We start from the raw sequence: 56,071 nt of genomic DNA on the forward strand, positions 1-56,071 counted from the left end.
CCAGGCGGCGCTGATGGGCGGCCACGATGCGCAAGGCCGCATCCTCGCCCAGCAACGGCGTGATCTGCTCGCGGGCGAACTGGATGAGCCGCTGCGCTACCGAGCGCTTGGATTGCAGATTGGCGAAACGCTGGCCCAGTTCGCGCCCCAGCCAGCCCTGAAAGCCGAACACATAATGCATGCGCAACGCCAGCCGGAAGGCCTGCGAATAACGCACGTCGCTCACGATGGCGGCCTCGAATCCCTGCTCGCCACCGGTACGCACCGCGTCACCCAGGCGCTCGGCGCGCGCCAGCAGGCCTTCGGCCATGCGCCAGTCGACGATCTGGGCCTTGAGGATATCGAAGAACATTTCCTCTTCGCGCCGCGCCACGATGGCCAGCCCCACGGCCGTGCGCTGCTCCAGGCTCATGCGCGAGACCTGGCTGTCGTGCACCGCGGTCATGCTGGCATCGAACACCGCCCGGATGTGGGCGCGCGCCTCGGGCGCGATGTGATCCTCGCTGGCGATTTCATCGGTCTTGCCCTGCAGATCTTCCAGCACCACCGACAAGGCCTGATTGCGGATGGTGCGTTCGACCGGCGAAAGCTGATTCAGGCCCAGCATGCGGATGAGCGGCCGCAGGCTGATGCCATTGATGAACAAGGTGGCCAGCACGAAACCGGTGGTGGCCACCGCCACGAACTGGCGCGCCTCGGCCGGCACCGAGGTCTGCTCGGTCACGGCCAGCGCCAGGGCCAGCGACACCGCGCCGCGCAGTCCGCCCCAGAGCATCACCGTCTTGTAGGGGTTGCTGACCTCGGCGCCGATCTTGAAAACCCGCAGCAAGGGCAACAGCCCGAAAACCACGATGGCACGCGCCACCAGCGTGGCCACGAATACCACACCCACCAGCAGCAGCTCGACCCAATCGGCCTGCGCCATGAGTTTGGGGATCAGCATGGCGGCGAACAGGAAGATGAGCGAATTGGCCCAGAACCCGAACTGCCCCCAGAAATTGGACAGGTACTCAAAGGTGGTCGGCGACATCCGGGTACGCCCGGCGGATCCCACCACCAGCCCGGCCACCACGGTGGCCACCACGCCCGAGACCCCCAGATAGTGCTCGGAAATGAAGAAAGACAGATAGGCCAGCGTCAACGTCAGGGTGATCTCGGCCGCCGGAAACCCCCGCAGCCAGGCAAACAACGCGCAGGCCGCGCGCCCCATCAGCCACCCCGCGAGCCCGCCGCCCAGGAAGTGGAAGATGAAATCATTGAAGACCGCCAGCGTCGAGATTTCGCCCGAGCCGCCCAGAGCGGCCAGCAGCACCGAGTACAGCGCGATCGAAGCGGCGTCATTGAACAGGCTTTCGCCTTCGACCAGCGTGGTCAGGCGCTTGGGTGCGCCGACCTCGCGGAAAATGCCGACCACGGCGGCCGGGTCAGTGGTCGCCACGATCGCGCCCAGCAGCAAGCACACCAGCAGGCTGTATGACGACACCGCACTCACGGCCACCCCCACCACCAGGGTGCACACGACGACGGCCACGATGGCCATCATCAGGATGGGGCCGATGTCGTTCATCAGGCGTCGCACATTCATCGACAGCGCGGTCTCGAACAAGAGCACCGGTAAAAACACCATCAGAAAGGTCTCAGAAGAAATCTCGAAACGCTCGATGGTATCCAGCAGATCTCCCAACACCGGCGGCGCCCAGCCATGCAAGTGGAAGCCAATACCCAGCAAACAACCGACAATGGCCAGCAGCACGGAATAAGGCAGGCCCAGGCGGCCAGCCAGGGGCGGCATGAAACAGACCAGGGTCAGAAGCCCGGCCAGGCCGAAAACAATGAATCCGATATCCATGCGAAAGCGCGCCAGCGCAGGAAGAGAAGCACAAAGAATAGCGTTTTTTCTCTGATTTACTTCTATGTTTCCCACAGTTAGTTACGCCTGTGTCTGCAATCTCCTTCGATATCAAGACCGATATTGGCTATGGTGTGATCTTTCCATCCCCCGTGGAGCCGCCTTTGTTCCCGACCGCTTCCCACATGGCCCGACGTGATCAGCCTGCCCTGCTGCTTCAGCTGACCGACCCGCATCTCATGGCCGACCCACAGGCCCGGTTGCGCGACGTCTGCACCGACGCCAGCCTGCAGGCCGTGCTCGCGCTCATCCGCCAGCAGGAAGCCCGGCCCGACCTGATGCTGCTGACCGGCGACCTCTCGCAGGATGGCAGCGTGGCGTCCTATCAGCGGCTGCGCGCCCTGCTGGGCGAGGCGGACTACCCGGTGCGCTGCCTGCCCGGCAACCATGACGATGCGGCTGTGCTGCGCCAGACACTGGCCGGCTGGGTCAGCCCGGTATTCGACCTGCCCGGCTGGCGGGTCGTGATGCTGGACTCCACCGTGGCCGGCGAAGACCTCGGCCACGTCAGCGCCGGGCAGCTCGACATGCTGGACGAAGCCTTGCGCGGCGCCGGATCGCGCCACGTGCTGGTGGCGCTGCACCACAATCTGGCGCGGGTCGATGGCAACTGGCATGACCCGATGATGGTGACCAACGCCGCCGAGGTCTTTGCCCGCCTGCGCGCGCACCCGCTCGCCCGCGTGGCGCTGTGGGGCCACATTCACCAGGAATTCGATTGCCGGCACTACCATCTGCGGCTGCTTGGCACGCCTTCGACCTGCTTTCAATTCCGGCTGGAAAACGGCCGCCACGCGATCGATCCGGCCACCCCCGGCTATCGCTGGATCAAGCTCTATGCGGATGGCTCGATCGCCACCGGCGTGCGTCGCCTGGCCGACTGGGCCCGCCTGCAACCCGGCGCCGTGCCGGCGCTGGACGTCGCGTAACGGCCAGGCCGGCCGGCACGCAGGCAAAAAAAAAGGGCACCCATATGCGTGGGGGCCCTTTGAAGCGTCCGTCCCATAGGGGAGGGGAAAGAGGAGAAGCCGGAACGGACGTCAAGACTGCAGGCTCGGGAAGCCAAACGCTGCGGTCTATGTAAGTTAGTCAGTGCCGGCGCGCAGAAGTTTCGGGATATCCCACTTTCAGCGCAATTAGTTTGTATCTATTTGAATCTCTGGCCTGGGCGGGCGCCTGCTCACCGGGCAGGGCGCCTGCGTCCCGGGCTCGCGTCAGGCCGACAGGGCGCTGCGCATCTTTTTCAGCGCCGCCGCCTCGATCTGGCGGATGCGCTCGGCCGACACGCCGAACTCGGCGGCCAGTTCATGCAGGGTGCTGCCGCCGTCGTCTTGCAGCCAACGGGCTTCGACGATGCGGCGCGAACGGGGATCGAGGCCCTGGATGGCATCGGTCAGGCCCTCGCTTTGCAGGGTTTCACGTGCTTTGCGTTCAAGCACACGGGTGGGTTCTTCCCGGCACTCGTCGGACAGATAGGCGATCGGCGCATAGCCGTCATCGTCATCGTCCTGGTTCTCCAGCGACAGGTCGCGTCCGGACATCCGGACTTCCATTTCGCTGACGTCTTCGGTGCGCACATTGAGTTCGCGGGCGATGTGGTCCACCTGTTCGGTGTCCAGGGTCTGCCCGTCCGGACGCATGCTGCGCAGATTGAAAAACAGCTTGCGCTGGGCCTTGGTGGTCGCCACCTTGACCAGACGCCAGTTGCGGATGATGTACTCGTGGATCTCGGCCTTGATCCAATGCACGGCGAACGACACCAGGCGCACACCACGCTCCGGGTCAAATCGCTTGACGGCTTTCATGAGACCGACGTTGCCTTCCTGGATCAGGTCGGCATGCGGCAGGCCATAGCCCAGGTACTGGCGCGCCACGGAAACCACCAGCCGCAGGTGCGACAGCACCATTTCGCGAGCGGCTTCCAGATCGCCTTCATCGCGCAAACGGCGCGCCAACGTGGATTCCTGCTCGGGCGACAGCATCGGCAGGCGGTTGACCGTCGAGATGTAGGCGTCGATCGTGCCCAGCGCACCCGGATTGGCAACCGCCAGGGCCAGGGTGTTGCCCGAAGGGATCAACGAAGAGCTGGCAGGATTCATAGTTGCGGCCTCCATGGGACGAGGGGAAACAGGTATCAGGTTGATGTTAGCACTCCGGTTGGTTGAGTGCTAATTCGACTCTTGCCTTGCAGCAGAGTTCCCCGGAATCCCGGGCGACCGCAACTAATTTGTCCCCAATTATTTCAGGGCTGCGCCACCCGCTTGCCCACCAGCTCGATGGCCGGGGCCAGACGGTTGCTCAGGTCATGCGGCAGCGCCAGGTTGCCGACCGGGTGCATCAGCACCTCCACCCGCCCGTCGCGCTCGCGCACCAGGGCGCGCAGGGGCAGGTCCAGCGCCACATCGGGAGCCGCCAGCATCAGGGGCGTGCCGACCTTGGGGTTGCCGAAGATCAGCACCGTGGTGGGCGGCATCTTCAGGCCGACCTGGGCGGCCGCAGCCGCGTGATCGACCTCGCCGAAGATCGTCATGCCCTGCGCCGTCAGGCCCTGGCGCAGCGAGGCCACGGTATCGTCGAAATTGCGGGCGCTGTTGAACTTGACCAGGGCCTCGTGGGCCTGGGCCAGCCCGGCACCCAGGGCCAGAGTGAGGGCGGCCGCGGCCAGGCCCAGGCGGGTCACGGTTTTACGAACAGGCAGGGAGGGGGTCGAGACAGGCATGGAACAACTCCGGTAGAAGCAAACCACGGGAAAGGGATGCGAACCCAGAGGGTAGGAAAACAGCCGCGTCCTGCCTCGCTGCGGGTCGCCAAAGTAGACCAATCCCGCCGGCTACCAGCCCAGCCGTCTCAACGCCTGGGTCGTGGCCGGATCGGCAGGGCGGATGAAAAGCGCGCCACGCGGATCGAACATCACTTCGTAGCGGGCGCCGTCAATCAAGGGCATGTAGGCGGCGCTGCCGAAAGTGACATCCACGAAGGGCAGCCAATCGGGAAACCAGCGCTTGACCGCGCCGATATCCGGCGCCGGCCAGTCGTCCATGGCGTGCACGGAGCGCAGATCGCGCTGTTCACGCTGGACATCCTGATAGCGGCCGGACAAGCGCTCCAGGCGGTAGAGCGGCGGCGCGCCGGCAGCCAGGGCCGGCAGTCGCCAGCGCACCACCTTGGCATCGATCTGCCACTGGTCCCCGTACAGGGTATAGGTGCGTTCCGGCTGCCCCTCGCTGTCGGCCGTCAGCACGAATTGGTCCGGGCCTTGCTGACGCACCTGCACGGTGGCCACGGGAAGATCGCTGGTCAGCCGGTGGAACTGCACCAGCGACAGCGTCAGCAGTCCGCTGACGCAGGCCAGCGCCGCCAGCAGCAGGCCACAGAGGCGGCGCAACGGACGCAGGCGGAAGGTCTTGCGCCCGGCTTCATTGCGCGGCCCGCCGCGTCCCAGCAACATGGCCAGCCCAAGCAGCAGGGCCACCAGGGCCGCCAGGGCGATCCACACAAAAGGCGTCAGCAAGTCGGTCAAGGCGCGGGCTCCGTCGGGTCAGGGGGCAAGGCTGCGCCCAGTATAGGGCCGCCTTGCCCGTCTGCCTTAACGTAAACGCTCGGCGTGAAACCGGATGTGATCCGCCATGAAGGTGGAGATGAAGTAATAGCCGTGGTCGTAACCTTCGTGACGCCGCAGGGTCAGGGGCTGACCGGCTTCGCCGCAGGCCTGCTCGAAGGCTTCCGGGTGCAGTTGCTCGGCCAGGAATTGGTCTGACAATCCCTGGTCGATCAGGATGCCCGCCGGATACGGCTGCTTCGCCTGGCGCATCAGTTCGCTGGCGTCATGGGCGGCCCAGGCGCTGCGATCCTGGCCCAGATAGCCCGTGAAGGCTTTCTCGCCCCAGGGGCAGCGCAGCGGCGCGGCAATCGGCGCAAAGGCCGAGACGCTGGCCCAGCGGCCCGGGTGGCGCAATGCCAGGGTCAGCGCGCCATGCCCGCCCATCGAGTGCCCGAAAATGCCCGCACGCCGGGCATCGCCCGGCAGCGCCGTGGTCGCCAGTTCGAACAGTTCGCGGGCCACGTAACTTTCCATGCGGTAATGCTGGCGAAAGCCTTCGGTCTGCGCGTCCAGGTAGAAACCCGCCCCCACGCCGAAATCCCAATGTTCGCTTTCGCCCGGCGCACCGGCGCCGCGCGGGCTGGTGTCGCAGCTCACCAGCATCAGCCCATGCTCGGCGGCCAGGCGCTGGGCGCCGGCCTTGATCATGAAGGTTTCCTCGGTGCAGGTCAGGCCGGCCAGGTAGAACAGCACCGGCACCCGTTCCCGCCCGGCCTGCTCGGGCAAGAAAACAGAAAACCGCATCGGCAGGCCGATCTCGCGCGAGTCATGGCGGTAGAACCGCTGCGACCCGCCGAAAGCGCGATGTTGGGACAGGAGTTCCATCAGTACAGCACCACCGAACGGATCGACTCGCCCCGCTTCATCAGGTCAAAGCCTTCGTTGATGCGTTCCAGCGGCAGCGTGTGGGTGATCAGGTCATCGATGTTGATCTTGCCCTCCATGTACCAGTCAACGATCTTGGGCACGTCGGTGCGCCCGCGCGCGCCGCCGAAGGCCGAGCCCTTCCATTCGCGCCCGGTCACCAGCTGGAACGGGCGGGTGCTGATCTCGGCGCCGGCCTCGGCTACGCCAATGATGATCGACTGGCCCCAGCCCTTGTGGCAGCACTCCAGCGCCTGGCGCATCACCTTGGTGTTGCCGATGCACTCGAACGAATAGTCGGCGCCGCCGTCGGTCAGCTGGATGATGTGGTCGACCACATCCTCGACCTCATTCGGATTGACGAAATGCGTCATGCCGAACTTGCGCGCCATCGCCTCGCGTTCCGGGTTCAGGTCAACGCCGATGATCTTGTCGGCGCCCACCATGCGTGCGCCCTGGATCACGTTCAGGCCAATGCCGCCCAGGCCGAACACCACCACGTTGGCCCCGGCCTCGACCTTGGCGGTATAGACCACCGCGCCGATGCCAGTGGTCACGCCGCAGCCGATGTAGCAGATCTTGTCAAAGGGCGCGTCCTCGCGCACCTTCGCCACGGCGATCTCCGGCACCACGATGTGATTGGCGAAGGTCGAGGTCCCCATGTAGTGGAAAATGGGCTTGCCATCGATCGAGAAACGCGAGCTGCCATCGGGCATCAGGCCCTTGCCCTGGGTGCTGCGGATCGCCTGGCACAGGTTGGTTTTGCGCGACAGGCAGAACTTGCACTGGCGGCACTCGGGCGTATAGAGCGGAATGACGTGGTCGCCCTTGCGCAGCGACGTCACGCCCGGGCCGACATCGACCACCACACCCGCGCCCTCGTGGCCCAGGATGGCCGGGAAGATCCCTTCGGGATCGGCGCCCGACAACGTGTAGTAATCCGTATGGCAGATCCCGGTAGCCTTGACCTCGATCAACACTTCGCCGGCGCGCGGGCCTTCCAGGTCAACGTCTTCGATCGTCAGCGGGGCGCCGGCCTTCCAGGCGATAGCGGCTTTGGTCTTCATCTCTCGGGCTCCTAGGGAAATCTGCTGCTACAGGAAAACAGTCGCTGATGTTAACCTGCCCTATCAGAAGTGTCCGCCGGGGTGAAATCGCGGGCTTGACCGCAGGCGACGGTGGCACTATTTATATGGCATGTGACTCCCAACCCGTGCCAGCGCCACCGCGAGACTTGACACTATGGCCCGTCTGCCCCGCCTGTATGCCCCAGGGCTGCCCCAATTGGTGCAGGCCAATTTTGTCCAGACGCTGGCATCGCCATCACAGCCGGCCCCCTCGGACATCCTCAATCAGCTGGCCACCTGGCTGGGTGAATCCGCGCAACGCCACAAAGTATCCATCCACGGCTGGATGCTGGCCAACGATCGCATCCTGCTGCTGGCCACCCCCGCCGACGAAGAAGGCCTGCCCCGGCTGATGCAGACCCTGGGCCGCAACCTGGCCGCCAGGCTGCGTGGCGGGCGCGTCTTCGCCGGGCGCTACCGCTCGGCGCTGCTGGAGCCCGGCGCCTGGGTGCTGCCCTCGCTGATCTGGCTGGAAACCCACCCCGTGCGCAACGGCGCCTCCCTGGATGCCGACACCTGGCCGTGGTCATCCGCCGCCAGCCACACCGGCAACACCCAGCTCCCGGCCGCCCAGTGGCAGTCCGATCACGCCGACTACTGGGCTTGCGGCAACACCCCTTTCGACCGGCAGGCCAACTACCGCCGCAAGCTGCTGGAAGGGCTCTCGCGCGACCAGACCCAGCGCATCGAACAGGCCGTCTCGGGCCAGTGGGCCCTGGGCAGCGCGGAATTCATCGCCAGCCTGGCCCATACCGCCAGCCGTCGTGTCGCCCCCGGCCAACGCGGACGGCCGCGTAAAAAACCCCTGCCGCCCGCCGACGGCGGCACGCCGCCTGCGACGCCATCCAGCGGCTTCTGAGCCTCTCCTGCCATCCCGGGCCCGGTCTTCGCCGGGCCTTTTGTTTGCCCGGACACCGGAAATTTCGCACAGATGCACCACATTTTAATGGTGACACATCATGGCATTTTTCCCGCCTCCAGACCGGCTCCACGGAAGCATGAAAAACCGCGCGATTTCAAAACACTGATTTTCCTGGATTTTTTCAGTGTCACTATTTTTTATCCAAGAGAATCACTCAACATATATATAGGGACATATAGAAACATTTTTGTTGCACGCACTCGGTCTGAGCAGTAATGTCTATTTGCACTGCAACATTCTGGACGCAGGCCGGAGCGAGTTATGTCCCACACCCCCCCCAAAGCCCCCTGTCCCCCCGCGGTGGCCATCGATGCCCGGCGCATCGGCCTGCCTGCCGCACAGGGCCTGTACACCCCGCAGAACGAACATGACGCCTGTGGCGTGGGCTTCGTGGCCCACATCAAGGGCCGCAAAAGCCACGCCATCATCCTGCAGGGTTTGAAGATCCTCGAAAACCTGGATCACCGGGGTGCCGTAGGGGCTGACAAACTCATGGGCGACGGGGCCGGCATCCTGATCCAGATCCCGGATGCGCTGTACCGCGACGAAATGGCCCAGCAAGGGGTGACCCTGCCCGCGCCGGGCGAGTACGGCGTGGCCATGGTGTTCCTGCCCAAGGAAACCGCCTCGCGCCTGGCCTGTGAACAGGAGCTGGAGCGTTCGGTACGCGCCGAAGGCCAGATCGTGCTGGGCTGGCGCGACGTGCCGGTCGACCGCGACATCCCGATGTCGCCCGCCGTGCAGGATTGCGAGCCGGTCATCCGCCAGCTCTTCATCGGACGCGGACCCGACGTGATGGTGCCCGACGCCCTGGAACGCAAGCTCTACGTCATCCGCAAGACCGCCAGCCATGCCATCCAGAACATGCGCCTGGCACATGGCAAGGAGTATTTCGTCCCCTCGGCCTCGGTGCGCACCGTGGTCTACAAAGGGCTGCTGCTGGCCGATCAGGTCGGCCGCTACTACCGCGATCTGGCCGACCCGCGCACGGTCTCGGCGCTCGCGCTGGTGCACCAGCGTTTCTCGACCAACACCTTCCCGGCCTGGCCGCTGGCCCACCCCTATCGCATGATCGCGCACAACGGCGAGATCAACACCGTCAAGGGCAACTTCAACTGGCTGCGCGCGCGCGAAGGCATGATGCAGTCGGCCGTGCTGGGCGAGGACCTGAAGAAGCTCTATCCGATCGTCTATGAAGGCCAGTCGGACACGGCAACTTTCGACAACTGCCTCGAACTCCTGGTCAATTCCGGCTATTCCCTGGCTCACGCCATGATGATGATGATCCCCGAAGCCTGGGAACAGCATTCCCAGATGGATCAGAGCCGGCGCGCCTTCTACGAGTACCACGCCGCCATGATGGAGCCCTGGGATGGGCCGGCGGCAGTGGCGTTCACCGATGGACGCCAGATCGGCGCCACCCTGGACCGCAACGGCCTGCGTCCGGCGCGCTATCTCATCACCGACGACGATATGGTGCTGCTGGCCTCCGAGGCCGGCACCTTGGCCATCCCGGAGAGCCGCATCGTCAAGAAGTGGCGCCTGCAGCCGGGCAAGATGTTCCTGATCGACCTGGAGCAGGGCCGCATCATCGACGACAGCGAAATCAAGTCGCAGCTGGCCAACCACCGGCCCTACCGGCAATGGATCGAACGCCTGCAGATCAAGCTGGAGTCGCTGCCCGCGCCGCGCTCGACCTCGCCGGCCGTGCAGACCTCCGTGCCGCTGCTGGACCGCCAGCAGGCCTTCGGCTGGACCCAGGAAGACTTCAAGTTCATCCTCGAACCCATGGCTGCGACTGGCGAGGAAGTCATCGGCTCGATGGGCAATGACGCCCCGCTGGCCGTCCTGTCCAGCCGCGCCAAGCCCTTCTTCAACTACTTCCGCCAGCTGTTTGCACAGGTGACCAACCCGCCGATCGATCCGATCCGCGAACAGATGGTCATGTCACTGGTGTCCTTCATCGGGCCCAAACCCAACCTGCTGGACATCAACAACGTCAACCCGCCGCTGCGCCTGGAGGTCTCCCAGCCGGTGCTGGATTTCGCCGCCATGGCACAGATCCGCGACATCGACCAGGTCACCAGCAAGAAATTCCGCAGCTATGAACTGGACATCACCTATCCGGCCGCCTGGGGCCCGGAAGGCATCGAAGCCCGGGTGGCGGCGCTGTGCGCGCGCGCCGTGGATGCGGTGCAAAGCGGCTACAACATCCTGATCGTCTCGGACCGGCTGGTCGACGCCGAACGCGTGGCCATCCCGGCCCTGCTGGCAACCTCGGCGGTGCACCAGCACCTGATCCGCGCCGGGTTGCGCACCAACACCGGCCTGGTGGTCGAAACCGGTTCGGCGCGCGAAGTGCACCATTTCGCGCTGCTGGGCGGCTACGGCGCCGAAGCCATCCACCCTTATCTGGCGCTGGAGTCGCTGGGCCGCATGCGCGACCCCGAGAAGGCCGTCAAGAACTACATCAAGGCAATCGACAAGGGCTTGAACAAGGTCATGTCCAAGATGGGCATCTCCACTTTCATGTCCTACTGCGGGGCGCAGATCTTCGAAGCCGTGGGCCTGCAGCGCGAGCTGGTGGACAAGTACTTCACCGGCACGGCCTCCAACATCGAAGGCATCGGCATCTTCCAGGTCGCCGAGGAAGCGCTGCGCATGCACCGCGCGGCCTTCGGCGCCGACCCGGTGCTCGAGAACGCGCTGGATGCGGGCGGCGAATACGCCTTCCGTATCCGCGGCGAAGAGCACATGTGGACGCCCGACTCCATCGCCAAGCTGCAGCATGCGACCCGCGCCAACAACTACCGCACCTACAAGGAATACGCGCAGATCATCAATGACCAGAGCCGGCGCCACATGACGTTGCGCGGCCTGTTCGAGTTCCGCGTCGACCCGGGCCGCGCCATCGCCCTCGAAGAGGTCGAACCGGCCAAGGATATCGTGCGCCGTTTCGCCACCGGCGCCATGTCGCTGGGTTCGATCTCCACCGAGGCCCACTCGGTGCTGGCCGTGGCCATGAACCGTATCGGCGGCAAGTCCAACACCGGCGAAGGCGGCGAAGACGAACTGCGCTACCGCGCCGAAATGCGCAAAGGCAAGAGCGGCATCAAGGAAGGCGACACGCTGGCCTCGGTGCTGGGCGCCGAGCGTATCGAAGCCGACGTGCAACTGCAAAAGGGCGACTCGCTGCGCTCGCGCATCAAACAAGTGGCTTCGGGACGCTTTGGCGTATCGGCCGAATACCTGTCCAGCGCCGACCAGATCCAGATCAAGATGGCGCAGGGCGCCAAGCCAGGCGAGGGAGGGCAGTTGCCGGGCCACAAGGTCTCCGAGTACATCGCCAAGCTGCGTTACTCGGTGCCGGGGGTGGGCCTGATTTCTCCGCCCCCGCACCATGACATCTATTCGATCGAAGATCTGGCCCAGCTCATCCACGACCTGAAGAACGTCAACGCGCGCGCCTCCATCTCGGTCAAGCTGGTCTCGGAAGTCGGCATCGGCACGGTGGCCACCGGCGTGGCCAAGGCCAAGGCCGACCATGTGGTGGTGGCCGGCCATGACGGCGGCACCGGCGCCTCGCCGGTGTCCTCCATCAAGCATGCCGGCACCCCCTGGGAACTGGGCCTGGCCGAAACCCAGCAGACCCTGGTGCTCAACCAGCTGCGCAGCCGCATCCGCGTGCAGGCCGACGGCCAGATGAAGACCGGTCGCGACGTGATCATCGGTGCGCTGCTCGGCGCCGATGAGTTCGGTTTCGCCACCGCGCCGCTGGTGGTCGAAGGCTGCATCATGATGCGAAAGTGCCACCTGAACACCTGCCCGGTAGGCGTGGCCACGCAGGATCCCGAGCTACGCAAGAAATTCCAGGGCAAGCCCGAACACGTGGTGAACTACTTCTTCTTCGTAGCCGAGGAAGTGCGCGAGATCATGGCGCAACTGGGCATCCGCCGCTTCGACGAACTGATCGGGCGCACCGACCTGCTGGACATGCGTGCCGGCATCGACCACTGGAAGGCCCACGGCCTGGACTTCCAGCGCGTGTTCCACCGCATTCCCGGCGATCATCTGCTGCGCCACACCGAAACCCAGGATCACGGCCTGTCGGGCGCACTCGACCATCAATTGATCGAACGCGCCCGGCCGGCCATAGAGCGCGGCGAGAAGGTGTCCTTCATCGTGCCGGTGCGCAACCGCAACCGCACCATCGGCGCCATGCTCTCGGGCGCGGTGGCGCAGCGCTATGGCCATGAAGGCTTGCCGGACGACACCATCCACATCCAGTGCAACGGCACGGCCGGCCAGAGCTTTGCCGCCTTCCTGGCGCATGGCATCACCATGGATCTGGTGGGCGAGGCCAATGACTACGTCGGCAAGGGCCTGTCCGGCGGACGCATCATCGTGCGCTCGCCGAACGACTTCCGTGGCTTCGGTCCGGATCACATCATCGCCGGCAACACGGTGCTTTACGGTGCGCTGGCGGGCGAGGCCTTCTTCAACGGCGTGGCCGGCGAACGTTTCGCGGTGCGCAACTCGGGCGCGGCAACCGTGGTCGAAGGCACCGGCGACCACGGGTGCGAATACATGACAGGCGGCACCGTGGTGGTGCTGGGGTCGACCGGCCGCAATTTCGCGGCCGGCATGTCCGGCGGCGTGGCCTACGTCTGGGATCCCGAGCAGACCCTGGCGCAGCGCTGCAACACCGCCATGGTGGAATTCGAACCGGTGCTGCCGCATGCCGAGCAGCACGAAGCCGGCGACATCCAGGCCTGGCACAGCGCTCAGCGCGGCGGCCCGCGCGAAACCGACGAAACCATTCTGCGACGTCTGGTGGAAGAACACTTCCGTTATACCGGCAGCTTCCGCGCGCGGGAAATCCTGGGCGACTGGGACAACGCGCGCGGCAAGTTCGTCAAAGTCATGCCGACGGAATACCGCCGGGCTCTGGGTGAATTGTGGCGCGCCGCCAACCCGCAACAACTGGCCGCCTGAGGACTGACATGGGAAAGATCACCGGTTTCATGGAGTACCAACGCCTGCAAGAGGCGTGCGAAGCTCCCCAGAAGCGCCTGAAGACCTGGCGCGAGTTCGTGCTGCACCTGGACGACGACCAGGCCAGGCAACAGGCCGCGCGCTGCATGGACTGCGGCATCCCGTTCTGCAGCAGCGGCTGCCCGGTCAACAACATCATCCCCGACTGGAATGACCTGGTCTATCGCCAGCAATGGCGCGCGGCGCTGGACGTGCTGCACTCGACCAACAATTTCCCCGAGTTCACCGGCCGCATCTGCCCGGCGCCGTGCGAGGCTGCCTGTACGCTGAACATCAACAGCGATGCGGTCGGCATCAAGTCGATCGAGCACGCCATCATCGACAAGGGCTGGGAAGAAGGCTGGGTCACGCCCAGGCTGGCGTTGCGCAAGACCGGCAAGCGGGTCGCCGTGGTCGGCTCCGGGCCGGCCGGGCTGGCCTGCGCCCAGCAACTGGCGCGCGCCGGCCACGCCGTGACCGTGTTCGAGAAAAGCGACCGCATCGGCGGGCTGCTGCGCTACGGCATTCCCGACTTCAAACTGGAGAAGGCCCAGATCGACCGACGCATCGTGCAGATGGAAGCCGAAGGCGTGGAGTTCGCGCCCTCGACCTTCGTGGGCAACGCCGGCGACCCGGCCGCCGACGGCCTGAGCGTACGCAGCCCGGCTTCGCTCATCGAGGAGTTCGATGCCGTGGTCATGGCCGGCGGCGCGGAGACACCGCGTGACCTGCCGGTCCCCGGGCGCGAGCTGCAGGGCGTGCACTTCGCCATGGACTTCCTGCGTCAGCAGAACAAGGCCGTGGCCGGCGACCGCCTGGCCGGCCAGACGCTCGCCAAGGGCAAGCATGTGGTGGTCATCGGCGGCGGCGACACCGGCTCGGATTGCGTGGGCACCAGCAACCGCCACGGGGCGCTGTCGGTCACACAGTTCGAGGTCATGCCACGCCCGCCCGAGGAAGAAGACAAGCCCATGGTGTGGCCGTACTGGCCGTTGCGCCTGCGTACTTCGTCTTCGCACGAAGAAGGCTGCCAACGCGAATGGTCGGTGGCCACCAAGGCCTTTGCCGGCGAGGACGGCCAGGTGCGCAAGCTCATCGGCGTGCGCGTCGAGTGGGCCAAGGATCCGGCCACCGGACAGCCGAAGATGCGCGAAATCGAAGGCTCGGAATTCGAGATCCAGGCCGACCTGGTGCTGCTGGCGATGGGATTCACCTCGCCGGCCCAGAACGTGCTGGAAGCCTTCGGCGTGGACCTCGACGCCCGCGGCAACGCGCGCGCCAACACCGAGGACTACCGTACCAGCGTCGCCAAGGTGTTTGCCGCCGGCGACATGCGGCGCGGCCAATCGCTGGTGGTCTGGGCCATTCGCGAAGGTCGTCAATGCGCGCAATCGGTCGACGCTTTTCTGATGGGAAGCTCAGACTTGCCGCGCAACTGATACCTGCCACTCACCGTTCAAGACCGCCCGGCGTGCAACGCGCCGGGCTTTTTTTTTGCGGCTCTCTCGCCGGTTTTATTGGGTCTGAATTTCCGTGCTGCGGCACCGTAACGCGACATATCAGTTAGATATGTCGCTCACGCGCTGTCCAAGGCGTTGTCCACAGAGGAAATTTCATGCGCCGATCCAACCCCGCGCCCCGCACACCCGCCCCTCGATCGGCCCGATCGCGGCGTCTCTCATGGATAGGCATCGGCCTGGCGCTGGGTGGTCCCATCTGGGGCCAGGCTTTCGCCCAGAACACACCCTCAACAGGCATCCATCCCGTCAGCCTGCCACTGTCTTTCATCAATGTCGCCACCCGGGCCGCGCTCGGCTATGACAAGCCGCTGAAATATCTGCCGGCGTACCACGCGCTACGGGCCATGCCGCTGAGCAACATCACACAGGAGGACAGCCCGACGTTCACCTGGGAGTTTGCCAATGCCAGCGCCCCCAACACATCGCTGATCGCCAGCTCGCCATCACAGGCTGCTTGCCTGTCACATATCAAGGACGTCGTGCCGCTCGCGCACTTTCCGTGCAACCCGGGCGATCCCGGCAACTACATGCACGTCAAGCCTTATTACGACGGCTCCACCGTGACGATCTCGCCGGCCGACAACCCCGACCTCTGCCTGGCACCCGACACCCCGCTTGCACCCGGGGCAACCCAATACCAGGTCGATTGGGAATACTGCATCCCCGCTGGCGAAGCCTCGCCGCGACCCACGTCGCTTTGGGTCGTGGCGCCGGTGTTGAACAACAACGCCAAACCCCTCCTGATCGACCCTGTTGAATGACCCGCTCGTCAATCGTCCCGCCTTCGGAGTCTCACGATGAACCGTCACGTCTACGCGCTCGGCCTGTTCTGCGCCGCATGGCTCGGCGCCCCGGCCCACGCCGACATCAACGCATACACCGTCACGACCTGGAATATGCAGGCCGATGATCAAAACACCGGTGTGAAATGGCCGTTTTACGGCACCTACCTGATGCTTCCCCCCGGCGGGGCCGACATACTGCTGGTCCAAAACGCAGGCGACCTGCTGCGCAACACCACACCGACCAGGCGACTGATCCCCAAACTGGGCAAAACCAGCTTCACGGAATCGCGCTGGAATATTCCGGCCGTTTCAAAAAACCCGCTGTGGCTATACAAGGCCGACGTGAACGCGGCCAACCTGCAAGGCAACCTGAGCATCGTGAGCCTGAAACGTGCCGATACAGTGATCACCTTGCCAGGGGTCACCCCGGAATCCAGCCCCATCTTTGGCATCCTTCTGGAGAACACCGCTTTTTTCAACGTACTGGCCAGGCGCGACGGCAAGGATGCGGCCTCCATCGTCAACCGCATCTACTCCTACTTCTTGCATGAAGCCCCCGTCTGGCAGCAACGCGCGGACTGGTGGATAGGCGGCACCTTCGACCTGGCCCCGGCCGAACTCTCACGCCAGCTCGACCTGGACCCCACGCTGCGCTCGCTCGTCAAAATCGTTCACCCCGATAACTCCACCACGCTCTCCGACCGGGAGTCGGATTACCTCATTGTGGGCAACGCCCGCAGCATCCCGCCGGAAGTCACCTCGGTTCCCTCGGTACTGGTCAACCGGATGCGCGGTCAGCAGGGCTCCAACCACATGCCCGTGGGCTTGCTGCGCCAGTAGTTTCGCCCCTCGCCCCCTTGGAGAAGCACCATGAAGAAGACGACTTCCGCTTATGTTGTGCAAATGGGCGTGGCGCTGGCGCTTGGCCTGAGCGCGGCCGGTCATGCAACGCCTCTGCCCCCTTTCCCGCCTCTCATGCTGTTCAACATGCAGACGGGCTACATCCTGCAAGATCCGGCGCTGCCTCCCGGCTCGCTGGCAACGCTTTATCTGACATCCTCCAAATCCTTGCTCGATTGGGTGGGGTTGCAAGACATCGATCGCACCAACACCTGCCTGTCGCTGTACGACCGCAGAACCGCCGAAGCAGCGGTCTCTTTCGCCTCTTGCACCGCAGCCTTTGCCGAGCCCACGCTGCGGCTCATCGCGCTCGACAATGGCGCATTCGCCATCAAGTCCACCAACGCATTCAGCGGATGCCTGGAAGTGCAAGACGGCCGTGCGCAGGTAGGGGCCGATTGCACCGGCATGGTGACGGTGCCGCGCAGCATGCAATGGGCCTTGTTGCCACCGCATTTCCCTGACCCGCGCCAGCCGGCTTTCGATTCGGCCGACCCACCGGTTTCGCTCTACAACATGTTCCTGGGCAAGCGGCTGATCAAAAGTGAACGCGTGCCGCAGGACACGGGGCAATTTGTGATTGAGTACCAGCCCGATTCGATGATCAAGCTGCGCTATCTCGCCAGCCAGCAATGCCTGGTAGCGTCAACCCAGACGCCTGCGACCCCCGTGCTGGCAAGCTGCGACGACAATCCGCGCGCCCTCTTTACCTTGATCCCCGCCAGCAATGGCGCAGTGCAATTGCGCAATGCCAGCACCGGGCTGTGCGCCATGGCGGGCGGCGCGCTGTACATCATGGGTCAATGCGCCAACCAGGACGGTCAGATCATCCGGCCGCAAGCGCTCTGGGCCCTGCTCACCGCCACCTTTCCACCCATCGTCACCGGCGACACCGTTCGCATGCCACGCGCCACCGGCCCTGCCGAAGCAAGCGCCGACGCGCGCATCATGAATCAGTAATGGTTGGCCAGCGGCCAACTGCCGCTGGCCCCCGAATCATGCGCCATCCCCAGGAGAACCGCCATGCCATTGACCCATGCCGCCCACCGGCCACGACGCGACGCGGGCAACCGCTATTTCTGCGCTGCTCTGCTGCTATCCGTATGGCACATCGCCGCCGCACAAAACGCGCTCTATGGCAGCGGCCCCCAAGCCTTCATCAGCTACGAATTTGATTACGCCTTGGCCGTGGAGGGCGAACAGCCGCTGATGAAGCTCATCCCCTCGCTCACCACCGAGAGCGCCATGCAGACCGCCAACTGGTCGCTGAACAACATTGCGAACAACGTCTGGCAGTTTGTAAACAGCGCCACCGGGCAATGCCTGGCCGTCGAACGACGCGGAACACTGACCGTCAACAACTGCAATGCGCAGCAGACCAACCAACAGTTCGAACTCGTCGCTGGCAGCGGAACGACGCAATTCAAGATACGGGCCCGCAGCACCGGCGAATGCCTGTATTCCGATGCGCCGAAGGTCACGCCCAAAATCTGCAGTCTGCGTCCCGAAATCACCCTGCTCTGGACCGCCATTCCCATGCTGACCACACAAGCCAAAGCACGCGTGTCGCCGCCCCCGCGCTGAAACCTCCCCGCCCGTCTTGAAAGCCCCTTTCCGCCGTAGGAACCGCCTTATGAGAATTTTCCTGTACGCCCGCCTTGTCGGGCTGTTGATTCTTAGCTCGCTTTGCTTATCTCCGCTGCGGGCGGACACGCTGGACGACTTCACCGTCGCCACCTGGAATATGCAAGGGTCCTCGGCCTCATCCGAATTGAAGTGGGATACCCACGTGCGTACCTTGATTTCCGGCACCGGTCGGATCGGCGTGCTGCTGCTGCAGGAGGCTGGCCTGCCGCCGCGTTCGGCCCGGATGACCTCCCGGGTCATCCACAGCCCCGGCATTCCCATCGACGAGTACGAATGGGATCTGGGCACCAGCACACGTCCCAACCCCCTGTGGATCTACCATTCGCGTGTGGACGTCGGTGCCAATCGCGTCAACCTCGCCATCGTCACGCAACGCCGCGCCGACGACGTCATCGTATTGCGTCCGCCGACCTATATTTCCCGTCCCATCATCGGGGTGAGTTTTAACGGCGCGGCATTTTTCACCACGCATGCGCTGGCCAATGGCGGCAGCGACGCTCTGGCCGTCGTGCGCCGCGTTTTCGATTATTTCGCCAGCCAGCCGCCACCCATACGGTCGACCCAATGGCTGATCGGCGGGGACTTCAACCGCTCCCCGGATAGCCTGCAACAGGCCATCAGCCCCATTCCAATTCTGCGCACTCGCGTGGGCATCGTCAGCCAGAATTCACCGACCCAGCGCTCGGGCGGGATTCTGGACTACTTCCTGGTGGGTTCGGTCGACCGACTGCCCTTGATCACCTCGCTCGCCTCCTTGCTGTATTCCCGCCTGCTCGGACAATTGGCTTCGGATCATTACCCTGTCGGTTTGCTGCGCCGCTCCAACTGACCGCCTGCGAGACAGGTCCGAAATGCCCTGCGGATCAAATTTTCTTGCGCGCTGGTACAAGCCAGCGCGCACCAGCCTGGATAACGTTGCAGCCTCGACCGTTTCAACGGCGCTGATTCAAGGGGACACCATGTCTGCATCCGCCTCCACTCCCACGGTAGATCCCATCACCCTGGCCGTCGTTCGCGGGGCGCTCGAAACCGCGCAGCGCGAAATGACCCTCACCCTGGAGAAAACCGGCCGCTCCAGCGTCTTCAACCTCGCGCACGACTACAGCAACGCCCTGTTCGACCACCTGCCCGAAATGATTCTGCAGGGGCAGGACATCCCCATCCACCTGGGGTCGCTCATCCCCGCCATGAAAGCCGTGGCCGAATACTTCGGCGACGACATCCACGAAGGCGACATCATCTATCACAACGACCCGGTGTACCAGGGCAGCCACATCCTGGATTGCTGCATGTACAAGCCGGTGTTCCATGACGGCGAGCTGGTGTTCTGGACGGTCTGCAAGGGCCATCTCACCGACATCGGCGGGCCGGTGCCGGCCGGCTACAACCCCGATGCGCGCGAGCTCTACGCCGAGGGCCTGCGCATCCCGCCCGTCAAACTGTGGGACCGCGGCCAACGGCGCGAAGACGTCATCAACCTGCTGCTGTGCAACATGCGTGCGCGGCGCGACCAGGAAGGCGACCTGAACGCCCAGTACGGCGCCTGCCGGGTCGGGGAGCGCCATCTGATGAGCCTGCTCGCACGCTACGGCCTGGCCACCGTGCAGGCCGCGATCGCCGAACTCAAGAACATGGCCGATCGCCACATGCGCTCGCTGATCGCCTCGATCCCCGACGGCACCTACCACGGCCGCGCCTGTCTCGAAGACGCCGGCCACGGCTATGGCGACCTGACCATTTCCGCCGCCATCGACATCCGCGGCGACAGCGCCCACATCCGCATCGACAGCCCACCGCAGGTGCCGTACTTCATCAACTCCTACGCAGGCAACTCGCTGTCGGGCATCTACCTGGGTCTGATGATGTTCGCCCAGGTGCCGCCGCCCTACAACGCCGGGCTGTATCGCTGCATCACGGTGGACCTCGGCCCGCAAGGCACGCTGTGCAACGCGCGCGAGCCCGCCCCCCACGTGAACTGCACCACCACGCCGATGGAAACGCTCACCGATGCGGTGCGCCAGGCCTTCGAGGTCGCCGCTCCCGAGCGCGTCACCGCCTCCTGGGGGCACGCCAGCGGCGTGAACATCGCCGGCGTCGATCCGCGCACCGGCGAGCAATACGTCACGATGGTGCTCGCGTCCATCATCTCGGGCGCCGGGGCCACCCGGCAGATGGACGGCTGGCATGCCTGCGGGCCGCTGTGCTGCTTCGGCGCGCTCAGCTCGGGCGACGTCGAACTGCTCGAACACGCCTATCCCATCATCATCCACCGCTACGGCCTGCAACAGGACAGCGGCGGCGCCGGCCAGCAGCGCGGCGGCAGCGGCACGGTCTGGGAAGTCGAGCCCATCGGCCACGACATGACCGTAATCGCGTTCGGCGAGGGCAGGCAGATCCCCACCGGCGGCGCCGCCGGCGCCTACAACGTGCTCACCGAGCGCAAGCTGGGCCGGCTGGAACACCACCACGCTGACGGCACCACGACCGTACATCGCAAGAACACCATCCTGAACGTGGGCCCGGGCGAGCGCGCGCGCAACATCAATCCTGGCGGCGGCGGCTATGGCGACCCCTGCAGCCGCGACCCCGGGCAGGTCGCCCTCGACGTGCGCAACGGCCTGGTATCTCACGAAGCGGCCCAGGCCGAGTACGGCGTCGCCCTCGACAGCCATGGCCAGCCCGACCTGGCCGCCACCCGCGCGCTGCGCACCCGTGACCCCCGCTAAGGAGACCCACATGCAAGGACAATATCGCCTGGGCGTGGACGCCGGCGGCACCTTCACCGACTTCGTGCTGGCGGAACGCCAGGGCCGGGTCCATCTGTTCAAAAGCCCCTCCACCCCCGACGACGGCACCCGCGCCATCGCCGACGGGCTGGCGCAGATCTCGGCCGCGCTGGGCCGCCCCGTGGCCGAGATCATCCGCGACTGCGACCTGTGCATCAACGGCACCACGGTTGCGCTCAACGCCCTGATCGAACTCAAGGGCGTGAAGGTCGGCCTGCTGTGTACGGCCGGCCATGAAGACAGCATCGAAATCCGCCTGGGCCACAAAGAGGAAGGCTATCGCTACGACGCCGCCTACCCACCGGCGCCGCAACTGGTACCGCGCCACCTGCGCCTGCCGGTGCGCGGGCGCATCCTGTCCGACGGCACCGAACACGAACCGCTCAACGAAGACGACATCCGACGCGCCATCGAGGTCTTCCGCCAGGAGGGCGTGCAGGCCGTGGCCATCTCATTCGTGTGGGCACCCTCGAACACGGCCCACGAGCAGCGCGCCCTGGAAATGGTGCGCGCCGCCATGCCGCAGGCCTTCGTGTGCGCCGGCCACGAGATCTACCCCCAGGTGCGCGAATACACGCGCACCTCGACCACCGTGGTCAACGCCTACCTGAGCCCGGTCATGGCGCGCTATGTGCAGCGCATCGATGCCTATTTCCGCGAACTGGGCGCCCGTGGCGCGGTGCGCTACTTCCAGTCCAACGGCGGCCTGGCCGTGGGCGAAATCATGCGCGAGCGGGCCGTCAACGCCATCAATTCGGGGCCGGCCTCGGCGCCGCAGGCCGGCCTGTTCATCGCCGCGCCCTTCGGCATCGACAACATCATCACCGTCGACATGGGCGGCACGTCCTTCGACATCACGCTCGCCCATGCGGGGCAGACCAACCTGAACCGCAATATCGATTTCCTGCGCCATCGCATCGGCGTTCCCATGATCCACGTCGAAACGCTGGGCGCGGGCGGCGGCTCCATCGCACACCTGAACACCTTCGGCATGCTGGAGGTCGGCCCGCGCAGCGCCGGCGCCGTGCCGGGGCCGGCCTGCTACGGCAAGGGCGGCGAGGCGCCTACCGTCACCGATGCCAACATGGTGCTGGGCTATCTGCAACCCGACGCCGTGCTGGGCGGCAGCATCCGGCTGGATCCCGAACGCGCCCGCCAGGCCATCTTGCGCCACGTCGCCGAGCCTCTGGGCCTGCCCCTGGAGCGCGCCGCCTACGGCATCAGCACGCTGGTCAATCTGAACATGGCCAACGGCATTCGCCGCATCTCCATCGAGAATGGGCATGATCCGCGAGACTTCGCCCTGGTGTGCGCCGGTGGCGCGGCCGGCATGCACATCACCGCCCTGGCCGAAGAAATCGGCAGCTGCACGGTGCTGGTGCCCAAGCTCGCCTCCTGCCTGTGCGCCTTCGGACAGGTCATCTCCGATGTGAAGTACCACTTCCTGGCCAGCGCCGTCATGCGATTGGATGCGCAGGCCGATCTTGCCCGCCTGGACGCCATGCTGCGCGACATGGAAGCCCGTGGCCGCCAGCTGCTGGCCGACGACGGCTTCGCGCCCGCGCGCATCCACGTCACGCGCAAGGTCGAGATGCGCTATCAGGGCCAGATCCATGAATGTCAGGTGGACGTACCTGACGGTCCGCTCACGGCCGCCAGCCTCGCTCAGCTGCTGCACGACTTCCATCAGCGCCACGAGCAGCTCTACACCTACAGCGAACCCCATAACCTGGTGGAACTGGTCAACCTGGAAGTGCTGGCCACCGGCGAGGTCGACAAACCCGCGCTGCCCGAACTGGCCGAAACCGGCGGCGATCCCTCGGCCGCGCGTCTTGGCGAGCGTGACATGCTGTTCGACGACAGCGGCCGTTACCATCGCACCCCGGTCTTCGATGGCGAACGCCTGCAGGCCGGCGTCACCATCGACGGGCCGGCCGTCATCCAGGAGCCCACCACCACCCTGGTGATACGTCCCGGCTGGCATGCCCGCCTGCACCGCTCGGGTACTTACTTATTGACCCGCCACAGCGGCTGATTCAGGCTAGCATCATCCCTGAGCCACGCCGACGACCATGGAGCAAGCCTATTACGACACCGCCGGCCTGCCCATGGCGGAACGCTCCCGCCATTGGGAATCCGCCGTCGGCGCCACCTACTTCAGCCTGCAGCTCCAGTTCCGCGACAGCAACCGTTTTCAAGGCGCGCTGCGCGCCTGGACGCTGGGCGAACTGGGCCTGTCTCAGCTGATGTCTTCGCCGCTGTGCTATCGCCGGCTCAAGCAGCATCTGCCCGACCAGCAGGAAAACTACCTGGTCACCGTGCCGCGCCGCAGCGCCATCCGTTTCAGCCAGGCCGGGCGCGACACCCTGTGCCAGCCCGGCGCCTTTCTGCTTGAGCACGGCCAAAGCCCCTACGAGTTCTCCTACAGCAGCGACAACACGCTCTGGGTGCTCAAGGTTCCCGGCGATCTGCTGCGTGCCCGGCTGCGTACCCCGGACCGCTATTGCGCCCTGGCCTTTGATGCGGCACAGGGGGCAGGCTGGCTGTTCGCCTCCTATGTAGACCTGATCGGCGGGCAGCTGCTGCGCGAAGACCACGGCGCGCGCCAGGTGCTGGGCCCGCATCTGGTGGAACTGCTGGCCTGTGCCCTGGAGGGCGACGCACGCGTGCTGGCGTCGCAGCAATCGGCCGTACGCCATGCCCACCTCGGGCGCATCGAACGCTATGTCCGCCTGCACCTGGGCGAGGCCTCGCTCAATCCCGAACAGGTCGCCCAGGCCTGCGGCATTTCGGTGCGGTATCTGCACAGCCTGTACCGCGAACAAGATCAGACCTTCAGCGAATGGCTGCGCAGCCAACGTCTGCAACAGGCCCACCACATGCTGCGGACCAGCGGTACGTCACACAGCATCGCGCGCATCGCCCAGCAATGGGGCTTTGCGGACCAGGCCCATTTCTCGCGGCTGTATAAACGCCGCTACGGCTGCCCCCCGAGTCAGGCGCGCAACTGAAAGCGAGCGCGGCCCGGGAAATTGCCCGGGCCGCGCTCGTGCCGCTGGCGCTAAGGCATGCGGGCTGCAGAGCCCCGGCTCAGCCACGACAGCAAGGCATATACCAACGCCGCCACCACGAAACTGGCGGGCGCGGCCAGCGTGGCTGCCCACCCTGTGACATGCATCAGCACCAGGCCGCTGACAGCGCCTGCCAGCCAGGCCCCCAGACCGACCCGGTTGTAGGCATGGGCGCTGGCCGGCACGGCATCGGGGCCGCTCAGCATGTGCACCAGCGCCACCGCCACCCAGGCCACCACGAAGATGCCCTGATAAGCCAGGGCCTGCAGCAGATAGGAGAAAACGTCGAACAACATCAAGCCATAGGCCACCACCCCGACCAATACCGCCCATACCGTCTTGGGCCAATGCGCCACGCGCGCAAAGAACGCCTGCATATTGATCGTGGCAAGGTAATAGTTGGCCGTGTTGATGCGGGTCTGCGTGATCCACACGAACAGCAGGCCGCCCAGGCCCATGAGCTTGAACAACGCCAGCACCACCGACACTTCCGACAGCGGCCCGTCACCGGGAATGATGCTCACCAGATAGATGCCTGCCAGCCCATTGAGCAGAAACGTGACGAGATAGAACGGAATGCCGAAGTTGTAGCGGCTGTGATAGGCCGCATCAGCCGGGCGTCCGAAGCGGGCGTAATCGAAGGTGAACATCATGAGGATCCACACCCCCATGTAATACACAAAGACATCCCACCAGCCGCCCGGCTTGGCGCCCTGCGCCGGCCCCAGGGACAGCCAGGCATTGCTGTAGCCGTACTCGCGGGTGGCCAGCACGACGGCAAGCACCAGCCCCAGCAGATAGAAGGGCAGCAGTACGCCGTTGAGCTTGTCCAGCCAGCGCTGCACGCTGCCGAAGATCAGCAACACGCTGTAGATCACCACCACCAGCGCCCAGGCAGCATACGGCACCGAAGGAAAGGCATGGTGCGCCATCACGGCCATCACCGAGCCTTCGAAAACGGCATAGTAGATCGCCGTGGCGAAGAAAATCAGGGTAGCCAGCGCCGCCCCCGAGGTGCCGAACACCTGGCGCGAGAAGAGCGCCACCGACTGGCCCGTGCGGATGGCATAGCGGCTGATCACGCCGTTGATCAGGCCATAGCTGATCACCGACAGCACCATGCCGATGATGGCGTTGCGTGCGCCGTAAGTCTGCGCCAGCGTGGCACCGACCACGATGTAGAACACCGCGCTGCAGACAGCCCACCATGCCATGGTGAGCGGGCCTCGCCCCATGCGATCGGCCTCGGCAATGGTATGCAATGAAGTGTCCGAATCGGACGAGTTGCTGCGGGTAAGGTTGGCCATGATGGCTCTCCTGACGAGCGTGGGACAACGGGGTAAAAGCAGCGTGATAACGGAAAACTCAGGCGCCAGAAGCGCCGGCGGTCATATCGAAGACCAACACCAAACTCCCGCGGCAGGCGCACGGCCCTCCCTGGCCTGACGGCCACAAGGAATTTCTCGGTATCGGGAAGAACGCGGCAGGGTGGCAACCCTGCCGTCAGACGGGGCGCTAGCTGCGCAAGGCCTCACGCAGGCGCTGCAGGCGCTCGCGGTAAGCCTGCCGGGCATCCAGCGCCTCCTGCAGGGTGACGCGCTGGAAACGCGCAGTCTGGTTGGGCTGCATCTGCCCGACCTTGTCCATGTCGGCGCTGATGACGGTGCCGATCATGGCGTAGCCCCCGCCGGAGACGGCATCCCGATGCAGGATGATGGGCTCCACCCCGGCCGGCACCTGGATGGAGCCGATCGGATAGCAGGCATCGACGATATTGGAGGGATCAGCACCGGAGCCGAAGGGCTGCTCGCGCTCGCGAAAGCGCAGGGCGCGGCCCTGCTTGAAGCGATAGCCGATGCGGTCGGCCTCTGATGTGACCACCCAGCCATCTTCGTAGAACGAGGTTGCCGATTCCGGCTCCAGCCGATGGTCATAAAGCCCAGGCACCACGCGCAGCGTCTGCGACTTGGGGCAATCGACCGCCAGCGCTTGCGGCAAGCTTCGTCCTTCGCGCGCACCCGGCCCCGGCTCGCCCAGCTGCAAGGTGTCTCCGGCCGCCAGGCGCCGCCCCTGCAAGCCGCCGATCGCGCCCAAGGTATAGGTCGAACGGCTGCCCAGCACCACCGGCACGTCAATCCCGCCAGCCACCGCCAGGCAGGCCCGCGCACCGGCCTGCACGAAATCGAACGCCAGCGTCGCACCCGCAGGCACGGCCAGCGCCACATTGCAGGCCTGGGTCACGCCGTCGATCCGGGGCACCATCGCCGCTCCCGTGACCGCAATCAGGGCGGCACGGTGAAAGCGCAGGGTCGGCCCCAGCAGCGTGCACTCCAGCACCGCGGCGTCCTCCGGGTTGCCGACCAGCAGATTGGCCGCCGCCAGCGCGTATTGATCCAGCGCCCCGGAGGGCGGGATGCCCAGGTGGTAATGACCTTGCCGGCCACGATCCTGGATGGACGTCGCCAGGCCGGGTTTGAGGACTTCGATATGGGCTTCAAGCGGCATGGGTGGCCTCCAGCAAGCGCGCGTTGTAGGCCGCCGGCGCGGCCAGGAACTCGGACAGGGAAAACGTCACCGGGTGCACCTTCAGGCGGAAACGACCCGCTTCCACTTCGGCGACGGCGCGGTCGTACTCAGCCCGGTCGATCGGCTGGAACTTGACGATGTCGCCGGGCCGGAAGAACACCATGGACTCGCGCAGATGCGCCTGGCGCTGCGCCGGCTCGAAGATGGGGGCGGGCGTCACGCCGAACATCTGGTAGCCGCCCGCCCCCCGCACCGAATAGATGCAGGCAAAGCAGCCGCCATGCCCTACGGTGTGCTTGGGCGTATCGGTGCGCGGGCGCAGGTATTTGGGGACCTGCAACTGCTGCTCGCGCTCGACCATCTGGTACATGAACGGCAGGCCGGCCACGAAGCCCACCATGGACACGAACCACGGCGAACCGGCATGGGCATCGATAAAGCCCTGCACCGAATCGTAGCCATTGATGCGCGCGGCGTATTCCAGGTCGGTAGCCTGGGGATCCTGGTGCCGTTCGCGAAAACGCATGAGTGTCTCGTGCGTCCAGGGGTCGTTGTAAAGCACCGGCACCTCGATCAGGCGCGTCTGCAGACTCAGCGCATCCCTCGCGGTCTGCTGCTCGATCTCCTGCAACACCTGCAGCAGTTGCTGTGGCGCGATCATGTCCGGATCGTAGCGAACCTGATAGGACGCGTTCGCCGGGCAGATCTCCTGCACGCCGGGCAGCCGCCGCTCGCGCAGAGCGCGCGTGATGGCCATGCCCTTGAAGAAGGCCTCCAGCGACATGGCCTCGTCGATCTCGACGAACAGAAACTCGTCGCCTCCAAAGCTGTAGCGCACGCTCATGACTTGCCCTCCTGCCAGTCTCGCATCCAGGTTTCCAGGGAATTGGTATCGAACTCGCCCGCCGCCAGCATGGGCGAGGCAATCAGGGCGCGATGCAGCGCCAGGGTGCTGGGCACGCCCTCCAGTTCAAGTTCGTCGAGCGCCCGGGCCATGCGGGCCAGGGCCTGCGGGCGGTCTTCGTCCCAGACGATCAGCTTGGCCAACAACGAGTCGTAATAGGGCGGCACCACGCATCCCGGGTAGACCATGGAATCCACGCGCACACCTGGCCCGCCCGGCCAGCGCACCTGGCTGACCACGCCCGGGCCAGGCGCGAAGTTGCGCTGCGGGTCCTCGGCATTCAGGCGGCACTCGAGGGCCGCCCCGCGCATCGCGATGTCCTCCTGGCGCAGCCTCAGCGGTTCGCCATCGGCAATGCGCAACATTTCGCGCACCAGATCCACGCCGGTAATGACCTCGGTGATGGGGTGCTCGACCTGAATGCGGGTGTTCATCTCGATGAAGTAGAACTCGCCGCGCGTCTCGTCATAGAGGTATTCGAGCGTGCCTGCACCGCAATAGCCCACCGCCTCGGCCAGGCGTACTGCCGACGCGCACAGGCGCGCACGCAGCTGCGGCGACAACGCAGGCGAGGGCGCCTCTTCGAGTATTTTCTGGCGCCGCCGCTGCAGCGAGCACTCGCGCTCGAACAGATGCACGGCGCGTTGCCCGTCGCCCAGTATCTGCACCTCGATATGGCGTGCACGCGGCAGATAACGCTCCAGGTAGACGCCGCCATCGCCGAAGGCGGCCGCGGCCTCGGCCTGCGCCAGTGGCATCTGCTCGCGCAGCGCCGCCTCATCGTCGACCACCCGGATGCCGCGCCCACCGCCGCCGGCGGCAGCCTTGATCATCAGGGGATAGCCGATGGCCCTGGCGGCCTCGACGGCTTCGTCTACCGACTGCAGTACGCCCTCGGTGCCCGGTACGGTCGGCACGCCGGCCGTGTGCGCGGCGCGACGCGCCGCCGCCTTGTCCCCCATGCGCCGGATGATTCCCGCCGAGGGCCCCACAAAGACCAGGCCGGCCGCCTGCACCGCCTCGGCAAAAGCGGCATTCTCGGCCAGGAACCCGTAGCCGGGATGGATGCCCTGGGCACCGCTCTGGCTCGCCGCCTGCAGCAACGCTTCCGTGTTCAGGTAACTGCGCGTGGCATGGGCCGCACCGATATGCACCGCCTCGTCAGCCAGACGGACTGCCAGGGCGTCGCGGTCGGCATCGCTGTAGACGGCCACGCTGCGCATACCCAGCTCGCGCGCGGCCCGGATCACGCGCAGCGCGATCTCGCCCCGATTGGCCACCAGCAGCTTGCGGATGCGCTGCGGACGATAGGAAGCGACGCACATGCCTCAGCCCTCGAAACGAAGCAAGACCTGGCCTGCCTCGACCGGATCGCCATCGCTGACCAGGATCTCGCGGACCACGCCGGCGGCCTCGGCCTCGATCTGGTTGAACTGCTTCATGACTTCGACGATGCCGACGATGTCACCGACGGCCACGCGCGCCCCGACTTCGACGAAGGGCGCAGCGCCCGGGCTGGGGCTGCGATAGAAGGTGCCAGGCAAAGGGGAGGTCAGTTCATGATGCGACATGGGGGTTTCTCCTGGAGTCGGGTTGCCGGTGTTCAGCGGATGCATGAACCGGCGCTCAGGCCGCGCTGGGCGGCATGATGCGGATGCCCGCTGCCTGCAGCGCGGCCCGCGTGGCCTGCACCAGCGCCAGCGCGCCGGGCGTGTCGCTGTGGATGCAGACCGAATCGAAATCAATCGGGATGTCCTGCCCTTCGACCGTGCGCACGCGGCCCTCGGTGCAGGCGCGCAGCACCTTGGCGGCGACCTGCCGGGGATCCAGCGCCTTGGTATAGCGCGTGAACACGATGGAGCCGCTGGCGTCGTAGTCGCGGTCGGCGTAGAACTCGCGCACCACGGGCTGGCCCATCTCCCGGGCAACCTGGCAGGTCACGGAGTTCTCCATGCAGTAGAGATAGAGCGTGGGCTCAAGCGCCTGCAGCGTCTGCACCAGACGGCGCGACAACGTTTCATCGCTGGCCGCCAGCATGTAAAGCGCCCCATGCGGCTTGAAATGCTGCAGGCGCATGCCGTGCAGACGCGCAAACTCGCGCAGCGCCCCCAACTGGTAAACCATGTCGTTGACCAGGGCCTCCGCGCTTTCCTTCATGTAGCGCCGTCCGAAACCCACCAGGTCGCGAAAGCCCGGATGCGCGCCGATACCCACGCCATGCTCGCGCGCCATGAGCACGGTGCGATTCATGATGTTGGGGTCGCCGGCGTGAAAGCCCGTGGCGATGTTGGCCGAACTGATCAGCGCGATGATGTCCTCATCGACGCCATCGCCGATTTTCCAAGGCCCGAAACCTTCGCCCATGTCGGAGTTCAGGTCGATGCTCGCCTTGCTCATGAGTCATGGTCTCCTGTGAGGGCCGCACCCGGGTGGTACGACCACGGCAACCACCTTATCCAAGCGTCCGGAGAACAAAAAGATCTTTTTTTGGATCACTGAATATCTGAAAAACAGATATTCAGTGATCCCGTCGAATTCGCACGTTTTTGCCTATCTGCCTGAATATTAGGGATATCCCTGGCTTTCTCCGGCATGACAGCCGACTGTTTAAAAGATATTTTGAGGTCTGAATATCTATTTTTCAGATACGGACGCCATGTCGCTGACCCTCAGACAGCTCAAATACTTCGTCGCTGCAGCCGAGCTCGGGCAGATTTCCCAGGCGGCCATCCAGCTCAACATTTCCCAGTCGGCCGTGACCGCAGCGATCCGCGAGCTGGAGCAGACCGTGGGCTCGGCGCTGTTCGAGCGCGGCGCCGCCGGCGTTACGCTGACGCCCACCGGCCGGGGCTTTCTCAACCACGCCTACACCATCCTGGCCTCGGTGGACGAAGCCCTGCGCATGCCCGGCGCGGCCGAAGGCGCGCAGGGCCGGCTGCTGCTGGCGGCCTCCTATACCGTGATCGGCTACTTTCTGCCGTATCACCTGCATCGTCTGGCGCAGCTGCAACCGCAGCTGGACATCCAGCTGCACGAGCTCAACCGCAACGCCATCGAAGAAGGCCTGATTGCCCACCGCTACGACATGGCGGTGCTGCTGACCTCCAATGTGGTCAACCCGGATCTGGCCGTGGAGCACTTCTTCGGTTCGCCCCGGCGCCTGTGGGTGGCTGCCGGCCATCGCCTGTTGTCGCGCGACACGGTGACACTGGAGGACGTATCGCATGAACCGTTCATCATGCTGACGGTCGACGAAGCCGCCCACACGGCGCTGCGCTACTGGAGCGACACGCCGTTCCGCCCGGACGTGCGCCTGCGCACCTCGTCGGTGGAGGCGGTGCGCAGCATGGTGGCCAATGGCAGCGGCGTGGCCGTGCTTTCTGACATGGTCTACCGCCCCTGGTCGCTGGAAGGCCGCCGCATCGAAACCATCCAGCTGAAGGATCCGATCCCGCCGATGCACATCGGACTGGCCTGGCGCAAGGGCGCCGAAATCACACCGGCCATGCAGGCCATGCGCGACTATTTCCGCCATGCCTATGCCCTGCCGCGCTAACCGCCCCGGGTCCGTCCCCCCTCCCTCTGGCGGGCTGATTTCCTTGCTTTGTTGTCGTACTTGTTCCACATCATGGGGGGCACCTCCGGGGCGTCTTGACCCAGGTCAAGCGCTCGGAGATAAAGCTCTGAGAACCTGTGAGACTGAAGCCCAACGGAGAAAACCATGATTTCGGCATACAAGCACGGCCGCGCTTTGGCTCTTGCAACCCTGCTCGGCACGACGCTGTCCGCCCCCGCCCTGGCGCACGAAGCCGGCGACTGGCTGTTCAAGGTCGGCGCCACGCAGGTGCGCCCCAAATCCAACAACGGCAGCGTACTCAACGGCTCGGTCAAGCTGGACGTCAACAACAACGTGCGCCCCTCGTTCACCGTGACCTACATGGCCACACGCAATGTCGGCATCGAGCTGCTGGGCGCCTGGCCCTTCGAGCATGACATCCGCGGCAGCGGCCTGGGCAAGATCGCCACCACCAAGCACCTGCCCCCGACGCTGAGCCTGCAGTGGCACTTTTTGCCGGACAGCACGGTCCAGCCCTATGTCGGCATCGGCCTGAACTACACGCACTTCTTCGACACCAAAACCAAGGGCCCGCTCAGCGCATCGAGCATGAAACTCAAGGATTCCTGGGGCCTGGCCGGGCAGGTCGGCGTGGACGTCAAGCTCAACGAGCGCTGGTTCATGAACGCCGATCTGCGCTACATCGACATTTCCTCCAAGGTCAAGCTCGATGGCCAGTACATCGGCAAGGCCCGGATTGACCCGTGGGTCGCCACCATCGGCGTCGGCTACCGCTTCTGAAGTTTGCACGCCACGCCTGCCCGGGCGGCCAGACCGGCTCGGGCATAATGCGTGACTCTTTCCCCGCCTCCACAGGAGTCACGCACATGCGCCTTTTCCGCCCCCTGCTGGCCGCCGGCCTGATCGCCGCAGCCGTCACTGGAAACCTCGCCCGCGCCCAGGACACCGGCGACTGGCCGTCCAAGCCCATCACCCTGATCGTGCCCTACGCCGCCGGTGGTTTTGCGGACACGCGTGTACGCCTGCTGGCGCGCAAGCTGGGCGACGCCCTGCAGCAGCCCGTGGTGGTCGAGAACAAGGCCGGCGCCGGCGGCGTGATCGGTACGGCCATGGTGGCCAAGGCTGCCCCCGATGGCTATACCCTCGGCACCGGCAACCTGGCGCCGCTGTCGGTCAACCCGACCCTGATGCCCAAGCTTTCCTATCAGGTCGACAAGGACCTGGCGCCGGTCATTCTGATCGAGAACAGCCCGCTGGTGCTCAGCGTGAACAACGACGTGCCGGTGTCCAATCTCCAGGAGCTGATCGCCCTGGCCAAACAGAAACCCGGCACGCTGACCTTCGGATCCTCGGGCGTGGGCGGCGCGCACCACCTGTCCGGCGAGATGTTCCGCGAACAGGCCGGCATCGACATCTCCCACGTGCCTTACAAGGGAGGCAGCCTGGCGGCCACCGACCTGATGGGTGGCCACATCACCATGATGTTCGAGATGGGTTATTCGGCACTGCCGGCCATCCAGGGCAAGAAGATCCATCCCATCGCGGTCACCTCGGCCAAGCGCCTGGACGTCCTGCCCGATGTGCCGACCCTGGCCGAGGCGGGTCTGCCCGGCTTCGAATCGTACAACTGGCAGGGCATCATCGCGCCGGCCGGCACGCCCAAGCCCATCATCGAACGCCTGAACACCGAGTTCAATCGCATCCTGCAGGACCCCGAAGTCCAACAGGCCATCGCCCAGACGGGCAGCCAGGCCGGCGGCGGATCACCGGAGGATTTCGGGGCATTCATCAAGTCTGAAACCGCCAAATGGGCGGAGGTCATCAAGGCCGGCGATATCAAGTTGCAGTAAGGTCGCCACGGAAAACTCTGTTCCAGCCCCGGGCCCGGGTCGCGATGCGACCGGGCTCCGGGCTACAATGCCCCCTTCCTTACCTTCCCCTGGCCGAGCCACTTACGGGCGCTCACGCTCCGACCATCCTGCCTATGCCCTCATCTCCTAGCAACAGCCCGGATCTCGTACTGTCCTGCCAGGATGTCTCCCTGGGCTACGGGGATTTCACGGTGCTGGCCGGCATCAGCCTGGAGGTGCACGCCGGCCAGGTCGTCGCCATCATGGGCGGCTCGGGCTCGGGCAAGACCACGCTGTTGCGGGCGGCAACCGGGCAGATCACCGCCCAGAAGGGCGTGGTCCAGGCCTTCGGCCAGGACGTGGCCACCGCCAGCGCCACCGAATTGCAGGCCCTGCGCCAGCGCATGGGCGTGCTGTTCCAGCAGGGCGCGCTGTTTACCGACCTCAACGTCTTCGAGAACGTCGCATTCCCGCTGCGCGAACACACCCGCGCCAGCGATGCCGAGATCCTCGAAAAGGTGCTCGACAAGCTCGACGCCGTGGGCCTGCGGGCCGCGGCCCACCTGCGTGTGGCCGAGATATCCGGCGGCATGGCGCGCCGGGTGGCCCTGGCGCGGGCCGTGGTCCTGGAACCCGAACTCATCCTGTATGACGAGCCGTTCGCCGGGCTGGACCCCATCTCCATGGGGATCACCGCCCGCCTGATCCGCCACCTGTCCGACCGTCTGAAGTGCGCTTCGGTGCTCATCACCCACGATATCCAGGAATCCTTCGCCATCGCCGACCAGGTGTATCTGGTCGGGCAGGGACTGCTCAAGGCTGCCGGCACACCGCAGACGCTGGCCGCCTCGCAGGATCCCTACGTGCGGCAGTTCCTCGATGGCGCCCCCGACGGTCCGGTGGCCTTCCGCTATCCGCAGACCCCGGCCTTCGAGGCCTGGCTGGGCCGCCAACAAGGACGCAAATCATGACCGCGCTGGGCCGCTTCATCTCTGCCATCGGCGCATCCGTCAACAACGTCATCTACGGGGTTGGCTACTTCACGCGCTTTTTCGGCGCCATCCTGGCCCGCTCGGGGATCGCCCTGCAGCGCCCGCGCCTGGTGTCGCAGCAAGTGCACTTCATCGGCAACTATTCGCTGCTGATCATCGCCGTTTCGGGCCTGTTCGTCGGTTTCGTGCTGGGTCTGCAGGGTTATTACACCCTGAACCGCTACGGGTCCGAAGAGGCCCTGGGCCTGCTGGTGGCCCTGTCCCTGGTGCGCGAGCTGGGGCCGGTGGTCACGGCCCTGCTTTTTGCCGGTCGGGCCGGCACCTCGCTGACCGCCGAGATCGGCCTCATGAAGGCCGGCGAACAACTGGCCGCCATGGAAGTCATGGCGGTCGACCCGATGCGGCGCGTACTGGCGCCGCGCTTCTGGGGCGGCGTCATCGCCATGCCCATCCTGGCTGCGGTGTTCTCCATGGTCGGGATCATGGGCGGCTGGGTGGTCGGCGTCGTACTGATCGGCGTGGATACCGGTGCGTTCTGGTCACAGATGCAGGATGGCGTCGATGTCTGGTCGGATGTGGCCAACGGCGTCATCAAGAGCCTGGTCTTCGGCGTCACCGTCACCCTGGTGGCGCTCTATGAGGGCTGGCAGGCGCGGCCCACGCCCGAAGGCGTGGCGCGCGCCACCACCCGCACCGTGGTCGTGGGTTCGCTGGCGGTGCTCGGCCTGGACTTCCTGCTCACCGCCCTGATGTTTGGCAACTGATACGGATTCATCATCATGTCACGCGAAAAAACCGATTTCTGGGTTGGCCTGTTCGTGCTGCTGGGCGCAGCCGCCCTGGTCTTTCTGGCGCTGCGCGCCGGCAACCTGAGCAGCTTCTCGTTTGCGCCCACCTATTCCCTGACGGCCGACTTCGACAATATCGGCGGGCTGAAGGTCCGCGCACCGATCAAGAGCGCCGGCGTCGTGGTGGGCCGCGTCACGGATATCCGCTTCGATGACCAGACCTTCCAGGCCGTGGTCTCGATGGACCTGGAGGCGCCCTACCAGTTTCCGCTGGACTCCTCGGCCAGCATCCTGACCTCGGGCCTGCTGGGCGAGCAATACATCGGCCTGACGCCGGGCAGCGAAGAAAAGGATTTTGCCGATGGCGGGAAAATCCGTTATACACAAAGCGCCGTCGTACTGGAGCAGCTGATCAGCAAGTTCCTCTACGGCACCGCCGAGAAGCAAGGCACCGCCGGCGACGCGCCCTGATCCCGCCGCCCGATCCAGACACCCCCTTATTCGAACACCTCGCCAAAGGTGCCTGACACCATGAAGATGCAAGCCATCACCCGCCTGACCACCCTGGCTGCCGCCGGCGCCATCCTGGCCGGCTGCGCGGCGTCCCAGAACCCGGATCCGCGCGATCCCTGGGAGGGATTCAACCGCGGTGTTTACAAGTTCAACGATACGGTCGACCGTGCGCTGTTCAAGCCGATCGCCCAGGGGTACACCTACGTGGTGCCCTCGCCCGTGCGCACTTGCATCCACAACATGTTCAGCAACGTCGGCGACATCTGGGCCGGCACCAACAGCATGTTGCAGGGTCGCGGCCATGACTTCATCAATACCCTGGGCCGCTTCCTGTTCAACACCACCATGGGGCTGGGCGGCTGTATCGACGTCGCCTCCATGAATGGCGCGCGCAAGATCCCCAACGACTTCGGCACCACCCTGGGCGTCTGGGGCTTCAGCCAGGGTCCCTATCTGGTGCTGCCGTTCTGGGGCGCCAGCAGCGTGCGCGACGGCGTCGGCCTGATCGGCGACTTCAAGGGCAACCAGATGGCCACCGTGGGCCGCATCGAGAACATCCCGCTGCGCAACTCGCTGTGGGGCCTGGAGATCGTCGACGCGCGCGCCAACCTGCTCGACGCCACCGACACCGTGGACCGCGTGGCGCTGGACCCCTACAGCTTCATCCGCGACGCCTATCTGCAGCGCCGGGCCGCCATGGTGCGCGGCAACCTGGCCGCCGATGACGCGCCGCTGCCCAACTACGAAGACGAAGATGACGCGCCCGAGACCAGCTCGGCCGCGCCCGCTGCCCCGGCCAAACCCTGAACCGGATCGAGGAAGGAGTTTTCATGCGTTTTTCTTTCATTGCCTATGCCCGCCATGCGCTGCTCGCCTGCACCCTGGCGATCAGCGGCGTCGCTGCGGCCCAGGCCCCCAACCCCATGGGCCCGCCCGATCAGTTCGTGCTTGAAGCCGCCAACCAGGCCATCGACCACCTGAAGGCCGACCGCGGCGTGAAGGCCGGCGACCTGACCCGCATCAACCACGTGGTCGACGAGTACATCCTGCCCTACGTGGATTTCGAGAAGACCACGCGCCTGGCTGCCGGCCGCTACTGGCGCCAGGCCACGCCCGAGCAGAAGACCCGCCTGGCCGAGGCCTTCCGCGGCACGCTGGTGCGCACCTACAGCGGTGCGCTGGTCAAGGTCGACAACGGCACCAGCATCAAGCTGTTGCCGATGCGCGGCAAGCCCGACGCCGACGACCTGGTGGTGCGCTCCCTCATCAGCCAGACCAACACGCAGCCGGTGCAGGTGGACTACCGCCTGGAGAAGACGCCGCAAGGCTGGCGCATCTATGATCTGAACGTCGAAGGCATCTGGCTGATCGAGAACTATCGCAACCAGTTCGCGCAGCAGATCAACCAAAGCGGTATCGACGGGCTCATCGACGCCCTCAACAGTCGCAACCAGTAACCCTGCGGCCAGCCCGGGCTTGACGGGCATTGGATCGAACGCCAGACGGCCCCCTCTATAATGGGGGCCTCTTTCCTTCCGGGTCCGGCCAGGGCCGGCCCGGGATTTGCGTCGTGTCTATGTCAGCCGTCAGCCTCGAACACATCTCGAAAATCTATCCGCCTCGCAGGCAGGGATGGAAAAGCCTGTTTGGCGCCGCCGCCGAACCGGGCTTCCAGGCCCTGAACGATGTCAGCCTGCAGATCGAACATGGCGAGTTCTTCGGCCTGCTTGGCCCCAATGGGGCGGGCAAGACCACGCTGATCTCGATCCTGGCCGGGCTGGCGCATGCCAGCCAGGGCCGCGCCAGCGTCTGTGGCTACGATGTGGTGAGCCAGTACAAGGAGGCCCGCCGTGCGCTGGGCGTGGTGCCCCAGGAACTGGTCTACGACCCGTTCTTCACGGTGCGCGAGACCCTGCGGCTGCAGTCGGGCTACTTCGGCCTGCGCAACAACGACGACTGGATCGACGAGATCCTCTTCAATCTGGGCCTGGCCGACAAGGCCAATGCCAACATGCGCGCGCTGTCCGGCGGCATGAAGCGGCGCGTGCTGGTGGCCCAGGCCCTGGTGCATCGCCCGCCGGTGATCGTGCTGGACGAACCGACCGCCGGCGTGGACGTGGATCTGCGCCGCACGCTCTGGGAATTCATTTCGCGCCTGAACCGCGCCGGGCACACCATCATGCTGACCACCCACTATCTCGAAGAGGCCGAAGCCCTGTGCGGGCGCATCGCCATGCTCAAGGCCGGCCGCATCGTCGCGCTGGACACCACCCAGGCGCTGCTGGCAAGGGTGGGCGGCGCCGACCTGGAAGATGCCTTCGTGCGCATCATGCAACAGGAGACGCAGGCATGAGCGCCGTTCCCACCCCTCCCATGGTGCAGCCCCGCCTGGACGGCGGCTCGGGCTTTCCGACCCTGCTGCGCAAAGAATTGCTGCGCTTCTGGAAGGTTGCCTTCCAGACCATCGCCGCGCCGGTCATCACCGCCTTGCTGTATCTGCTGGTGTTCGCCCATGTGCTCGAAGGACGGCTGATGGTCTACGGCTCGGTGCCGTACACGGCCTTCCTGATCCCGGGGCTCATGATGATGAGCATGCTGCAGAACGCCTTTGCCAACCCGTCGTCCTCGCTCATCCAGAGCCGCATCACGGGCAACCTGGTGTTCGTGCTGCTGCCGCCGCTGTCGCATCGCGAGTTCTTCGCCGCCTACGTGATCGCGGCCGTCGCGCGGGGCCTGGCCGTCGGTTTGTGCGTCTGGCTGGTGGCGCTGTTCTTCGTGCCGCTGGTGCCCACGCACCCGCTGTGGGTCCTGGGCTTCGCCATCCTGGCCTGCGGCATCATGGCCGTGCTGGGCGTGGTGGCAGGGCTATGCTCGGAGAAATTCGACCAGCTGGCGGCTTTCCAGAATTTCCTGGTGATGCCGGCCACCTTCCTGTCGGGCGTGTTCTACTCCATTCATACGCTGCCGCCATTCTGGCAGGCCGTCTCGCACTGGAACCCCATTTTCTACACCATCGACGGCTTCCGTCATGGCTTCTTCGGGGTCTCGGACGTCTCGCCCTGGCACAGCCTGGCTGTCGTGGCGGGCGTATTCGTTGTACTTTCCCTCTTTGCGCTACGCCTGCTGGCGCGCGGCTATAAGCTCAGGAACTGATTTTCATGCTACCCACCCCCGAGCAGGTCCGCCAATACATCCTGGACGGACTGCCCTGTGACCATATCGAAGTTCAAGGCGACGGCTCGCACTTCGAGGCCGTGATCGTCAGTCCGGCCTTTGAAGGCAAGCGCCTGATCGCGCGCCATCAGCTGGTGTACGGCGCCCTGGGCGACCGCATGAAGGCCGAGATCCATGCGCTGTCGATGCGCACCCTCACCCCCGCCGAATACTCCCAGGCAGATCGTTGATGGATAAACTCCGCATTACCGGCGGCGCCCAACTGCGCGGCGAAGTCGAGATTTCCGGCGCCAAGAACTCGGCTCTGCCGATCCTGTGCGCCAGCCTGCTGACCGCCGATGCGCTGCACCTGAGCAATGTGCCGCAGCTCAACGACACCCGCACCATGCTGCGCCTGCTGGGCCAGCTGGGCGTCAAGGGCCAGAGCGAGGGCAGCAGCTTCACCCTGCAGGCCGATCAGGTCGACAGCGTCGAGGCGCCCTACGAACTGGTCAAGACCATGCGCGCCTCGATCCTGGTGCTCGGCCCGCTGGTGGCGCGCTTTGGCGAGGCCCGCGTGAGCCTGCCCGGCGGCTGCACCATCGGCCAGCGGCCGGTGGATCAGCACATCAAGGGCCTGGAGGCGCTGGGCGCCGAGATCACCATGGAGCACGGCTTCGTGGTGGCGCGCGCCAAGCGCCTGAAGGGCGCTTCCGTGCGCACCGACATGGTCACGGTCACCGGCACCGAGAACCTGCTCATGGCGGCCGTGCTGGCCGAAGGCCAGACCGTGCTCGAGAACGCCGCGCGCGAGCCCGAAGTGGTGGATCTGGCCGAACTGCTCATCAAGATGGGCGCGCGCATCCAGGGCCACGGCACCGACCGCATCGTCATCGATGGCGTGGACCGCCTGCACGGCGCCGAGCACAAGGTGATCTCAGACCGCATCGAGGCCGGCACCTTCCTGTGCGCGGTGGGTGCGGCCGGCGGCGACATCACGCTGCGCAACACCGATCCGTCGATCATGGGCGCCACGCTGGACAAGCTGGCCGAGGCGGGCCTGACGCTGGAGACCGGCCCGGACTGGATCCGCGGCGCCATGCATCAACGCCCCAAGGCCGTGAGCATCCGCACCCACGAGTACCCCGGCTTCGCCACCGATATGCAGGCCCAGGTGATGGCCCTGAACACCGTGGCCGAAGGCACGGCGGTGGTGGTCGAGAACATCTTTGAAAACCGCTTCATGCACGTGCAGGAACTGTGCCGCCTGGGCGCCGAGATCGACATCGATGGCCATACGGCCGTGGTGCGCGGCGTGGCGCGCCTGTCAGGCGCCAAAGTGATGGCGACCGACCTGCGCGCCTCGGCCAGCCTGGTGATCGCCGGCCTGGCCGCCGAAGGCGTCACGCTGGTCGATCGCATCTACCACCTGGACCGCGGCTACGACCGCATGGAAGTGAAACTGCGCAGCCTCGGCGCGCGCATCGAACGCGTCACCGGCAAGGAAGAGCAATGAGCATCGCCCCCGCGCCCCTGACCCTGGCTTTGTCCAAGGGCAGGATCTTCGAAGAAACGCTGCCCTTGCTCGCCGAGGCCGGCATCGAGGTTGGCGAGAACCCCGAGAAATCGCGCAAGCTGATCCTGCCGACCAGCGACCCCGGCCTGCGCCTGATCATCGTGCGCGCCTCCGACGTGCCCACCTATGTGCAATACGGTGCGGCCGACTTCGGCATCGCCGGCAAGGACGTGCTGATCGAGCACGCGGCCGGCCAGCCGGGGCGGCTGTACCAGCCGATCGACCTGGACATCGCCAAGTGCCGCCTGAGCGTGGCGGTACGCGAAGACTTCGATTACGCGGCCGCCGTGCACCAGGGCGCACGCCTGCGCGTGGCCACCAAGTATGTCCAATCGGCCCGCGAGCACTTCGCCAGCAAAGGCGTATACGTCGACATCATCAAGCTCTACGGCTCGATGGAACTGGCGCCCCTGGTCGGCCTGGCCGATGCCATCGTCGACCTGGTCTCCACCGGCGGCACGCTGCGCGCCAACGGTCTGCGCGAGGTCGAGGCCATCATGCCGATTTCCTCGCGCCTGATCGTCAACCAGGCCTCGCTCAAGACTCGCGGCGAGCGGCTGCAACCGCTGCTGGACACCTTCCAGCGCGCCGCCGCCCGCCAGGACTGAGCCTTACCCCCGACCACGCTGCTAGACGCCATGGCCCTGATCAATCGTCTCGACTCCCGCGCTGCGGGCTTCTCTTCCGCCTTGTCCCGCCTGCTGGCTTTCGAAGCCGCCCAGGACGAGTCCATCGACCGCGCCGCGGCCGACATCCTGGCCGATGTCCGCACCCGGGGCGATGACGCCCTGCTGGAATACACCCGCCGCTTCGACCGCATGCAGGCAGCCGATGCCGCGGCACTGGAAGTGCCGCGCGCCGAATGGCAGGCGGCCCTGGAAGGGCTGCCGGCCGCGCAACGCGCCGCCCTGGAAGCGGCCACCGAGCGCGTGCGCGCCTACCACCGCCACCAGCGCAGCGAAACCTGGACCTACACCGAGCCCGACGGCACGATGCTGGGCCAGCAGGTCACGCCGCTGGACCGGGTCGGTCTGTATGTACCGGGAGGCAAGGCCGCCTACCCCTCATCGGTGCTGATGAACGCCATTCCGGCCAAGGTCGCCGGCGTGCCCGAGCTCATCATGGTCACGCCCACGCCCGACGGCCAGCGCAACCCCATCGTGCTGGCGGCTGCGGCCATCAGCGGCGTGGATCGCGTCTTCGCCATTGGCGGCGCCCAGGCGGTCGGCGCACTGGCCTACGGCACGGCCACCGTGCCGGCGGTCGACAAGATCGTCGGCCCTGGCAACGCCTATGTGGCCGCCGCCAAGCGGCGCGTCTTTGGCGTGGTGGGCATCGACATGATCGCCGGCCCCAGCGAGATCCTCGTCATCTGCGACGGCAAGACGCCGGCCGACTGGATCGCCATGGATCTGTTCTCGCAGGCCGAGCACGACGAACTGGCCCAGTCCATCCTGCTGTGCCCGGATGCCGCCTACCTGGACGAGGTGCAGGCAGCCATCGAACGTTTGCTGCCGACCATGCCGCGCGCCGACATCCTGCGCGTGAGCCTGGCCAACCGCGGCGCCCTGATCCAGGTGCGCGACCTCGACGAGGCCTGTGACATCGCCAACACGATCGCCCCGGAGCACCTGGAGATCTCCACCGAACAGCCCGAGCGCTGGAGCGCCAAGATCCGCCACGCCGGCGCCATCTTCATGGGCCGCTACAGTTCCGAAGCGCTGGGCGACTACTGCGCCGGTCCCAACCACGTGCTGCCCACCTCGCGCACGGCGCGCTTCTCCTCGCCGCTGGGCGTCTACGACTTCCAGAAACGCTCCAGCCTGATCCAGGTGTCGCACCAGGGCGCCCAGACGCTGGGACGCATTGCCGCCGAGCTGGCCCTGGGAGAGGGGCTGCAGGCCCATGCCGCCAGCGCCCAATACCGCCTGGACGACGCGCAGTCCGGCCCGTCCTCATGACGCCGGCAGACCGCATCGCGCGTACGGTGCGCGCAGACGTGCTGGCCCAGACTGCCTATCCGGTCGCGCCCGCCGCGCCGGACGTCATCAAGCTGGATGCCATGGAATGCCCGTATCCACTGCCTGATCGCCTGCGCCAGGAGATCGCCCAGGCCGTGGCCGGCACGGCGCTGAACCGCTATCCGGGCGCCGACGATCCGGAACTCAAAGCCCAGGTCGCGCACGCCTTCGGCGTGCCATCCGGGGCGGCACTGCTGTTCGGCAACGGTTCGGACGAACTGATCCACCTGCTGGTGCAGGCCTGTTGCGCGCCGGGCGACACGGTGCTCTCGCCCTGGCCCTCGTTCGTCTATTTCGACATGGCGGCGCGTTTCGACCACGCGCGCTTTGTGGGCGTGCCGCTGACCGCCGCGCTCGAACTGGACCTGCCGGCCATGCTGGCGGCCATTGCCGCACACCGGCCCAAGCTGGTGTTCCTGGCGCTGCCCAACAACCCCACCGGCGGGCTTTGGCCCGATGAGGCCATCCAGGCCATCGTGGACGCCGCCCCCGGCCTGGTGGTCATCGACGAGGCCTACCAGCCCTTCGCCGGCCACAGCTGGATGCCGCGCCTGCTCGACCACCCCAACGTGGTGGTCATGCGCACGGTCTCCAAGATCGGCCTGGCGGGCCTGCGATTCGGTTACCTGGCAGGCCACCCCGACTGGATAGCCCAGATCGACAAAGTGCGCCCGCCCTACAACATCAACGTGCTGACCCAGGCGGCGCTGCGCGTGGTGCTGCGCGAAAAGGCGCTGCTCGATGCCCAGGCGGCACGCCTGCGCGCCGACCGCGAACCGCTGGCGCAGGCACTGGCTGCGCTGCCGGGCGTCACGGTATACCCCAGCGCAGGCAATTTCGTGCTGGCGCGCTTTGAGGGCAAGCTTGACGGCAACGCCGTGCATCTTGCACTGAAAACGCGCAAAATACTGGTTAAAAACCTGTCTTCGGCCCACCCGTTGCTGGCCAACTGCCTGCGGATCTCCGTAGGCGCCCCCGACGAGAACACGGCCTTGCTGGCCGCCCTGAAAGAACTTTCGAGCCCCTGACATGCGTACCGCAGAAATCACCCGCAATACCAACGAGACGCGCATCCGCGTGGCCATCAACCTGGACGGCACCGGCAAGCAGAACATCGACACCGGCGTGCCCTTCCTGGACCACATGCTGGACCAGATCGCCCGTCACGGCCTGATCGACATGGACATCAAGGCCGATGGCGATCTGCACATCGATGCCCACCACACCGTCGAGGACGTCGGCATCTCGCTGGGCATGGCCATCGCCAAGGCGCTGGGCAGCAAGGCCGGCATGCGCCGCTACGGGCACGCCTATGTGCCGCTGGACGAAGCGCTCTCGCGCGTGGTGATCGATTTCTCGGGCCGCCCGGGCCTGGAGTACCACATCGATTTCACGCGCGCGCGCATCGGCGACTTCGACGTCGATCTCACGCGTGAATTCTTCCAGGGCCTGGTCAACCACGCCCTCATGACGCTGCACATCGACAACCTGCGCGGCTTCAATGCCCACCACCAGGCCGAGACCGTCTTCAAGGCCTTCGGCCGCGCCCTGCGCATGGCGCTGGAAACCGACCCGCGCATGGGCGACGTCATCCCCTCCACCAAGGGCGTGCTGTAACTCTAGGCAGACACTAATTGAGCACTATCGCCATCGTCGATTACGGAATGGGCAACTTCCATTCCGTGGCCCGCGCGCTGCACGCCGCAGCGCCCCAGGCTGACATCCGCATCTGCAACCGCGCCGAAGATATCGACGCGGCCGACCGGGTCGTGTTTCCCGGCCAGGGAGCCATGGGCGACTGCATGCGCAACCTGAACGCCTCGGGCCTGCGCGAGGCGGTGCTGCGCGCGGCACGCAGCAAGCCGCTGCTGGGCGTATGCGTGGGAGAACAGATGTTGTTCTCCACCAGCGAGGAAGGCGACAGCGCCTGCCTGGATATCTTCCCCGGGAAGGTACGCCGCTTTGCCGGCGCCGCCTTTGCCGATGGCGCTGCCGACCCGCAAGGCCCCGAACGCCTGAAAGTCCCGCACATGGGCTGGAACCGGGTCCATCAGACCCGTGCTCATGCCCTGTGGCAAGGGATTCCGGACGGGGCCCATTTCTATTTTGTCCACAGCTATTACGTCGCACCCGCCGACCCCGCCCTGACGGTGGGGGAAAGCGAGTATGGCCATCGCTTTACCTGTGCCGTGGCCGCCAGTAACATTTTTGCGGTTCAGTTCCACCCCGAGAAGAGCGCCGAGCACGGTTTGCGCCTCTATCGCAATTTTGTAGACTGGCAGCCATAGCCGCCCGCGGACGAGCTCCGGCCGGCCCTTTTTTAACCGTTTCATTTCTTTCGCTCGATATCCACCATGCTGCTGATCCCCGCCATCGACCTCAAAGACGGGCGCTGCGTGCGCTTGCGCCAGGGTGACCTGGACGATGCTACGGTGTTCTCCGAAGACCCCGCCGCCATGGCTGCCCGCTGGCTTGAACAGGGCGCCCGCCGGCTGCATCTGGTCGACCTGAACGGCGCTGTTGCCGGAAAGCCCAAGAACGAAGCCCCCATCAAGGCCATTCTCGATACCGTGGGCGACGACATCCCGGTCCAGATCGGCGGTGGCATCCGTGACCTGGACACCATCGAGCGCTATCTCGATGCCGGCATCTCCTACGTGATCATCGGCACGGCCGCGGTCAAGAACCCGGGCTTCCTGCAAGACGCCTGCGGCGCCTTCCCCGGCCAGATCATCGTCGGGCTGGACGCGCGCGACGGCAAGATCGCCACCGACGGCTGGAGCAAGCTCACGCGCCACGATGTGCTCGATCTGGCCAAGAAATTCGAAGACTACGGCTGCGAGGCCATCATCTACACCGACATCGGCCGCGACGGCATGCTCTCGGGCGTGAACGTCGAAGCCACGGTGCGCCTGGCGCAACATGTGCGCATTCCCGTGTACGCCTCCGGCGGCATCGCCGGCATGGCCGACATCGAGGCGCTGTGCGCCGTGGAAAGCGACGGCGTCGAAGGCGCCATCCTGGGCCGCAGCATCTACGAGGGCACGCTGGACTTTCAGGCCGCCCAATTGCGCGCCGACGAGCTGACGGCATGAGCGGCGAACAGACCGCCGACTCCGGCCTGACCCGCCGCATCATCCCCTGCCTGGACGTCACCGCCGGGCGGGTGGTCAAGGGCGTGAACTTCGTCAACCTGACCGACGCCGGCGACCCCGTGGAAATCGCGCGTCGCTACGATGAGCAGGGCGCCGACGAACTGACCTTTCTGGACATCACCGCCACCAGCGACGACCGCGATCTGATCCTGCCCATCATCGAACAGGTCGCCTCGCAGGTCTTCATCCCCCTGACGGTGGGCGGTGGCGTGCGCCAGGTTGCGGATATCCAGCGCCTGCTGAACGCGGGCGCCGACAAGGTCAGCATCAACAGCGCGGCGGTCAGCCGCCCCGAACTGGTGCGCGAAGCGGCCGACTACCATGGCTCGCAATGCATCGTCGTGGCCATCGACGCGCGCCGCGTAAGCGCCGCGCACGAGCCGGCCCGCTGGGAAGTCTTCACCCACGGCGGGCGCAAGGCCACCGGTCTGGACGCCATCGAATGGGCACGCCGCATGGCCGCCTATGGGGCCGGTGAGATCCTGCTCACCAGCATGGACCGCGACGGCACCAAGTCCGGCTTCGATCTCGAGCTCACACGGGCCGTCTCCGATGCCGTGCCGGTCCCCGTGATCGCCTCTGGCGGCGTGGGCAGCCTGGAGCACCTGGCCGAGGGCGTGACCACCGGCCGCGCCAATGCAGTGCTGGCAGCGAGCATCTTCCACTTCGGCCAGCACACCGTGCGCGAGTGCAAGGAATACATGGCCCGCCGCGGCATCCCCGTCAGACTGGATTAATCATGACTATCGAACCGGATTGGATGGCCGAGGTCGTCTTCGACGACAACGGCCTGATTCCCGCCATCGCCCAGGACGCCGAGAACGGCCAGATCCTGATGGTGGCCTGGATGAACCGCGAATCCCTGGCAGAAACCGCGGCCACCGGGCGCGCGGTGTACTGGTCGCGCTCACGCCAGAAGCTCTGGCGCAAGGGCGAGGAGTCCGGTCATGGTCAAGAGGTCCATGAACTGCGCCTGGATTGCGACGGCGACGTCGTGCTGCTGAAAGTGCGCCAGCACGGCGGCATCGCCTGCCATACCGGCCGTGCCAGTTGCTTCTACCGCCGCCTGGACGACGGCGCCTGGACCACCGTCGACCCGGTTCTGAAAGACCCCGAACTGATCTACAAATGAGCGAAACCACCCCCTATGGCCAGGACGTGCTCGCGCGCGTGGCCGACACCCTGCACAGCCGCCGCCCCGACCAGGGCGGCGACCCGCAAGCCTCCTATGTCGCCAAGCTGCTGGCCAAGGGACCGGACGCCTTTTTGAAGAAGATCGGCGAAGAAGCCACCGAATTGGTCATGGCGGCCAAGGACGGCCAACCCGATCGCATCGTCAGCGAAACCGCCGATCTCTGGTTCCATTGCCTGGTCGCGCTGACTCATTACAATCTGCGGCCCGAAGCGGTGCTGGCCGAACTGGCCCGCCGCGAAGGGCTGTCCGGGCTGGAAGAAAAAGCCCGTCGTCCCGCCGAATGAGGACCACATGAGCGAAAACTGTATCTTCTGCAAAATCGCCCGCGGCGAGATCCCGGCCAAGAAAGTCTACGAAGACGATGACTTCGTGGTGTTTCACGACATCAACCCGGCCGCGCCGGTGCATCTGCTGCTGATCCCGCGCCGCCATGTTGTATCGATGCAGGACGTCACGGCCGAGGATGCGGGCTGGTTGGGTAGAATGATGACGCTGGTTCCGCGTCTGGCGGCCGAAAACGGCTGCAACCCGGGACCTGACGGGGGCTTTCGCCTGATGGCCAACTCCGGCGTCGAAGGCGGTCAGGAAGTTCCGCACCTGCATTTCCACATTCTTGGTGGTTCGCGTCCCTGGAAAGGCCGCGTCGCTCCCAACGCGTAAATACGGAGAGTTGTCATGGGTAGCTTCAGCATTTGGCACTGGCTGATCGTTCTGGTCATCGTCGCCCTGGTTTTTGGTACCAAGAAACTGCGCAACATCGGCTCGGATCTGGGCGGCGCGGTAAAGGGCTTCAAGGAAGGCATGAAAGACGCCAATGCCGAGAAAACCGAGCAGGTCACGCAGCAACGCGCCGACGACACCATCGACGTGCAGGCCAAAGAGAAACAGAACTCCTGATCCCGGGCTCGCCCCGCTCCCTTGAATTGGCGGCACATGCATGTTTGATGTCAGTTTCACGGAATTGATCGTGATCGGCGTCGTGGCGCTGGTTATCCTCGGCCCCGAACGCCTGCCCAAGGTCGCGCGCACGGTCGGCCACCTGCTTGGCCGCGCGCAACGCTATGTCAACGATGTGAAATCCGACATCCAGCGTGAAATCGAGCTCGACGAGCTGCGCAAGTTCAAGCAGCAGATGGATGACGCAGCCCAGGATGTCAACCAATCGCTGCGACAGGCAGGCGATTCGGTGCGCGGCGACCTGGAGGCCGCCCAGCGCACGTTGGACGAAACCGCCGCCGAGGCCAAGCGCAGCATCGCGCCCCCGCCCCCGGACAGCGAGCCTCCTCCGACAGGCACAAGGGCTGCGGCGCTGCCCGAAGACACGGCGCTCAAGCCCGCGTCCGATCCGGCAGCGCACGCCGCCCCGCAAGCCGCGCCCGCTGCAGGCAACGCGCCCGCCACCGAGTCCAGAACGCCGCCCAGCGGCAATGCAGGTAACGCAACGTGAGCCAGGAAGCCCCCAAGCCAGAAGAAGAGATGCCGCAGGAAAGCTTCATGTCGCATCTGGTGGAGCTGCGCTCGCGGCTGCTGAAGGCGGCTGGCGCCGTGCTGGCGGTCTTCCTGGTGCTGTTCGCCTATCCGGGCGCCTCCGCCATCTATGACGTGCTGGCCCAGCCCATGCTGGCCTCGCTGCCGCAAGGCACGCGCATGATCGCCACTGGCGTCATCACGCCCTTCATGGTGCCGGTCAAGGTCACCATGCTGGCGGCCTTCGTGATCTCCCTGCCGGTGGTGCTCTACCAGGCCTGGGCCTTTGTCGCGCCCGGCCTGTACCGCCACGAAAAGCGCCTGGCGCTGCCGCTCATCACGTCCAGCACGCTGCTGTTCCTGCTGGGCATGGCATTTTGCTATTTCTTCGTCTTTCGCACGGTGTTCCACTTCATTGCCGGTTTTGCCCCGCAATCGATCACGCCGGCGCCGGACATCGAGGCCTATCTCAGCTTCGTGATGACCATGTTCCTGGCCTTCGGCATCACCTTCGAGGTGCCGGTGGCGGTGGTGCTGCTGGTCAAGACCGGGCTGGTGGACGTGGTCAAGCTGCGCCAGGCGCGCGGCTACGTGGTGGTGGGCGCCTTCGTGATCGCCGCCATCGTGACGCCTCCCGACGTGGTCAGCCAGTTCATGCTGGCCGTGCCGCTGTGCCTGCTCTATGAGGTTGGCCTGCTGTGCGCCCGCCTGGTGCGCCCGCGCCGGCGCGACGAAAGCGATGAAGAGGGCGCCCTGACCGAGCGGCCCTGAGCGCTGCGCCGACGACACCACGCCAGGCATTGCCTGGCGTTGTCGTCAGGGCCGGCGCATCAGCGCGGCCGGGTGGGGCGCAGCCCCATGGTGACCGGGATTTCGCGCTGGGCGCCGGCGCGCAGCACCTGCAGGGTCACGACCTGCCCCGGCGTGGCCGCCGCGATCCAGCGCAGCAGCAGCATCGTGTCACGCACCGGACGACCATCGAAACGCTGCACGATATCCCCGATCCGCAGGCCGGACTTGTCGGCCGGCCCGCCACGCAGCACACCGGCGACGATCACGCCATCGGCATGGGGCGCCAGGCGAAACGCGCGCGCCAGCTCCGGGGTGAGATCCTGGGGCTCGATGCCCAACCAGCCACGGCGCACCGCGCCATGCTCGATGATGTCCTGCATCACGCGGCGCGCGCTATCGATGGGGATGGCGAAGCCGATGCCCAGCGATCCCCCGGTACGCGAGTAAATGGCCGTATTGATGCCCACCAGGCGACCCTGGGTATCGATCAGCGCCCCCCCGGAATTGCCGGGATTGATGGCGGCATCGGTCTGGATGAAATTCTCGTAGGCGTTGATCCCCAGCCCGTTGCGGCCCAGGGCCGACACGATGCCCTGGGTGGTGGTCTGGCCCACGCCGAACGGATTGCCGATGGCCAGCACCACATCGCCCACCCGCAGGGGCGGCACCGTGCTGGCCTGGGCCACAGGCAGCTGCGTCATGTCGTCGGGCAGCTTCAGCACGGCCAGATCGGTTTCCGGATCATCGCCCACCACCTTGGCGCTGACCTGCCGACCATCGGACAGCGCCACTTCGATGGCGTCGGCTGCCTCGATCACGTGATAGTTGGTCAGTACATAACCGCGCGCATCGGCGATCACGCCCGAGCCCAGGTTGGTGCTGGCCTGGCGTCGCGAGAAGCCCGGAATCTGGCCCAGGAACTGCCTCAGAGCCGGATCGTCGGGCAGGGGCAGCAGGGGCACATTGATATGCTTGGTGGTATAGACGTTGACCACCGAAGGCGCGGCCTGGGCCACCGCCTGGGCATAGCTGACCACGCCCACAGCCGGCGCAGGCGGCGGCCCGCCCAGCCTGACCCAATCGGGGCGCAGCGTGGTTACGATGAATAAAATGGCCAGGCAAACCGTGACAGCCTGGGCAAAGATCAGCCAAAGGCGACGCATTTTCTTTACGGGATAAACATGAATACTGTCGACGTCCGCAGGCTAACAGCCTGGCTGGATACCACGCTGCAGGCACCGCGCTTTCGGGACTACGCACCCAACGGCCTGCAGGTCGAGGGCAAACCCGAAATCCGCCACATTATCACCGGAGTGACGGCTTCCGAAGCCTTGCTGCGCGCTGCCATCGAACGTGGCGCGGATGCGGTACTGGTGCATCACGGCTGGTTCTGGCGCAACGAGGATCCGCGCGTGCTGGGCCCGCGCCGCCGGCGCCTGGCGCTCACCCTGGCCCATGACCTGAACCTGATCGGCTATCACCTGCCGCTGGACGCGCATCCGACGCTGGGCAATAACGCGCAACTGGCGCGCGTGCTGGGCCTGCAGCCGCTGCGCGACGTCGAAGGCGCGCCGCTGACCTGCGGACGGGACGGCCTGATCTGGCTGGGCGAAGCGCCCGAGGCCGCCACGCTGGGCCAGTTCGCCGAACAGATCTCGCAACGGTTGCAGCGCCAGGCCCTGTGGGTCGGCGACGCGCAGGCCCCGGTGGGCAGGGTGGCCTGGTGCACGGGCGGCGCCCAGAGCATGATGCAGGAGGCTGTCGAAGCCGGCGCCACCGTGTACATCACGGGCGAGGCCTCGGAACCCAATGCGCATCTGGCGCGTGAAACCGGCGTGGGTTTCATTGCCGCCGGCCATCACGCCACCGAACGCTATGGCGTGCAGGCCCTGGGCGAAGCGGTGGCCGCCGAGTTCGGCATCAAGGTCGAATTCATCGACATCGACAATCCGATCTGAGGCCACCGCCCTGCGCGGCTCGCTTATTTCTTGAGCGAGTCGCGGATCTCGCGCAGCAGCACGATGTCTTCCGGCGTGGGAGCCGGCTCGGCCGGCGCGACTTGCGGCTCAGGTTGCTGACGGGCCTTGTTGACCAGCTTCACCATCCAGAAAATGATCAGGGCCAGCAGCACGAAGTTGATCAGGATGGTGACGAAGTTCCCCCAGGCCAGCAGCACGGCACCGGCCTGATTCAGGTCGGCATAGGTCTGCGGGCCGGTGTAGCCCTCCGGCATGGACAGCACGATGAACTTGTTGGTGAAATCCACCGAACCGCCCAGGATGAAGTTCACCACGGGCATGACCAGGTCTTTGACGATCGAATCGACGATCTTGCCGAACGCCGCGCCGATGATGACGCCCACAGCGAGATCGACGGCGTTGCCCTTGACCGCAAAGTCGCGGAACTCTTGCAGAAAACCCTTGCCATTGCTCATGTGTATTCCCTTCCCGAGTGACGGTGCAGTAGTAAAGTGAGGCAGGACTATAATACGCAGCGACGACGCGACGACCTTTTCCCCGCTGCCCGCCATCGCAAGATCGATCCTAAAACAAGCTCAGCGGACCCACAAGGACAGGAAATGAGCCAGGACACCCCGATGCTCGATGACGACGGCGCCGTGGATCCCAAGCTCCCTCCCGATCCTTCACGGCGCTTCTGGATAGCCACGGCCTGCGCCCTGGGCGGCATTGCCGGAGCGGCGGTAACCGTGCCGCTGGTCCGCTCGCTTGGCCCCTCGGCACGAGCCCGTGCGGCCGCGGAACCCGTCGAGGTCGACATCACCGACCTGGCTCCAGGCCAGATGCGCACCGTCGAGTGGCGTGGCAAACCGGTATGGATCCTGCGCCGCAGCGAAGCCCAGCTGGCCGGCCTGTCTTCCCAGAACGCCCTGCTGGCCGACCCGGGATCCCGACGCCCCGGCTACACCCCCGCCTATGCCCGCAACGAATATCGCTCGCGCGAGCCCGATCTCTTCGTATGCGTGGGCATCTGCACGCATCTGGGGTGCGTGCCCCGGCCGCAATTCGAGCCCGGCGATGCCGCCGGCATGCCCGACAGCTGGGCAGGCGGCTTTCTCTGCCCCTGCCATGGTTCGACCTTCGATCTGGCCGGGCGGGTCTACAAAGACAAGCCCGCGCCCGACAACCTGGAAATCCCGCCGTACCGCTATCTCAGCGACTCCCGCATCATCGTGGGTGTCGACGACGACAGCCAGGCCTGAGCCCGCTGGCGCGCGTCGCCCGGCATCAAGAAGGAGCCCCGTGAATGGCTGGTGAAAAACCCGAGGAATCCGCTGCTGGCCTGCTGGCCTGGCTGGACCGGCGTTTCCCCGTGACGTCCACCTGGAAGGCGCATTTCACGGAATATTACGTCCCCAAGAACTTCAATCTTTGGTACTTGTTCGGCTCGCTGGCGTTGCTGATTTTCGTAATTCAGATCGTGAGCGGCATTTTCCTGGTGATGCACTACAAGCCGGACGCCGCGCAAGCCTTCGCCTCGATCGAGTACATCATGCGCGAAGTTCCCTGGGGCTGGCTGATGCGCTACATGCACTCCACCGGCGCTTCCTTGTTCTTCGTGGTGATCTATCTGCACATGCTGCGCGGTCTGTTCTACGGGTCCTATCGCCAACCCCGGGAACTGGTCTGGATCCTGGGAATGGCCCTTTTCCTGTGCCTGATGGCCGAAGCCTTTTTCGGCTACCTGCTGCCGTGGGGCCAGATGTCGTACTGGGGCGCGCAGGCCATCGTGAACCTGTTCTCCGCCATTCCCTACATCGGCCCCGATCTGGCGCTCTGGATACGCGGCGGATATGTCGTTTCGGATGCGACCCTGACGCGCTTCTTTGCCTTTCACGTCATCGCGATCCCGCTGGTGCTCATCGCGCTGGTGGCCGCCCACCTGGTGGCCTTGCGCCAGGTCGGTTCAGGCAACCCCGACGGCATCGAAGTGCGCGAGGGCCCGCGTGACCGCCACGGGCGGCCGCTGGATACCGTGCCATTCCATCCTTTCTACACCGTGCATGACCTGCTGGGTGTCGCGATCTTCCTGCTGGTGTTCGCGGCCATTGTGTTCTTTGCGCCCGAGATGGGCGGCTATTTCCTGGAATACAACAACTTCGTGCCGGCCGACCCGCTGCAGACACCCGAGCACATTGCCCCGGTGTGGTACTTCACGCCGTTCTACGCCATGCTGCGCGCGGCCACCGACGGTTTTACCTGGGTGCTGGCCGCCGCCGCGCTGCTGACCGCCCTCAGCTGGCTGCTGACGCGGCGACGCAGCCTGCGGGCCCGGCTTGTCGGCGCCGTCCTCTTCCTGCTCCTGGCTGTCCTGCTGCGCACCGAAGACGCCAAGTTCTGGGGCGTCATGACCATGGGCGGCGCCGTCGGCATCCTGTTCTTTCTGCCATGGCTGGACCGCTCACCCGTGAAATCCATCCGTTACCGGCCCGGGTGGCACAAGGCGGTCTATGCGCTGTTCATCGTGGATTTCCTGATGCTGGGCTACCTGGGGACCCGTGCGCCGACTCCGGCCACGCACCTGGCCGCCCAGGCCGGCACGTTGATCTATCTGGCCTTTTTCCTGCTGATGCCGGTCTGGAGCCGGCTGGGCCGCTGCAAGCCGGTGCCCGAGCGCCTGACCTTCCGGCGCCCTTGAGCGCCCCGGACGCCCGAAAGGACCCTGCATGATCAAGACACTGATGGCCGCGCTGACCCTGCTGCTTGCCTGTGCCGGCGCACAGGCGGCTACCCCCGCCATGACGCCGGAGCGCGCGCCGCGCTCATCGCACGACCTGGCTTCGCTGCAGAACGGCGCCAGACTGTTCATCAACTACTGCCTGACCTGCCACAGCGCCCAGGCGGTGCGTTACAACACGCTGCAGGAGCTGGGCCTGAGCGAACAACAGATCCGTGACAACCTGCTGTTCACCGGCGAAAGCACCAGCGACCCCATGCGCATCGCCATGACGCCCGAAGAGGCCCGCAAATGGTTCGGCATCACGCCGCCGGATCTGTCCGTCATCGCACGCGCCAAATCCACCACCGGCGGCGCCAGCGGCAGCGACTATCTGTACACCTATCTGCGCTCCTTCTATCGCGACAGCAGCACGCTCACCGGCTGGAACAACCTGCTGGCGCCCGGCACCGCCATGCCCCACGCGCTCTGGGAAAGGCAGGGCCCGCGCGAGCTCAAGCGGGTTTTCGTACGCGAAACTCCAGGACCGGGTGGGGACAATCGCTGGGAAAAGGTGACAACGTTGTATGATGTACAGGGTTATGCCATGTCTACGGCCAGGCCCGTCACGCCCGAAGAGGGCCAGGCGGCCATGCCCGAGGCAGTGTTCAAGGCCCTGGATCCCGCGCGCGCAGCCGCCTACGACCGCGATATCGCGGATCTGACCGCCTTCATGACCTGGATGGCCGAGCCGGTTCGCCACTTCCGTATCCAACTGGGGATCGGGGTGATGATCTTTCTGGGCCTTTTCCTGTTGGTGGCCTGGCGCCTGAACGCAGCCTACTGGAAACATGTACGCTAACTTATGAGGCCCCGCCGAACCGGCCAGCGTGCAAGCGCCGGTCGGTCTTGCACAGAGAGGACCACTCCCTGTCGTTGCCTGGCATTCGGGGCCAGCGCCCGCCCGCATGGCGGAGCTGGCCTTTCGCTTTTCAATACAAGGACTTACCGCCATGATGGTGCTCTACTCCGGAACCACTTGCCCGTTTTCGCAACGTTGCCGTTTCGTGCTGTTCGAAAAAGGGATGGATTTCGAGATCCGCGACATCGACCTCTATAACAAGCCGGAAGACATCTCCGTCATGAACCCCTACGGCCAGGTCCCCATCCTGGTCGAGCGCGACCTCATCCTGTACGAGTCGAACATCATCAACGAGTACATCGACGAGCGCTTCCCGCACCCGCAACTCATGCCGGCCGACCCCGTCATGCGCGCGCGCACCCGCCTGTTCCTGTTCAACTTCGAGAAAGAGCTGTTCAGCCACGTCTCCGTCCTCGAAGACCGCAGCGCCAAGCCCGACGACAAGCGCCTCGTCCAGGCCCGCCAGTCGATCCGCGACCGCCTGGCCCAGCTCGCGCCGCTGCTGCTCAAGAACAAGTTCATGCTGGGCGAAGAGTTCTCCATGCTGGACGTCGCCGTGGCCCCGCTGCTGTGGCGCCTGGATCACTACGGCATCGAACTGCCCAAGAACGCTGCGCCGCTGCAGAAGTACGCCGAGCGCATCTTCTCGCGCCCGGCCTACATCGAGGCACTGACGCCGTCCGAAAAAGTCATGCGTCGCTAAGAGGCAGGTCATGGGCGAAACCTCGACCAAACCGTATCTGATCCGCGCCCTGCACGAATGGTGTACCGACAACGGCTACACGCCGTACCTGACCGTGCAGGTCGACGAACACACGCTGGTCCCCATGGGCCACGTGCGTGACGGGCAGATCACCCTGAACGTCGGCACCCTGGCTACCAACAAGCTGCTGCTGGGCAATGAATTCATCGAATTCCAGGCCCGGTTCGGCGGCGTGACGGAAAACGTCCTGGTGCCGGTGGGTGCAGTCAGCGCCATCTATGCGCGCGAGACCGGCGCCGGCATGGGCTTCGAGGTGCAACCCTACGAGCCGCCGGTGCACGACGACGATCAGGCGGCGGCCACCGCCGCCGCGCCCGTCGACAGCCCCGAGAGCGACACGCTGCCCGACGGCCCCCCCGACGGCGACGACGAACCCAAGCGCCCGCGCCTGACGATCGTCAAATAAACGCCCGGCCTGCCGCGCAGTTTGTTTACAATGCGATCCCGCCATCATGGCGGGATCGTCTGGCCGGTGTAGCTCAGTTGGTAGAGCAGCTCACTTGTAATGAGAAGGTCGAGGGTTCGATTCCTTTCACCGGCACCAAATACCCGTCTACCGTCGTCTCAGGTAGTACACAAAACCCGCAGGAATCAACGCTCTGCGGGTTTTTTTGTGCCCGCAGCATGCCGACAGCCGGCGCCCGTGGTTCATCGCGGCGTGACGTTGGATGAGGCAGGGTGCAGCACACGACAGGCAACCATCCGGAAATTGTGGGCCGCAACGCTTTCGCGGTCGGGGCGATACAGCAGCGACAGACCGATCTGCGCGGTCTCGGGCGGATCGGCCAGGTGGCGGTAGACGATTCTGGGGCTCTGGAAACGCTCCATCACCGACGGCACCAGCGCGACTCCAAGGCCGCTTTCAACCAGCGACAAAAGCGTCTGGATCTGCACCGCCTCCTGGGTGATGCGAGGCACGAAGCCGGCGCGCTGGCAGGCCAGCATCGCGGCTGCGCGCAGCCCCATGGCCTGGCCGGAGGCGTACATCACGAAACGCTCCTCGCTTAACGAAGCGAGCGTCACGCTGGACTGTTTGG

Annotated in this window: 58 protein-coding genes and 1 tRNA gene (2 of these 59 only partly in view); 44 read left to right on the top strand and 15 right to left on the bottom strand. The window is 65.5% G+C overall.

Translation table 11 applies throughout. The features are described 5' to 3' along the window. Window positions 1–1,849: the 5' portion of a cation:proton antiporter gene (locus tag A7V84_RS05125; protein WP_025515054.1), read on the bottom strand. 722 nt of this gene lie to the left of the window's left edge; only the first 1,849 of its 2,571 coding nucleotides appear in the window; its start codon is at window positions 1,847–1,849; the stop codon falls past the left edge of the window. 185 nt (window positions 1,850–2,034) lie between these two features. Between A7V84_RS05125 and A7V84_RS05130 the strand changes: the two genes are divergently transcribed. After that, entirely contained in the window at window positions 2,035–2,838 is an 804-nt protein-coding gene (locus A7V84_RS05130; protein ID WP_115638836.1) for a metallophosphoesterase, read from the top strand. 285 nt (window positions 2,839–3,123) lie between these two features. Here A7V84_RS05130 and rpoH read toward each other — a convergent pair whose 3' ends face one another. The 5 genes from rpoH to A7V84_RS05155 all read right to left on the bottom strand — a co-directional run bounded on the left by rpoH (window position 3,124) and on the right by A7V84_RS05155 (window position 7,441). Then, window positions 3,124–4,008, bottom strand: coding sequence for an RNA polymerase sigma factor RpoH (rpoH, locus tag A7V84_RS05135; protein ID WP_063491654.1), 885 nt, complete (start codon window positions 4,006–4,008; stop codon window positions 3,124–3,126). A gap of 143 nt (window positions 4,009–4,151) precedes the next feature. After that, window positions 4,152–4,628, bottom strand: a complete 477-nt coding sequence (locus A7V84_RS05140) for a DUF302 domain-containing protein (protein WP_051348236.1) — start codon at window positions 4,626–4,628, stop codon at window positions 4,152–4,154. Between the two features lie 111 nt (window positions 4,629–4,739). Further along, a complete protein-coding gene (locus A7V84_RS05145; protein ID WP_033534350.1) occupies window positions 4,740–5,429 on the bottom strand; it encodes a hypothetical protein in 690 nt (229 codons plus the stop codon). 66 nt (window positions 5,430–5,495) lie between these two features. Beyond that, a complete protein-coding gene (gene fghA, locus A7V84_RS05150; protein ID WP_025515049.1) occupies window positions 5,496–6,335 on the bottom strand; it encodes an S-formylglutathione hydrolase in 840 nt (279 codons plus the stop codon). Continuing rightward, complete coding sequence (locus A7V84_RS05155; RefSeq protein WP_025515048.1) at window positions 6,335–7,441, bottom strand: S-(hydroxymethyl)glutathione dehydrogenase/class III alcohol dehydrogenase; 1,107 nt, start codon at window positions 7,439–7,441, stop codon at window positions 6,335–6,337. The genes fghA and A7V84_RS05155 overlap by 1 nt, the downstream gene beginning before the upstream one ends. A gap of 175 nt (window positions 7,442–7,616) precedes the next feature. Here A7V84_RS05155 and A7V84_RS05160 point away from each other — a divergent pair, with 175 nt between their 5' ends. The 11 genes from A7V84_RS05160 to A7V84_RS05210 all read left to right on the top strand — a co-directional run bounded on the left by A7V84_RS05160 (window position 7,617) and on the right by A7V84_RS05210 (window position 24,106). Next, complete coding sequence (locus tag A7V84_RS05160) at window positions 7,617–8,360, top strand: hypothetical protein (protein WP_025515047.1); 744 nt, start codon at window positions 7,617–7,619, stop codon at window positions 8,358–8,360. A 324-nt stretch (window positions 8,361–8,684) separates the two neighbouring features. Continuing rightward, window positions 8,685–13,418 carry a glutamate synthase-related protein gene (locus A7V84_RS05165; RefSeq protein WP_063491655.1) on the top strand — a complete coding sequence of 1,578 codons (4,734 nt, stop codon included), beginning with the start codon at window positions 8,685–8,687 and terminating at the stop codon, window positions 13,416–13,418. Between the two features lie 8 nt (window positions 13,419–13,426). Continuing rightward, the gene (locus A7V84_RS05170) at window positions 13,427–14,896 is read left to right on the top strand and encodes a glutamate synthase subunit beta (RefSeq protein ID WP_063491656.1); all 1,470 of its coding nucleotides are present in this window, start codon (window positions 13,427–13,429) and stop codon (window positions 14,894–14,896) included. 176 nt (window positions 14,897–15,072) lie between these two features. Next, window positions 15,073–15,738, top strand: coding sequence for a hypothetical protein (locus tag A7V84_RS05175; protein WP_063491657.1), 666 nt, complete (start codon window positions 15,073–15,075; stop codon window positions 15,736–15,738). 36 nt (window positions 15,739–15,774) lie between these two features. Beyond that, a complete protein-coding gene (locus A7V84_RS05180) occupies window positions 15,775–16,602 on the top strand; it encodes an exonuclease/endonuclease/phosphatase family protein (protein ID WP_063491658.1) in 828 nt (275 codons plus the stop codon). Between the two features lie 30 nt (window positions 16,603–16,632). Continuing rightward, a complete protein-coding gene (locus A7V84_RS05185) occupies window positions 16,633–17,622 on the top strand; it encodes an RICIN domain-containing protein (protein WP_063939974.1) in 990 nt (329 codons plus the stop codon). A gap of 69 nt (window positions 17,623–17,691) precedes the next feature. Beyond that, window positions 17,692–18,246, top strand: coding sequence for an RICIN domain-containing protein (locus tag A7V84_RS05190; protein ID WP_157988195.1), 555 nt, complete (start codon window positions 17,692–17,694; stop codon window positions 18,244–18,246). Window positions 18,247–18,295: 49 nt separating this feature from the next. Continuing rightward, window positions 18,296–19,138, top strand: coding sequence for a cytolethal distending toxin subunit B family protein (locus tag A7V84_RS05195; protein ID WP_063491661.1), 843 nt, complete (start codon window positions 18,296–18,298; stop codon window positions 19,136–19,138). A gap of 130 nt (window positions 19,139–19,268) precedes the next feature. Then, entirely contained in the window at window positions 19,269–21,035 is a 1,767-nt protein-coding gene (gene capB, locus A7V84_RS05200; RefSeq protein ID WP_063491662.1) for a caprolactamase subunit beta, read from the top strand. A gap of 10 nt (window positions 21,036–21,045) precedes the next feature. Next, window positions 21,046–23,130 carry a caprolactamase subunit alpha gene (capA, locus tag A7V84_RS05205; protein ID WP_063491663.1) on the top strand — a complete coding sequence of 695 codons (2,085 nt, stop codon included), beginning with the start codon at window positions 21,046–21,048 and terminating at the stop codon, window positions 23,128–23,130. Between the two features lie 37 nt (window positions 23,131–23,167). Further along, a complete protein-coding gene (locus tag A7V84_RS05210) occupies window positions 23,168–24,106 on the top strand; it encodes an AraC family transcriptional regulator (protein WP_063491664.1) in 939 nt (312 codons plus the stop codon). Window positions 24,107–24,156: 50 nt separating this feature from the next. On the opposite strand, the gene A7V84_RS05215 is transcribed toward A7V84_RS05210, so the two are convergent. The 6 genes from A7V84_RS05215 to A7V84_RS05240 form a co-directional block, all read right to left on the bottom strand. Further along, window positions 24,157–25,473 carry a purine-cytosine permease family protein gene (locus A7V84_RS05215; protein WP_063491665.1) on the bottom strand — a complete coding sequence of 439 codons (1,317 nt, stop codon included), beginning with the start codon at window positions 25,471–25,473 and terminating at the stop codon, window positions 24,157–24,159. Between the two features lie 208 nt (window positions 25,474–25,681). After that, a complete protein-coding gene (locus A7V84_RS05220) occupies window positions 25,682–26,671 on the bottom strand; it encodes a 5-oxoprolinase subunit C family protein (RefSeq protein ID WP_033534342.1) in 990 nt (329 codons plus the stop codon). Beyond that, a complete protein-coding gene (locus A7V84_RS05225; protein ID WP_063491666.1) occupies window positions 26,661–27,536 on the bottom strand; it encodes a 5-oxoprolinase subunit B family protein in 876 nt (291 codons plus the stop codon). Before A7V84_RS05225 ends, A7V84_RS05220 begins: the two co-directional genes overlap by 11 nt. After that, entirely contained in the window at window positions 27,533–28,921 is a 1,389-nt protein-coding gene (locus tag A7V84_RS05230; RefSeq protein ID WP_063491667.1) for an acetyl-CoA carboxylase biotin carboxylase subunit, read from the bottom strand. The genes A7V84_RS05225 and A7V84_RS05230 overlap by 4 nt, the downstream gene beginning before the upstream one ends. Before the next feature lie 3 nt (window positions 28,922–28,924). Beyond that, window positions 28,925–29,167, bottom strand: coding sequence for an acetyl-CoA carboxylase (locus A7V84_RS05235; RefSeq protein ID WP_025515033.1), 243 nt, complete (start codon window positions 29,165–29,167; stop codon window positions 28,925–28,927). Window positions 29,168–29,222: 55 nt separating this feature from the next. Beyond that, the gene (locus A7V84_RS05240) at window positions 29,223–29,993 is read right to left on the bottom strand and encodes a 5-oxoprolinase subunit PxpA (protein WP_025515032.1); all 771 of its coding nucleotides are present in this window, start codon (window positions 29,991–29,993) and stop codon (window positions 29,223–29,225) included. A gap of 259 nt (window positions 29,994–30,252) precedes the next feature. Here A7V84_RS05240 and A7V84_RS05245 point away from each other — a divergent pair, with 259 nt between their 5' ends. From A7V84_RS05245 to tatC, 25 genes are all read left to right on the top strand, one after another. Further along, window positions 30,253–31,152 carry a LysR family transcriptional regulator gene (locus A7V84_RS05245; protein ID WP_025515031.1) on the top strand — a complete coding sequence of 300 codons (900 nt, stop codon included), beginning with the start codon at window positions 30,253–30,255 and terminating at the stop codon, window positions 31,150–31,152. Between the two features lie 165 nt (window positions 31,153–31,317). Continuing rightward, window positions 31,318–31,953 (top strand): OmpW/AlkL family protein, encoded by a 636-nt coding sequence (locus A7V84_RS05250; RefSeq protein WP_025515030.1) that lies wholly within the window; start codon window positions 31,318–31,320, stop codon window positions 31,951–31,953. Window positions 31,954–32,039: 86 nt separating this feature from the next. Further along, entirely contained in the window at window positions 32,040–33,023 is a 984-nt protein-coding gene (locus A7V84_RS05255; protein WP_025515029.1) for a Bug family tripartite tricarboxylate transporter substrate binding protein, read from the top strand. 134 nt (window positions 33,024–33,157) lie between these two features. Then, window positions 33,158–33,994 carry an ABC transporter ATP-binding protein gene (locus A7V84_RS05260; protein WP_025515028.1) on the top strand — a complete coding sequence of 279 codons (837 nt, stop codon included), beginning with the start codon at window positions 33,158–33,160 and terminating at the stop codon, window positions 33,992–33,994. Then, the gene (mlaE, locus tag A7V84_RS05265) at window positions 33,991–34,779 is read left to right on the top strand and encodes a lipid asymmetry maintenance ABC transporter permease subunit MlaE (RefSeq protein ID WP_025515027.1); all 789 of its coding nucleotides are present in this window, start codon (window positions 33,991–33,993) and stop codon (window positions 34,777–34,779) included. Before A7V84_RS05260 ends, mlaE begins: the two co-directional genes overlap by 4 nt. A gap of 15 nt (window positions 34,780–34,794) precedes the next feature. Then, window positions 34,795–35,274 (top strand): outer membrane lipid asymmetry maintenance protein MlaD, encoded by a 480-nt coding sequence (mlaD, locus tag A7V84_RS05270; protein WP_025515026.1) that lies wholly within the window; start codon window positions 34,795–34,797, stop codon window positions 35,272–35,274. 60 nt (window positions 35,275–35,334) lie between these two features. After that, window positions 35,335–36,123, top strand: a complete 789-nt coding sequence (locus A7V84_RS05275; RefSeq protein WP_025515025.1) for an MlaA family lipoprotein — start codon at window positions 35,335–35,337, stop codon at window positions 36,121–36,123. A gap of 23 nt (window positions 36,124–36,146) precedes the next feature. Continuing rightward, window positions 36,147–36,773 (top strand): MlaC/ttg2D family ABC transporter substrate-binding protein, encoded by a 627-nt coding sequence (locus A7V84_RS05280; protein WP_025515024.1) that lies wholly within the window; start codon window positions 36,147–36,149, stop codon window positions 36,771–36,773. Window positions 36,774–36,892: 119 nt separating this feature from the next. After that, window positions 36,893–37,669, top strand: a complete 777-nt coding sequence (locus A7V84_RS05285; protein ID WP_025515023.1) for an ABC transporter ATP-binding protein — start codon at window positions 36,893–36,895, stop codon at window positions 37,667–37,669. Continuing rightward, window positions 37,666–38,469 carry an ABC transporter permease gene (locus tag A7V84_RS05290; protein WP_025515022.1) on the top strand — a complete coding sequence of 268 codons (804 nt, stop codon included), beginning with the start codon at window positions 37,666–37,668 and terminating at the stop codon, window positions 38,467–38,469. Before A7V84_RS05285 ends, A7V84_RS05290 begins: the two co-directional genes overlap by 4 nt. Before the next feature lie 5 nt (window positions 38,470–38,474). Further along, on the top strand, window positions 38,475–38,720 hold the full coding sequence (locus tag A7V84_RS05295) for a BolA family protein (RefSeq protein ID WP_025515021.1): 246 nt from the start codon (window positions 38,475–38,477) through the stop codon (window positions 38,718–38,720). Beyond that, window positions 38,720–39,985, top strand: a complete 1,266-nt coding sequence (gene murA, locus A7V84_RS05300) for a UDP-N-acetylglucosamine 1-carboxyvinyltransferase (RefSeq protein ID WP_025515020.1) — start codon at window positions 38,720–38,722, stop codon at window positions 39,983–39,985. The genes A7V84_RS05295 and murA overlap by 1 nt, the downstream gene beginning before the upstream one ends. After that, window positions 39,982–40,653 carry an ATP phosphoribosyltransferase gene (gene hisG / locus A7V84_RS05305; protein ID WP_025515019.1) on the top strand — a complete coding sequence of 224 codons (672 nt, stop codon included), beginning with the start codon at window positions 39,982–39,984 and terminating at the stop codon, window positions 40,651–40,653. Before murA ends, hisG begins: the two co-directional genes overlap by 4 nt. A gap of 30 nt (window positions 40,654–40,683) precedes the next feature. After that, window positions 40,684–42,006 (top strand): histidinol dehydrogenase, encoded by a 1,323-nt coding sequence (hisD, locus tag A7V84_RS05310; RefSeq protein WP_063491668.1) that lies wholly within the window; start codon window positions 40,684–40,686, stop codon window positions 42,004–42,006. Continuing rightward, window positions 42,003–43,094: a histidinol-phosphate transaminase gene (gene hisC / locus A7V84_RS05315; RefSeq protein ID WP_033534339.1), complete on the top strand. Its 1,092-nt coding sequence runs from the start codon at window positions 42,003–42,005 to the stop codon at window positions 43,092–43,094. Before hisD ends, hisC begins: the two co-directional genes overlap by 4 nt. Before the next feature lies 1 nt (window position 43,095). Beyond that, window positions 43,096–43,683 carry an imidazoleglycerol-phosphate dehydratase HisB gene (hisB, locus tag A7V84_RS05320; RefSeq protein ID WP_025515016.1) on the top strand — a complete coding sequence of 196 codons (588 nt, stop codon included), beginning with the start codon at window positions 43,096–43,098 and terminating at the stop codon, window positions 43,681–43,683. Between the two features lie 17 nt (window positions 43,684–43,700). Further along, window positions 43,701–44,354 carry an imidazole glycerol phosphate synthase subunit HisH gene (hisH, locus tag A7V84_RS05325; protein WP_025515015.1) on the top strand — a complete coding sequence of 218 codons (654 nt, stop codon included), beginning with the start codon at window positions 43,701–43,703 and terminating at the stop codon, window positions 44,352–44,354. Between the two features lie 66 nt (window positions 44,355–44,420). Further along, the gene (gene hisA, locus A7V84_RS05330; RefSeq protein ID WP_025515014.1) at window positions 44,421–45,161 is read left to right on the top strand and encodes a 1-(5-phosphoribosyl)-5-[(5-phosphoribosylamino)methylideneamino]imidazole-4-carboxamide isomerase; all 741 of its coding nucleotides are present in this window, start codon (window positions 44,421–44,423) and stop codon (window positions 45,159–45,161) included. Next, window positions 45,158–45,958 carry an imidazole glycerol phosphate synthase subunit HisF gene (gene hisF / locus A7V84_RS05335; protein ID WP_025515013.1) on the top strand — a complete coding sequence of 267 codons (801 nt, stop codon included), beginning with the start codon at window positions 45,158–45,160 and terminating at the stop codon, window positions 45,956–45,958. Before hisA ends, hisF begins: the two co-directional genes overlap by 4 nt. Before the next feature lie 2 nt (window positions 45,959–45,960). Beyond that, window positions 45,961–46,353, top strand: a complete 393-nt coding sequence (gene hisI / locus A7V84_RS05340) for a phosphoribosyl-AMP cyclohydrolase (RefSeq protein ID WP_025515012.1) — start codon at window positions 45,961–45,963, stop codon at window positions 46,351–46,353. Further along, window positions 46,350–46,700, top strand: coding sequence for a phosphoribosyl-ATP diphosphatase (locus tag A7V84_RS05345; RefSeq protein ID WP_025515011.1), 351 nt, complete (start codon window positions 46,350–46,352; stop codon window positions 46,698–46,700). The genes hisI and A7V84_RS05345 overlap by 4 nt, the downstream gene beginning before the upstream one ends. A gap of 7 nt (window positions 46,701–46,707) precedes the next feature. Further along, on the top strand, window positions 46,708–47,076 hold the full coding sequence (locus tag A7V84_RS05350; RefSeq protein WP_025515010.1) for a histidine triad nucleotide-binding protein: 369 nt from the start codon (window positions 46,708–46,710) through the stop codon (window positions 47,074–47,076). Between the two features lie 15 nt (window positions 47,077–47,091). Beyond that, window positions 47,092–47,313: a Sec-independent protein translocase subunit TatA gene (gene tatA, locus A7V84_RS05355; protein WP_025515009.1), complete on the top strand. Its 222-nt coding sequence runs from the start codon at window positions 47,092–47,094 to the stop codon at window positions 47,311–47,313. Between the two features lie 40 nt (window positions 47,314–47,353). Next, window positions 47,354–47,863 carry a Sec-independent protein translocase protein TatB gene (gene tatB, locus A7V84_RS05360; protein WP_063939975.1) on the top strand — a complete coding sequence of 170 codons (510 nt, stop codon included), beginning with the start codon at window positions 47,354–47,356 and terminating at the stop codon, window positions 47,861–47,863. A gap of 29 nt (window positions 47,864–47,892) precedes the next feature. After that, on the top strand, window positions 47,893–48,654 hold the full coding sequence (gene tatC, locus A7V84_RS05365) for a twin-arginine translocase subunit TatC (protein ID WP_101605189.1): 762 nt from the start codon (window positions 47,893–47,895) through the stop codon (window positions 48,652–48,654). A 59-nt stretch (window positions 48,655–48,713) separates the two neighbouring features. Here tatC and A7V84_RS05370 read toward each other — a convergent pair whose 3' ends face one another. Beyond that, a complete protein-coding gene (locus tag A7V84_RS05370; protein ID WP_063491669.1) occupies window positions 48,714–49,838 on the bottom strand; it encodes a trypsin-like peptidase domain-containing protein in 1,125 nt (374 codons plus the stop codon). An 18-nt stretch (window positions 49,839–49,856) separates the two neighbouring features. Between A7V84_RS05370 and A7V84_RS05375 the strand changes: the two genes are divergently transcribed. After that, a complete protein-coding gene (locus A7V84_RS05375; RefSeq protein WP_025515005.1) occupies window positions 49,857–50,633 on the top strand; it encodes a Nif3-like dinuclear metal center hexameric protein in 777 nt (258 codons plus the stop codon). A 23-nt stretch (window positions 50,634–50,656) separates the two neighbouring features. On the opposite strand, the gene mscL is transcribed toward A7V84_RS05375, so the two are convergent. Further along, the gene (mscL, locus tag A7V84_RS05380) at window positions 50,657–51,109 is read right to left on the bottom strand and encodes a large conductance mechanosensitive channel protein MscL (protein WP_025515004.1); all 453 of its coding nucleotides are present in this window, start codon (window positions 51,107–51,109) and stop codon (window positions 50,657–50,659) included. Window positions 51,110–51,253: 144 nt separating this feature from the next. Between mscL and petA the strand changes: the two genes are divergently transcribed. The 6 genes from petA to A7V84_RS05410 all read left to right on the top strand — a co-directional run bounded on the left by petA (window position 51,254) and on the right by A7V84_RS05410 (window position 55,578). After that, on the top strand, window positions 51,254–51,895 hold the full coding sequence (gene petA / locus A7V84_RS05385) for a ubiquinol-cytochrome c reductase iron-sulfur subunit (protein WP_025515003.1): 642 nt from the start codon (window positions 51,254–51,256) through the stop codon (window positions 51,893–51,895). Window positions 51,896–51,939: 44 nt separating this feature from the next. Beyond that, window positions 51,940–53,331, top strand: coding sequence for a cytochrome b (locus A7V84_RS05390; protein ID WP_025515002.1), 1,392 nt, complete (start codon window positions 51,940–51,942; stop codon window positions 53,329–53,331). A gap of 28 nt (window positions 53,332–53,359) precedes the next feature. Next, window positions 53,360–54,211 carry a cytochrome c1 gene (locus tag A7V84_RS05395; protein WP_063491670.1) on the top strand — a complete coding sequence of 284 codons (852 nt, stop codon included), beginning with the start codon at window positions 53,360–53,362 and terminating at the stop codon, window positions 54,209–54,211. Window positions 54,212–54,362: 151 nt separating this feature from the next. After that, window positions 54,363–54,974: a glutathione S-transferase N-terminal domain-containing protein gene (locus tag A7V84_RS05400; RefSeq protein ID WP_025515000.1), complete on the top strand. Its 612-nt coding sequence runs from the start codon at window positions 54,363–54,365 to the stop codon at window positions 54,972–54,974. 10 nt (window positions 54,975–54,984) lie between these two features. Beyond that, the gene (locus tag A7V84_RS05405; protein ID WP_025514999.1) at window positions 54,985–55,440 is read left to right on the top strand and encodes a ClpXP protease specificity-enhancing factor; all 456 of its coding nucleotides are present in this window, start codon (window positions 54,985–54,987) and stop codon (window positions 55,438–55,440) included. 62 nt (window positions 55,441–55,502) lie between these two features. Further along, window positions 55,503–55,578 (top strand) — tRNA-Thr (locus tag A7V84_RS05410). A gap of 104 nt (window positions 55,579–55,682) precedes the next feature. Here A7V84_RS05410 and A7V84_RS05415 read toward each other — a convergent pair. After that, window positions 55,683–56,071, bottom strand: the 3' portion of a protein-coding gene (locus tag A7V84_RS05415; RefSeq protein ID WP_063491671.1) for a LysR family transcriptional regulator. Its footprint extends 529 nt past the window's final position; only the last 389 of its 918 coding nucleotides appear in the window; its start codon lies off the right edge, out of view; it ends in the stop codon at window positions 55,683–55,685.

Origin of the sequence: Bordetella trematum, assembly GCF_900078335.1 — a bacterium.
Taxonomy (GTDB): domain Bacteria; phylum Pseudomonadota; class Gammaproteobacteria; order Burkholderiales; family Burkholderiaceae_B; genus Bordetella; species Bordetella trematum.

Bases quoted from the DNA above. Each gene is read 5' to 3' on its own strand.
- fghA (WP_025515049.1), bottom strand. From the start codon at position 6,335: ATGGAACTCCTGTCCCAACATCGCGCTTTCGGCGGGTCGCAGCGGTTC.
- petA (WP_025515003.1), top strand. From the start codon at position 51,254: ATGAGCCAGGACACCCCGATGCTCGATGACGACGGCGCCGTGGATCCC.
- A7V84_RS05220 (WP_033534342.1), bottom strand. From the start codon at position 26,671: ATGCCGCTTGAAGCCCATATCGAAGTCCTCAAACCCGGCCTGGCGACG.
- A7V84_RS05255 (WP_025515029.1), top strand. From the start codon at position 32,040: ATGCGCCTTTTCCGCCCCCTGCTGGCCGCCGGCCTGATCGCCGCAGCC.
- A7V84_RS05275 (WP_025515025.1), top strand. From the start codon at position 35,335: ATGAAGATGCAAGCCATCACCCGCCTGACCACCCTGGCTGCCGCCGGC.
- hisI (WP_025515012.1), top strand. From the start codon at position 45,961: ATGACTATCGAACCGGATTGGATGGCCGAGGTCGTCTTCGACGACAAC.
- capA (WP_063491663.1), top strand. From the start codon at position 21,046: ATGCAAGGACAATATCGCCTGGGCGTGGACGCCGGCGGCACCTTCACC.
- A7V84_RS05345 (WP_025515011.1), top strand. From the start codon at position 46,350: ATGAGCGAAACCACCCCCTATGGCCAGGACGTGCTCGCGCGCGTGGCC.
- A7V84_RS05215 (WP_063491665.1), bottom strand. From the start codon at position 25,473: ATGGCCAACCTTACCCGCAGCAACTCGTCCGATTCGGACACTTCATTG.
- A7V84_RS05160 (WP_025515047.1), top strand. From the start codon at position 7,617: ATGGCCCGTCTGCCCCGCCTGTATGCCCCAGGGCTGCCCCAATTGGTG.
- tatA (WP_025515009.1), top strand. From the start codon at position 47,092: ATGGGTAGCTTCAGCATTTGGCACTGGCTGATCGTTCTGGTCATCGTC.
- tatC (WP_101605189.1), top strand. From the start codon at position 47,893: ATGCCGCAGGAAAGCTTCATGTCGCATCTGGTGGAGCTGCGCTCGCGG.
- A7V84_RS05395 (WP_063491670.1), top strand. From the start codon at position 53,360: ATGATCAAGACACTGATGGCCGCGCTGACCCTGCTGCTTGCCTGTGCC.
- hisF (WP_025515013.1), top strand. From the start codon at position 45,158: ATGAGCGGCGAACAGACCGCCGACTCCGGCCTGACCCGCCGCATCATC.
- hisG (WP_025515019.1), top strand. From the start codon at position 39,982: ATGAGCATCGCCCCCGCGCCCCTGACCCTGGCTTTGTCCAAGGGCAGG.
- A7V84_RS05180 (WP_063491658.1), top strand. From the start codon at position 15,775: ATGAACCGTCACGTCTACGCGCTCGGCCTGTTCTGCGCCGCATGGCTC.
- rpoH (WP_063491654.1), bottom strand. From the start codon at position 4,008: ATGAATCCTGCCAGCTCTTCGTTGATCCCTTCGGGCAACACCCTGGCC.
- A7V84_RS05250 (WP_025515030.1), top strand. From the start codon at position 31,318: ATGATTTCGGCATACAAGCACGGCCGCGCTTTGGCTCTTGCAACCCTG.
- A7V84_RS05130 (WP_115638836.1), top strand. From the start codon at position 2,035: ATGGCCCGACGTGATCAGCCTGCCCTGCTGCTTCAGCTGACCGACCCG.
- A7V84_RS05235 (WP_025515033.1), bottom strand. From the start codon at position 29,167: ATGTCGCATCATGAACTGACCTCCCCTTTGCCTGGCACCTTCTATCGC.
- A7V84_RS05400 (WP_025515000.1), top strand. From the start codon at position 54,363: ATGATGGTGCTCTACTCCGGAACCACTTGCCCGTTTTCGCAACGTTGC.
- A7V84_RS05260 (WP_025515028.1), top strand. From the start codon at position 33,158: ATGCCCTCATCTCCTAGCAACAGCCCGGATCTCGTACTGTCCTGCCAG.
- A7V84_RS05350 (WP_025515010.1), top strand. From the start codon at position 46,708: ATGAGCGAAAACTGTATCTTCTGCAAAATCGCCCGCGGCGAGATCCCG.
- A7V84_RS05175 (WP_063491657.1), top strand. From the start codon at position 15,073: ATGCGCCGATCCAACCCCGCGCCCCGCACACCCGCCCCTCGATCGGCC.
- A7V84_RS05405 (WP_025514999.1), top strand. From the start codon at position 54,985: ATGGGCGAAACCTCGACCAAACCGTATCTGATCCGCGCCCTGCACGAA.
- hisD (WP_063491668.1), top strand. From the start codon at position 40,684: ATGGCCCTGATCAATCGTCTCGACTCCCGCGCTGCGGGCTTCTCTTCC.
- A7V84_RS05155 (WP_025515048.1), bottom strand. From the start codon at position 7,441: ATGAAGACCAAAGCCGCTATCGCCTGGAAGGCCGGCGCCCCGCTGACG.
- A7V84_RS05295 (WP_025515021.1), top strand. From the start codon at position 38,475: ATGCTACCCACCCCCGAGCAGGTCCGCCAATACATCCTGGACGGACTG.
- hisC (WP_033534339.1), top strand. From the start codon at position 42,003: ATGACGCCGGCAGACCGCATCGCGCGTACGGTGCGCGCAGACGTGCTG.
- A7V84_RS05390 (WP_025515002.1), top strand. From the start codon at position 51,940: ATGGCTGGTGAAAAACCCGAGGAATCCGCTGCTGGCCTGCTGGCCTGG.
- A7V84_RS05165 (WP_063491655.1), top strand. From the start codon at position 8,685: ATGTCCCACACCCCCCCCAAAGCCCCCTGTCCCCCCGCGGTGGCCATC.
- A7V84_RS05280 (WP_025515024.1), top strand. From the start codon at position 36,147: ATGCGTTTTTCTTTCATTGCCTATGCCCGCCATGCGCTGCTCGCCTGC.
- mscL (WP_025515004.1), bottom strand. From the start codon at position 51,109: ATGAGCAATGGCAAGGGTTTTCTGCAAGAGTTCCGCGACTTTGCGGTC.
- mlaE (WP_025515027.1), top strand. From the start codon at position 33,991: ATGACCGCGCTGGGCCGCTTCATCTCTGCCATCGGCGCATCCGTCAAC.
- tatB (WP_063939975.1), top strand. From the start codon at position 47,354: ATGTTTGATGTCAGTTTCACGGAATTGATCGTGATCGGCGTCGTGGCG.
- A7V84_RS05370 (WP_063491669.1), bottom strand. From the start codon at position 49,838: ATGCGTCGCCTTTGGCTGATCTTTGCCCAGGCTGTCACGGTTTGCCTG.
- A7V84_RS05225 (WP_063491666.1), bottom strand. From the start codon at position 27,536: ATGAGCGTGCGCTACAGCTTTGGAGGCGACGAGTTTCTGTTCGTCGAG.
- hisB (WP_025515016.1), top strand. From the start codon at position 43,096: ATGCGTACCGCAGAAATCACCCGCAATACCAACGAGACGCGCATCCGC.
- A7V84_RS05375 (WP_025515005.1), top strand. From the start codon at position 49,857: ATGAATACTGTCGACGTCCGCAGGCTAACAGCCTGGCTGGATACCACG.
- A7V84_RS05245 (WP_025515031.1), top strand. From the start codon at position 30,253: ATGTCGCTGACCCTCAGACAGCTCAAATACTTCGTCGCTGCAGCCGAG.
- A7V84_RS05170 (WP_063491656.1), top strand. From the start codon at position 13,427: ATGGGAAAGATCACCGGTTTCATGGAGTACCAACGCCTGCAAGAGGCG.
- A7V84_RS05195 (WP_063491661.1), top strand. From the start codon at position 18,296: ATGAGAATTTTCCTGTACGCCCGCCTTGTCGGGCTGTTGATTCTTAGC.
- A7V84_RS05140 (WP_051348236.1), bottom strand. From the start codon at position 4,628: ATGCCTGTCTCGACCCCCTCCCTGCCTGTTCGTAAAACCGTGACCCGC.
- A7V84_RS05290 (WP_025515022.1), top strand. From the start codon at position 37,666: ATGAGCGCCGTTCCCACCCCTCCCATGGTGCAGCCCCGCCTGGACGGC.
- A7V84_RS05210 (WP_063491664.1), top strand. From the start codon at position 23,168: ATGGAGCAAGCCTATTACGACACCGCCGGCCTGCCCATGGCGGAACGC.
- A7V84_RS05240 (WP_025515032.1), bottom strand. From the start codon at position 29,993: ATGAGCAAGGCGAGCATCGACCTGAACTCCGACATGGGCGAAGGTTTC.
- capB (WP_063491662.1), top strand. From the start codon at position 19,269: ATGTCTGCATCCGCCTCCACTCCCACGGTAGATCCCATCACCCTGGCC.
- A7V84_RS05230 (WP_063491667.1), bottom strand. From the start codon at position 28,921: ATGTGCGTCGCTTCCTATCGTCCGCAGCGCATCCGCAAGCTGCTGGTG.
- hisA (WP_025515014.1), top strand. From the start codon at position 44,421: ATGCTGCTGATCCCCGCCATCGACCTCAAAGACGGGCGCTGCGTGCGC.
- mlaD (WP_025515026.1), top strand. From the start codon at position 34,795: ATGTCACGCGAAAAAACCGATTTCTGGGTTGGCCTGTTCGTGCTGCTG.
- A7V84_RS05285 (WP_025515023.1), top strand. From the start codon at position 36,893: ATGTCAGCCGTCAGCCTCGAACACATCTCGAAAATCTATCCGCCTCGC.
- murA (WP_025515020.1), top strand. From the start codon at position 38,720: ATGGATAAACTCCGCATTACCGGCGGCGCCCAACTGCGCGGCGAAGTC.
- A7V84_RS05185 (WP_063939974.1), top strand. From the start codon at position 16,633: ATGAAGAAGACGACTTCCGCTTATGTTGTGCAAATGGGCGTGGCGCTG.